General features: G+C 44.4%; 39 protein-coding genes and 3 pseudogenes. 36 read left to right on the top strand and 6 right to left on the bottom strand.

Annotated elements, in window-relative coordinates; all coding sequences use genetic code 11:
* The first annotated feature begins 117 nt into the window (after nt 1-117).
* From hyfB to nuoB, 6 genes are read left to right on the top strand one after another with little or no spacing between them, the layout of a single operon-like run.
* Entirely contained in the window at nt 118-2,172 is a 2,055-nt protein-coding gene (gene hyfB, locus JL57_RS28075; protein ID WP_034141539.1) for a hydrogenase 4 subunit B, read from the top strand.
* 11 nt (nt 2,173-2,183) lie between these two features.
* The gene (locus JL57_RS28070; RefSeq protein WP_034141538.1) at nt 2,184-3,134 is read left to right on the top strand and encodes a respiratory chain complex I subunit 1 family protein; all 951 of its coding nucleotides are present in this window, start codon (nt 2,184-2,186) and stop codon (nt 3,132-3,134) included.
* Between the two features lie 6 nt (nt 3,135-3,140).
* Nucleotides 3,141-3,800, top strand: a complete 660-nt coding sequence (locus tag JL57_RS28065; protein WP_034141537.1) for a hydrogenase — start codon at nt 3,141-3,143, stop codon at nt 3,798-3,800.
* Between the two features lie 4 nt (nt 3,801-3,804).
* Nucleotides 3,805-5,271: a hydrogenase 4 subunit F gene (locus JL57_RS28060; RefSeq protein WP_034141536.1), complete on the top strand. Its 1,467-nt coding sequence runs from the start codon at nt 3,805-3,807 to the stop codon at nt 5,269-5,271.
* Nucleotides 5,272-5,273: 2 nt separating this feature from the next.
* Entirely contained in the window at nt 5,274-6,857 is a 1,584-nt protein-coding gene (locus JL57_RS28055; protein WP_034145189.1) for an NADH-quinone oxidoreductase subunit C, read from the top strand.
* Between the two features lie 42 nt (nt 6,858-6,899).
* Complete coding sequence (gene nuoB / locus JL57_RS28050) at nt 6,900-7,625, top strand: NADH-quinone oxidoreductase subunit NuoB (protein WP_034141534.1); 726 nt, start codon at nt 6,900-6,902, stop codon at nt 7,623-7,625.
* A gap of 194 nt (nt 7,626-7,819) precedes the next feature.
* Here nuoB and JL57_RS28045 read toward each other — a convergent pair whose 3' ends face one another.
* Nucleotides 7,820-9,688, bottom strand: a complete 1,869-nt coding sequence (locus tag JL57_RS28045; protein ID WP_034141533.1) for a sigma-54-dependent Fis family transcriptional regulator — start codon at nt 9,686-9,688, stop codon at nt 7,820-7,822.
* 472 nt (nt 9,689-10,160) lie between these two features.
* Between JL57_RS28045 and JL57_RS28040 the strand changes: the two genes are divergently transcribed.
* The 5 genes from JL57_RS28040 to JL57_RS28020 all read left to right on the top strand — a co-directional run bounded on the left by JL57_RS28040 (nt 10,161) and on the right by JL57_RS28020 (nt 16,415).
* Nucleotides 10,161-11,954: an aldehyde ferredoxin oxidoreductase family protein gene (locus tag JL57_RS28040; RefSeq protein ID WP_034141532.1), complete on the top strand. Its 1,794-nt coding sequence runs from the start codon at nt 10,161-10,163 to the stop codon at nt 11,952-11,954.
* Between the two features lie 329 nt (nt 11,955-12,283).
* Nucleotides 12,284-12,508, top strand: a complete 225-nt coding sequence (locus tag JL57_RS28035; protein WP_034141531.1) for a MoaD/ThiS family protein — start codon at nt 12,284-12,286, stop codon at nt 12,506-12,508.
* Entirely contained in the window at nt 12,509-13,204 is a 696-nt protein-coding gene (locus tag JL57_RS28030; protein WP_034141530.1) for a HesA/MoeB/ThiF family protein, read from the top strand.
* A 21-nt stretch (nt 13,205-13,225) separates the two neighbouring features.
* Entirely contained in the window at nt 13,226-14,467 is a 1,242-nt protein-coding gene (glp, locus tag JL57_RS28025) for a gephyrin-like molybdotransferase Glp (protein WP_034141529.1), read from the top strand.
* A 40-nt stretch (nt 14,468-14,507) separates the two neighbouring features.
* Nucleotides 14,508-16,415, top strand: coding sequence for a molybdopterin biosynthesis protein (locus JL57_RS28020; RefSeq protein WP_034145188.1), 1,908 nt, complete (start codon nt 14,508-14,510; stop codon nt 16,413-16,415).
* Between the two features lie 347 nt (nt 16,416-16,762).
* Here the strand turns inward: JL57_RS28020 and JL57_RS28015 are convergent, their stop codons facing one another.
* The gene (locus JL57_RS28015; protein WP_034145187.1) at nt 16,763-17,785 is read right to left on the bottom strand and encodes a molybdopterin-binding protein; all 1,023 of its coding nucleotides are present in this window, start codon (nt 17,783-17,785) and stop codon (nt 16,763-16,765) included.
* Between the two features lie 549 nt (nt 17,786-18,334).
* Between JL57_RS28015 and JL57_RS28010 the strand changes: the two genes are divergently transcribed.
* From JL57_RS28010 to JL57_RS27955, 11 genes and pseudogenes are all read left to right on the top strand, one after another.
* Nucleotides 18,335-21,061: a molybdopterin-dependent aldehyde oxidoreductase gene (locus JL57_RS28010; protein WP_034145186.1), complete on the top strand. Its 2,727-nt coding sequence runs from the start codon at nt 18,335-18,337 to the stop codon at nt 21,059-21,061.
* Nucleotides 21,062-21,202: 141 nt separating this feature from the next.
* Nucleotides 21,203-23,503: pseudogene (locus JL57_RS28005) on the top strand (pyridine nucleotide-disulfide oxidoreductase/dicluster-binding protein); the annotation flags it as partial.
* Nucleotides 23,500-23,712 (top strand): DVU_1557 family redox protein, encoded by a 213-nt coding sequence (locus JL57_RS28000; RefSeq protein WP_034145184.1) that lies wholly within the window; start codon nt 23,500-23,502, stop codon nt 23,710-23,712. The pseudogene JL57_RS28005 and the gene JL57_RS28000, both read left to right, overlap by 4 nt.
* A gap of 59 nt (nt 23,713-23,771) precedes the next feature.
* On the top strand, nt 23,772-24,218 hold the full coding sequence (locus JL57_RS27995) for a DVU_1555 family C-GCAxxG-C-C protein (RefSeq protein ID WP_034145183.1): 447 nt from the start codon (nt 23,772-23,774) through the stop codon (nt 24,216-24,218).
* A 47-nt stretch (nt 24,219-24,265) separates the two neighbouring features.
* Entirely contained in the window at nt 24,266-25,009 is a 744-nt protein-coding gene (trsM, locus tag JL57_RS27990; RefSeq protein ID WP_034145182.1) for a DVU_1556 family methyltransferase, read from the top strand.
* Nucleotides 25,010-25,021: 12 nt separating this feature from the next.
* Nucleotides 25,022-26,356, top strand: a complete 1,335-nt coding sequence (gene trsS / locus JL57_RS27985) for a radical SAM (seleno)protein TrsS (protein WP_291300683.1) — start codon at nt 25,022-25,024, stop codon at nt 26,354-26,356.
* A 3-nt stretch (nt 26,357-26,359) separates the two neighbouring features.
* Nucleotides 26,360-28,861 (top strand): DVU_1553 family AMP-dependent CoA ligase, encoded by a 2,502-nt coding sequence (locus tag JL57_RS36720; RefSeq protein WP_366557125.1) that lies wholly within the window; start codon nt 26,360-26,362, stop codon nt 28,859-28,861.
* Nucleotides 28,861-29,973 carry an XdhC family protein gene (locus tag JL57_RS27970; protein ID WP_034145181.1) on the top strand — a complete coding sequence of 371 codons (1,113 nt, stop codon included), beginning with the start codon at nt 28,861-28,863 and terminating at the stop codon, nt 29,971-29,973. The genes JL57_RS36720 and JL57_RS27970 overlap by 1 nt, the downstream gene beginning before the upstream one ends.
* Before the next feature lie 137 nt (nt 29,974-30,110).
* Nucleotides 30,111-30,734: an alpha-ribazole phosphatase gene (gene cobC, locus JL57_RS27965; RefSeq protein ID WP_034145180.1), complete on the top strand. Its 624-nt coding sequence runs from the start codon at nt 30,111-30,113 to the stop codon at nt 30,732-30,734.
* A 292-nt stretch (nt 30,735-31,026) separates the two neighbouring features.
* Entirely contained in the window at nt 31,027-32,190 is a 1,164-nt protein-coding gene (locus tag JL57_RS27960) for an iron-containing alcohol dehydrogenase (protein WP_034145179.1), read from the top strand.
* A 243-nt stretch (nt 32,191-32,433) separates the two neighbouring features.
* On the top strand, nt 32,434-34,056 hold the full coding sequence (locus JL57_RS27955; RefSeq protein WP_034145178.1) for a hypothetical protein: 1,623 nt from the start codon (nt 32,434-32,436) through the stop codon (nt 34,054-34,056).
* A gap of 242 nt (nt 34,057-34,298) precedes the next feature.
* Here JL57_RS27955 and JL57_RS27950 read toward each other — a convergent pair whose 3' ends face one another.
* The 4 genes from JL57_RS27950 to JL57_RS27935 form a co-directional block, all read right to left on the bottom strand.
* Complete coding sequence (locus tag JL57_RS27950; protein WP_034145177.1) at nt 34,299-35,015, bottom strand: energy-coupling factor ABC transporter ATP-binding protein; 717 nt, start codon at nt 35,013-35,015, stop codon at nt 34,299-34,301.
* Nucleotide 35,016: 1 nt separating this feature from the next.
* Nucleotides 35,017-35,718 (bottom strand): ABC transporter permease, encoded by a 702-nt coding sequence (locus JL57_RS27945; protein WP_034145176.1) that lies wholly within the window; start codon nt 35,716-35,718, stop codon nt 35,017-35,019.
* A gap of 36 nt (nt 35,719-35,754) precedes the next feature.
* Nucleotides 35,755-36,672, bottom strand: coding sequence for a substrate-binding domain-containing protein (locus JL57_RS27940; RefSeq protein ID WP_034145175.1), 918 nt, complete (start codon nt 36,670-36,672; stop codon nt 35,755-35,757).
* Nucleotides 36,673-37,010: 338 nt separating this feature from the next.
* Nucleotides 37,011-37,925: a helix-turn-helix transcriptional regulator gene (locus JL57_RS27935; RefSeq protein WP_034145191.1), complete on the bottom strand. Its 915-nt coding sequence runs from the start codon at nt 37,923-37,925 to the stop codon at nt 37,011-37,013.
* A 411-nt stretch (nt 37,926-38,336) separates the two neighbouring features.
* Between JL57_RS27935 and speD the strand changes: the two genes are divergently transcribed.
* The 14 genes and pseudogenes from speD to JL57_RS27880 form a co-directional block, all read left to right on the top strand.
* The gene (speD, locus tag JL57_RS27930) at nt 38,337-38,714 is read left to right on the top strand and encodes an adenosylmethionine decarboxylase (RefSeq protein ID WP_034145190.1); all 378 of its coding nucleotides are present in this window, start codon (nt 38,337-38,339) and stop codon (nt 38,712-38,714) included.
* A gap of 252 nt (nt 38,715-38,966) precedes the next feature.
* Complete coding sequence (locus tag JL57_RS27925) at nt 38,967-39,734, top strand: geranylgeranyl pyrophosphate synthase (protein ID WP_034145174.1); 768 nt, start codon at nt 38,967-38,969, stop codon at nt 39,732-39,734.
* A 15-nt stretch (nt 39,735-39,749) separates the two neighbouring features.
* The gene (locus JL57_RS27920) at nt 39,750-40,604 is read left to right on the top strand and encodes a UbiA-like polyprenyltransferase (RefSeq protein ID WP_034145173.1); all 855 of its coding nucleotides are present in this window, start codon (nt 39,750-39,752) and stop codon (nt 40,602-40,604) included.
* Between the two features lie 19 nt (nt 40,605-40,623).
* The gene (locus JL57_RS27915) at nt 40,624-41,601 is read left to right on the top strand and encodes a hypothetical protein (protein WP_034145172.1); all 978 of its coding nucleotides are present in this window, start codon (nt 40,624-40,626) and stop codon (nt 41,599-41,601) included.
* Nucleotides 41,589-42,650: a cyclic dehypoxanthinyl futalosine synthase gene (gene mqnC, locus JL57_RS27910; RefSeq protein ID WP_034145171.1), complete on the top strand. Its 1,062-nt coding sequence runs from the start codon at nt 41,589-41,591 to the stop codon at nt 42,648-42,650. The genes JL57_RS27915 and mqnC overlap by 13 nt, the downstream gene beginning before the upstream one ends.
* A 17-nt stretch (nt 42,651-42,667) precedes the next feature.
* Nucleotides 42,668-43,432, top strand: a complete 765-nt coding sequence (gene tatC, locus JL57_RS27905) for a twin-arginine translocase subunit TatC (protein WP_034145170.1) — start codon at nt 42,668-42,670, stop codon at nt 43,430-43,432.
* A gap of 12 nt (nt 43,433-43,444) precedes the next feature.
* Nucleotides 43,445-43,804, top strand: a complete 360-nt coding sequence (locus tag JL57_RS27900) for a twin-arginine translocase TatA/TatE family subunit (RefSeq protein ID WP_034145169.1) — start codon at nt 43,445-43,447, stop codon at nt 43,802-43,804.
* A gap of 7 nt (nt 43,805-43,811) precedes the next feature.
* Entirely contained in the window at nt 43,812-44,780 is a 969-nt protein-coding gene (locus tag JL57_RS27895; RefSeq protein ID WP_034145168.1) for a polyprenyl synthetase family protein, read from the top strand.
* An 11-nt stretch (nt 44,781-44,791) separates the two neighbouring features.
* A pseudogene (locus JL57_RS36715) lies at nt 44,792-44,983 on the top strand (cytochrome c3 family protein); the annotation flags it as partial.
* Nucleotides 44,984-44,998: 15 nt separating this feature from the next.
* Nucleotides 44,999-45,181 (top strand): hypothetical protein, encoded by a 183-nt coding sequence (locus JL57_RS27890; protein WP_034145167.1) that lies wholly within the window; start codon nt 44,999-45,001, stop codon nt 45,179-45,181.
* Between the two features lie 261 nt (nt 45,182-45,442).
* Nucleotides 45,443-45,643 (top strand): annotated as a pseudogene (locus JL57_RS36710) (hypothetical protein); the annotation flags it as partial.
* Between the two features lie 167 nt (nt 45,644-45,810).
* Nucleotides 45,811-45,975, top strand: coding sequence for a cytochrome c3 family protein (locus tag JL57_RS36705; protein WP_366557124.1), 165 nt, complete (start codon nt 45,811-45,813; stop codon nt 45,973-45,975).
* Nucleotides 45,976-45,993: 18 nt separating this feature from the next.
* Complete coding sequence (locus JL57_RS35795; protein WP_291300682.1) at nt 45,994-46,449, top strand: cytochrome c3 family protein; 456 nt, start codon at nt 45,994-45,996, stop codon at nt 46,447-46,449.
* 191 nt (nt 46,450-46,640) lie between these two features.
* Nucleotides 46,641-47,089 (top strand): cytochrome c biogenesis protein ResB (locus tag JL57_RS27880; protein WP_034145165.1); only part of this gene is annotated, 449 nt, incomplete at its 3' end.

Below are 47,089 nucleotides of genomic sequence, written 5' to 3'. Positions count from 1 at the left end.
GCCAAAACAAGGCCATTTCTGCTGATTGATATTTATGAAGTTATTGCTTATGATTAAATTGACGTGACAATTGTCAGAGTAATTTAAATAGTTCACTCAACTTAGAGGGGGGTAGAAATGCCAGTATTCGTTGAATTATTATTTATAGTTATGTCAGGATCCCTGCTGCTAGGAGCCCTCCTATCTTATGTCTTACAAAAGCAACCACGCTTAAGCATTTTGGTGGGATTTACGTTTGCCAACCTTGCTTGCCTGGCAGGACTAATTTTAGGTCCAACACTCCTGTTGGCTAAGCACTCCTTAGACGTAATCTTGCCATGGTCTGTTTTCGGGATTAGCCTTCAATTTAGTCTTGATCCTTTAGCGGCTTTTTTTATCACAGTTATCTCAGTCCTCAGTCTTCCAGTGTCTGTCTTTTCTTATGGTTACGTCAGTGTCTATATTGGCAAACAAAATGTAGGAGTTTTAGGGTTATTTTATAACCTTTTTATCCTTTCAATGCTGGCACTAGTATCCAGCAGTAACTCGTTTATGTTCTTATTTTTCTGGGAAGTAATGTCGTTGGTATCCTATTTTTTAGTGGTCTTTGAACATCAGGATTATGGAGTTCGTAGGGCTGGTTTTATTTATATTGTGATGACACATATTGGTACAGCTTTTATTGCGATTGCTTTTTTACTCTTATATAAAGAAACTGGCAGTTATGTTTTCGCTCAATATTCTGCTCTAGCTCATAATCTTTCGCCAACGCTTAAAACAGTTATTTTTATACTAGTTACACTCGGATTTGGGACTAAGGCAGGAATAATTCCTTTGCATATTTGGTTACCAAAAGCTCATCCAGCTGCGCCAAGTAATGTTTCGGCCTTAATGTCTGGAGTTATGTTGAAAACAGCGATTTATGGGTTTATTAGAATTGTCATTGACGTTTTAGGTGTTGGATCAGTTTGGTGGGGGGTATTAATCCTGTTCATTGGAGCTGTCTCGGCCGTATTAGGTGTGATGTATGCTTTAATGGAACATGATATTAAACGGCTGCTGGCCTATCATAGTGTGGAGAATATTGGAATTATCTTAATGGGAATCGGTGCTGCTCTTGTTTTTAAAAGTTATGGCTACAATGATCTTGCTTTGATTGGTTTGACGGCGGGCTTATTTCATGTGTTAAATCACGCTCTTTTTAAAGGCTTACTTTTTTTAGGAGCTGGGGCAGTTCATTATGCGACACATACTAGAAATATCGAAGCAATGGGTGGGCTTCTAAAACGAATGCCTTGGACTGGTTTCTTTTTTCTGATTGGTTCGCTTGCAATCTCGGGTATTCCGCCTTTCAATGGTTTTGCCAGCGAGTGGTTAACGTACCAAGCTTTATTGGCCTTGGGTTCGGCGAAACTTGGGGCAACCATGAATATTATAGGACCAGTTCTAGGAGCAGCTTTGGCCTTGACAGGTGCTCTGGCCGCTGCGTGCTTTGTTAAAGCTTTCGGAATTATGTTTCTAGCCATACCTCGCAGTATAAATGCAGAAAAAGCTAAAGAAGTACCTCGTACAATGCTGGTAGGGATGGGCCTTTTAGCTTTGTTATGCTTGATCTTTGGGGTTATGCCTTTTATGGCCATTAACCTGTTAAGTCCTGTTACCTTCAGCCTTATAGGCATGGAAACAATCCCGCTGCTGGGTGAGTATCGCTGGCTGAATGTTCCTCCGATTATGGGGCAGGGTGTCGCAGTTATAAATACTAATTCCATATCCCCTCCCATGATCCTAGTTGTTTTGGTATTGAGTGTCCTGTTGGTTTCTTTATTTATTAAAAAGTTTGCTAAGTTTAGTAAGGTTCGAATTGATGAGACCTGGAATTGTGGGTCAGATCTCACCTCTGAAATGGAGTATTCTGCGACCTCCTATTCTCACCCTATTCGTATCATGTTTCGCGCGATATTCCAGCCAACTAGAGAAACCAAGAAAGAGTTTGTGCTTAAACCGTATTTTACAAGTCGCATCAAATCTCAAGGGGCCATTAACCCTTTTTTTGAAGATCACCTTTATAGACCGCTGCTCAAACTTTTTCTTAAATTTGCTGATAAAGTTACAGCCTTACAATCCGGAAGTATTCATCTTTATTTAGGGTATATTTTTGCTGCTTTGGTTGTTCTGCTTATTTTTGCGAGATAGGGGGGGATTGTGTGCTTCGGGAAGCAGCTATCGGTGCTTATCAAATAGGCTTAATTTTATTATTAGCGCCTTTACTCACAGGAATAATCAAGAAGACGAAGGCTTTTTTTCAAACACGTAAGGGGCCCACTATTTTTCAACCCTATTTTGATCTTTATAAGTATCTACAAAAAGAGTCCGTGGTATCTGAGCATACCTCATGGATTTTCCGGGTAACTCCTCTAATTTACCTTTCTTCGATGTTAGTGGTAGCTGCTATAGTACCTGTTGTTGTAACTCAGAGTTTATTAGCCTTCACCGGAGATCTTATTCTTGTTGTTTACCTTTTTGCTCTGGCACGGTTTTTCTTGGCTCTAGCAGGCGTAGATGCCGGAAGCGCTTTTGGCGGAATGGGCAGTAGTAGGGAGATGGCCGTAGCTGCGATTGCAGAGCCAGCTTTTATGTTACCGCTCTTTACTATGGCGGTTGCTGCGGGAACATCAAACCTTACAGGAATTGTACAAAGTGTCGTCAATGGAGGAGAGGGTGTCTTAACGGTCGCTCATCTAATGTCTTTTGTGGCCTTATTTGTGGTTGCTGTTGCAGAAACTGGACGAATTCCCGTCGATAATCCGGATACTCATTTGGAGTTAACCATGCTTCATGAAGGAATGCTGTTGGAATATTCAGGAACGAATTTGGCGTTGCTATCCTACAGCGTTTCGATTAAACAGTTCTTGATTTTCACATTGCTGGTCAATATCTTTTTCCCTTGGGGAATAGTCCTCGTCTCGGCGGGTATCGGGGCGTTGATTTTAGGGACTTTAATGTTCATTTTAAAATTATTAGTCATAGGAATGGTAATGGCGGTTGTTGAAACTTCTTTCGCTAAAGCTAGGTTATTTAAGGTGCCTGATTTGCTCCTAGCTTCTCTACTAATCGGCTTGTTAGGACTCGTTTCTAAGTTTGTGTTCAGGGGGTAATTTAAGATGGAGATGCAAAATTATCAGGGTTTTGTGAATTTCTTAATCACCTTACTCTTAGTTACAACATTTTTAATCATTTTAGCCCGCCGTCTCAATTCAGTCATTGTGGCCGTCATTATTCAAGGCCTCCTACTTGTAGCCTTAAGTGCCACGTTGGGTTGGACGACTGGGATTCATGAAATGTATATCGCCGCAGTATTAACGTTGGTGGTGAAAGTTGTGATAATTCCTGTTGTGCTCATCAAGGCTGTCAACATAGTAGCGATTAAGAGGGAGGTTGAATCCTTTTTGAATATGAAGATGACCTTACTCTTTGCCGTTTGTCTGGTTTTTATATCTTATTTAGCGACTGGACAAGTGATTGGGAAAGGGTCTGGACTCCTCCACGGGGCGTTGCCTGTGGCTGTTTCCTTGATGTTGATTGGTTTATTCCTGATGATTAATCTGAGATTTCCTATTATGCAAATTGTAGGATTATTTGTTATGGAAAATGGAATCTTTTTAGCGGGGATCGGTACGACGATTGGCATGCCTTTAGTGATTGAGTTAGGAATATTTATGGATATTATGGTAGGGGTTTTAATCATGGGTGTGTTAGTGTTCCGAATTAATCAGAGCTTTGACATCATTGATCGAAAAAATCTAAGGAATTTACGGGGTTGATTTTATGCCATTGATTTTAATTGCTCTACCCTTAGTTATGGCCTTGTTATGCCTGATGGTCACGGATAGAAGACTATTAGGGGCTATAAGTATTGTGGGCTTGGCAACGATCGTCTTCACGACTGTGCTCATAGCCCGACAAGTATTTGCGGGTTCTAATGTGGTTTGGGGTCAGTTTATCTTCATTGATGCTTTAAGTTCGTTAATTCTTTGTCTTGTGGCCATCATTGGGTTGATGGTTGCTTTATATTCTTTAGGTTATCTGGCCCATGATATTCGAGAAGGGGAGTTGTTGGAGAGGCGCTTGAAATATTATTATTTTTCGGTGTATATCTTTGTTTTTACCATGTTTCTCGTGCTAGTCTCTGCGAACTTGGGGATTATGTGGGTAGCTGTAGAGGGGACGACGCTGGCCACTGCTTTGCTGGTTGGTTTTTACAATAAACGAAATTCTTTGGAGGCCGCGTGGAAATATATCATCATCTGCACGGTGGGAATTATCTTTGCTTTGTTCGGAACTATCCTTTTGCATTATGCGGCAGTTTCGGTGACCGGCGAAAGCGGTTCTTTAGATTGGCAGACCCTGAGACGGGCTGCTCAACAACTGGATCCCAAGTTACTTAAACTTGCTTTCATTTTTGTTTTAGTGGGTTATGGGACGAAGGCGGGTTTAGCTCCGATGCATACATGGTTGCCTGATGCTCATAGCCAAGCTCCTTCTCCAATTAGTGCAATGCTTTCAGGAGTCTTGTTGAATTGTGCCTTTTATAGTATTATCCGTTTTCACTTGATTGTTTCAGAAGCCCTCGGGCCACAGTTTTCGTCCAATTTAATCTTAATTTTTGGAGTCCTGTCAATCGCAGTTGCTTTACCTTTTATTCTTGTTCAGCACGACATAAAAAGATTGCTCGCTTATTCAAGTGTTGAGCATATGGGGATTATTGCCGCTGCAGTGGGCTTGGGCAGTAAATTAGCCCTGTATGGTGCCTTCCTTCACATGATTAATCATGCCTTAACTAAATCTTCGCTCTTTTTCATAGTGGGTAATGTTTGTCAACATTATCGGACCAAACGGATTATTAGAATTAAAGGGTTAGTTAAAACTATGCCCATAACGGGTCCGGCTTTGGTGATTGGGGGCTTAGCTATCGCTGGATCCCCTCCCTTTAGTATCTTCATGAGCGAGTTTATTATTCTTAGTTCAGGTTTTGCCCAAGGGAGGTATGTGGTTTCGAGTTTAATTCTTATCTTAATAACCTTAATATTTACGGGAATTATTTACGCTACGAGTAATATGGCTCTTGGGACTCCACCGAACCGAGTTAAGGTGGGCGAGCGTGGGCAAGGGAAATTTGCCATAGTACTTGTTTTGATTTCACTGGTGCCCGTCGTTATTTTAGGAGTCTATATCCCGGTATTTATTCAGAATGTTCTCCATCAAGTAACTGCCGTTTTTGTAGGAGGAAACTAGTAATGATGAGGCAAGAAAGGGTTATTGAGCTTATTTCTAATTTCTTTGAGGAAAGGGTCATCATCGCTAAGGCCTATGTAGATGAACTTCATCTGGAAATCAATAAAAACGAAATTCTTAGTCTGGCTGTAAAATTACGTGATTGGGGGTTCCCTTTAATCCAACTTACAGCTACGGATGAACGTAGTATCCAAGGCCAGTTTCGCTTGTTTTATACATTTGCTAATGACGAGGAAAAGTTTCTGATTGTAGTGCGTGTCTGTGTAGCAGAAGTTGAACCGTCATTTCCTTCCATAATGAATGAAGTCCCGGCGGCACATTGGTATGAACGCGAGATAAGGGATCTATTTGGCTTGGATCCTATCGGGCACCTCGACAAACGGCGTTTGGCGGTACATGAGGATTGGCCGGAGGGGTTGTATCCGCTGCGCAAGGATTCTAATTTAGACATTGAGGTTCCCAGGACAAATGGTCAGTTTTCGTACGATAGAGTTGAGGGAGAAGGGGTTATCCAAGTTCCTGTTGGACCCATTCATGCAGGAATTATTGAACCAGGGCATTTCCGATTTAGTGCAGTGGGTGATACTGTCTTAAATTTGGAGGCTAGATTCTTCTACACTCATAGGGGAATAGAGAAACTAGCTGAAGGAAAAACTCCCTTAGCAGTCTTACCGATCGTTGAACGAATCTGCGGGGCTTGTTCATTTTCTCATACTACAGCTTATTGTCAGGCCCTTGAGAAACTCTCCGGAACTGAGATTTCCACACGAGTCAAGGATATCAGAACCGTTGTTTTGGAACTTGAACGCTTATATAACCACGTCGGAGATGTCGGAAACATATGCGCTGGTATTGGTTTCGCGTTCGGTACAATGCATGGAGCACGACTGCGAGAAGGGTTAATGCAGCTCAACGAAATAGTTTTTGGGAGTCGTTTCTTGAGGGGGATTAATACCCCTGGCGGGGTAAGACGGGACATTTCAATACAAAACATCAACCTTATTTTAGTAACCTTAGAGAAATTAGAGCAAGAATTTAAAGAATTGGTAGAAATAATGTTTGATACAAATTCCTATATGGATAGAGTTCAGACTACCGGTATACTGTGGAATCGGACTGCCAGAGACTTGCACGCAGTCGGACCTGTAGCAAGGGCTGCGGGCGTCGATCGGGATGTGCGGAGGGACCACCCTTATGCAGCTTATGACCGCGTTTCATTCAAGGTGCCAGTTTATGAGCAAGGGGACGTTTTAGCTAGGGTTAAAGTACGTGTTGCTGAAACGTATGAATCCATCAACATCATTCGACAGATCCTGCTCTCTATGCCGACGGGAGAATTAACTCAACAATTAGGTAGGGAAATGATTCCCTACAATTATGCGGTGGGAATGACGGAGTCCCCTCGAGGAGAAAATGTACATTTTATCATGATCGGTAAGGATCAAACTATTTATCGCTATATGGTTCGGTCAGCCTCTTATGTGAATTGGCCGATCATTCCTTTGATTGTGTCCGAAGATATTATTCCTGATTTTCCTTTAATTAACAAGAGTTTTGAGCTATGTTATTCTTGCCTTGATAGATAGGGAGTTTGAGTCGATCTTGTTTTTATACTAAGGAGGACCATGATGTTGAGGATTTTTAGTAAAAGCTTAAAGACAGGTATCGTTACGACGGACTATCCTAAAAATCCGACTGTTCCGGCGTCTGGTTTTCAAGGACTACCGGAGTGGCAGGAGCAAAGTTGCGATCTTTGTGGCCAGTGTTCGGACGTATGTCCAACCAAGGCCATAAAATTGCGGAATAGCAAGAGTGAATCTTTTTGGACAGTGGACCCTAAGAAATGCATTTTTTGTGGTTATTGTGTTGATGTTTGTAAGCAGCATTCCTTGGTTCAAGGTGTGGAATATGAATTAGCTGAATTAGCTGAAAGCGTTGTTCGAGCTCCTCATGTTCAGGCCTTTAAACATTCAGTTCACATACGCCACCTCGATTCAGGGTCCTGTAATGCCTGTGACTGGGAAATGACGACTCTAACCGGCCCTGTTTATGATATACAACGTCTGGGCTTTGATTTTGTGGCTTCTCCTCGTCATGCCGATTTGCTGATGGTGACTGGGCCAGTAACCAGAAACTTAGAAATTGCCGTGCATAAGACCTTTGCAGCTACCCCCGCACCGAAACTTGTCTTAGCTGTCGGCACCTGTGCTTGCAGTGGTGGTATTTGCGGTAAAAGCTATGCTAGTTCCGGTGGAGTTAATAATATTATTCCGGTAGATGTCTTTATACCAGGTTGTCCACCGCGGCCACAAGCCTTAATTCAAGGCTTACTCAAAGCAGTTGGCAGAGCTTGAAACAAACTTTCTCTCGTCAATTAAAAATAATCCCTGGAGCCTGCTGAAATTAGGCTTCCAGGGATTATTTTATCTTAAAAGTATTGTAACAAATTCGTGCGAAACAGTGAACCTGTCCCAGTGTTTTCCCTACACACTTGAAAAAGTGTGTTAAAAGGACCGTCCCCATGACACGCTTACGACACCCCCTTGTTTCAGAATTTAATATCTAGCTCTTTAATCTTGCGATAGAGCGTATTGCGTCCGATTCCTAAGATTTTAGCGGCTGGTGCGATTTTTCCTTTGGTTTGGGTTAGTGCATAGAGGATCGTCTGTTTGGTTTGTTGATTTAGTAAGGTTTCGGTAGCGGGTTCGGATTTTGAAACGGTCTGCTTAAATTCATCCGGCAAGTCTGCTACGGTTAGAATCGAGCTATCTGCTAAAGCAACCATGCTCTCAATACAGTTCTCTAGCTCCCGGACATTGCCAGGCCAGGTGTGCGCTAATAAATGGGAATATACATCTTCTTGAATCCCCAAGATTGGACCGCCAAACGATTCGCAGGCTTTACGGATGAAATGGGGAACTAAATCTCTGATGTCTTCAGATCGTTCACGCAATGGAGGTAATTCTATGGTGACGACTTTCAGACGATAAAATAAATCTAAGCGGAAACGTTCTGTCTCAACCAGCTCGCAGAGGTCTTTGTGCGATGCGGTAATGACCCTTACATTAATTTTTATAGTTTTTGTATCCCCGATTCGGGTAACTTCCTTTTCTTGGAGTACTCGAAGGAGTGCCGCTTGTACATTCAAGGGCATATCTCCAATTTCGTCAAGGAAAATAGTCCCCTTGTCCGCTAATTCAAATTTCCCGGGTTTCCCGCCTCGGCGTGCTCCAGTGAAGGCACCCTCAACATAGCCGAATAACTCGCTTTCAATCAGTGTAGAAGATAGTGAAGCACAGTTCAAAGCAACAAATGGCCCTTCGCAACGTGGACTAAGCTGATGAATTGTCCGAGCAATTATTTCCTTACCTGTCCCGCTTTCTCCGTGAATGAGTACGGAAGAATGGGTTGAGGCAACTTTCGAGGCTCGTGCCAGAGTGCGCTGCGAGAGCTGGCTATTTCCTACCCATAAGGTATTGGATGGAGATTCCTGAGCGAGCTGAAGCGTTCCAACGGCACCTAATGGTTGGCCAGCTTCGTTGACCACACGATTTAAGCGAGAGGAAATGTCTTGCCCGGCGTGATCTTTTAAACGGAGATCCAGAGAATGTCCACTTAACATCCATCCTTTGGGCGTACTGAAGATGTCTACGGCGAGTTGTCCGATGATATCTTCTTGTCTACGCCCAAGCAGTGCAGCGCCGAGAGCATTGATGTTAGTAATAATGCCGGCGTGATTAATGGACAGAAATCCTTGTTGTAAAAGTGAGGAAGCTAGCTTGGCTCCTTCTTGGTAAAATTTAAGCTCATTCTCTAGCTCAAAAAGTCGCAAGTTTTTCTCAATCATACTTGCGCCCATCGTCGCGATGGTTAAGATCTTTTGTCGATCAAGACTGGCTTCCCCACTGATATCTAAAACTCCTAGGGGCGCACCCTTGCTGTTTTGAATCGGGGCAGCCCAGCAGGCTAAGAAATGGTTATCGTGTACAAAGTGCTCCCAACCGAAGACGGAGATGGGGGCATTATCACGGAGAGCAGTTCCGATGGCGTTGGTTCCTCGAATTTCTTCACTCCAACTGGCGCCAGGACTTAAATTCACCTTTTGGGCTTTACTCATAAAGGGCGCGTCACCAATAGCTTCCATAATATAGCCATCGTTATCCCCCAACAAAACGGTGTAATTCGTGCTTCCAAGCAAACTAAAAATGTAAGGCAAAACAGTTTCGCCCGCACGGATTAGAGAATTTTGAGCCTCTCGGCGTTCATTAAGGCGTGGAATAGACAGAATGTCCTGATTAGAAATTAGCGAATGGTCTACTTGAAACTCTACGCTTCTCTGCCAAGAACGAAAGATGGAAGGAGTGACTTCGGATTCAACGCTCTCGCCATTTATAAAACGATTCCAATGGTTCCCCATATCGCACCCATTCCTTTCTAGGCATAGATTTTCTTTATCCTTATGATTGTCAGAATACCATATTTATATAAATCAAACAACAGGTTAGTTGGAAGTAGACTTGCAAAAACTGTTCCATATTGGAGCGTAAGTATCGGCAAAACTGATCGAAAACGGAACAACTAGTAATTTTGGGTAGTCTTACAACCTTATATCTAGTTTTTTTTGGATAAAATTTAGTGTTAAATAGTTTGTGTTAAATAGATTGTTTTAGTTAGTTTAAGTTAGATTAAGTTTGGTTTAATTGGAATAAGTATATTCTAAAACTTTAATTGCAAGATTAATTCTTAAAATTTGGTTTAATTTTGAAGTTTGAAACATTTGGTATGATAATTGCTATATAATAATGAGTAAGACCGCTTTGGGGTTAGTTTTTAAGTTTAATTACTGAAGGAAATGTTTAGCGGAGAAAAAGAAACGAGGAGGAAGATTCATGGGTGGGTATGCTGGTAAAATTCTGCGCATTAATTTAACAGAGGGGAATGTTAGTACTGAGCCTTTAAACATGGAACTTGCGAAGAAATATTTGAGTGGGCGTGGGCTTGCTGGGAAAATGTGTTTTGATGAAGTCGCAGCAGATGTAGATGCTCTTTCTCCCGAAAATAAAATCTTTATTTCTACGGGAGCACTCACAGGAACAAACGCTCCAACGTCTGGCCGGTATATGGTTGTGACAAAATCCCCGCTCAATGGAGTTGCTGCCTCTTCGAACTCAGGGGGATATTGGGGAGCTCAGCTTAAGTTTGCTGGTTATGATATGGTAATCTTGGAAGGCAAAGCAGCTAAACCTGTGTATATTGCCATTAACGACGACAAAGTGGAAATTAAAGATGCAGCTAATCTCTGGGGTAAAGATGTTTATGCGACAACAGAGGCTGTATTGCAGGAATTTGGGGATGAAAAAGCGAAAGTCTTAACCATTGGCCCCGCAGGTGAAAATCTTTCTCTGGTGGCATCGATCATGAATGACAAATTCCGTGCGGCTGGACGAAGTGGCGTGGGTGCTGTCATGGGATCAAAGAATCTTAAGGCGATTGTTGTTCGTGGAACAGGAAAGGTCGAAAATGCGAATCCGGATGAAATAAAAAAAGTCTTAAGCGCGGCTTTGGGAAAACTCAAGGAAAATGGTGTAACTGGCCAAGGACTTGGAACCTACGGTACAGCTGTACTTGTTAACATTGTTAATGAAAGCGGAATATTTCCGGTAAATAACTTCCAAGACGCATATGATCCTGATGCGGATAAAATTAGCGGAGAAACCATGACTGCAAACCACCTGATCAAAAAAGATGCTTGCTATCGCTGTCCGATTGCTTGTGGTCGCTATAGTAAATGGGAAGGCGGCGAAGGCGCTGGACCTGAGTATGAGGCAGCATGGGCCTTTGGTGCTGACTGTGGAGTCCATGATTTTGATGCAGTTCATGCCGCCAATGATTTATGTAATAAATATGGGCTGGACTCGATTTCAGCTGGCTGCACCATTGCCACAGCTATGGAACTGGCACAACGCGGATATATTAAGCCAGAAGAGCTTGAGGGGACACCACTGGAGTTCGGAAATGGCAAAGGAATGGTAGAATGGGTGCGTAAAATGGCTTATGCTGAAGGCCTTGGAGCTAAATTGGCACAGGGTTCTTATCGCTTGGCAGAAAGCTATGGCGTCCCAGAGTTGTCCATGTCGGTTAAGAAACTTGATCTTCCAGCCTATGACCCTCGTGGTATCCAAGGTCATGGTCTTCAATATGCGACTAGTAACCGTGGCGGTTGTCACGTTCGTGGGTATATGGTTTCTCCGGAAATCATCGGCCTTCCAGAAAAACTGGATAAGGATTCCCTTGAGGGAAAAACAACGTGGGTTAAGATCTTCCAAGATTTGACGGCTGTCATCGACTCCCTTGGATTGTGCTTGTTCACTTCTTTCGCCCTTGGCCTATCTGATTACACTGAGCTCGTAAACGCTGTGACCGGTTCCGATTATACGGACGCTGAACTATTGGCTTGTGGAGATCGGATTTGGAACGTTGAACGTTTACAAAACTTAAGAGTCGGAATGACCATGGCTGATGACACACTGCCAAAACGTTTATTAGAGGATGGAATTCCATCAGGTCCTTCAAAAGGAAGTGTGCACAGATTACCGGAGCTTCTACCTGCGTACTATGTTGAACGTGGATGGGATGTAGCTGGCGTACCAACAGCTGAAACCCTTAAAAACCTAGGAATTTAGGACATCTTGACAATTATCTCCCCATTTTAATGGGGAGATAATTGTCAACATACATTCACCAAATATGGTATAATATTCATATAGGGTTCTTTGGAAACCTCAGTAGTTGTGTTGGGGCACGCCAACGATGGATAGGTTTAACGAGATGTTCACTCGTTGCCTAGAATCTTGAAGCTCTCCATTTTAATGGAGCGTAGTTCACGATAGTATATCCTATAGCAAACTTGGTAAAATATCATAGAGTTTTTTAGGGGGACCTTTTTGGGGTCCCCCCTTCGAAGTACTTGGGCATATAGGTAGCCATCGAATCATTGAAAGGAGAGACAGAAGTGCGTGTAACCATTAAATTATTCGCGTCGTTTCGGGATGGCCGGTTTAAGGTTGAAGAGATGGATCTTCCTGAAGGAACTTGTGTTCTTGATATCATTCAACCGCTGAACATTAAACCTGAGGAATTAGCCATATGTCTTCTAAATGGGAAGGATGCTAAGGAAAACACTGTGTTGAAGGATGGAGATACCCTGGCACTCTTCCCACCAGTAGGAGGGGGTTAAATGAAATTCGAGGGTCGTTATGGGCGGAATAAGAAAACCTTGTCTGATGAGGACCAGCTCAAGCTTGCTGCCTCGTCTGTGGCAATTGTGGGTTGTGGAGGACTTGGCGGGTACATTGCTGAAGAGTTCGCACGAATCGGGGTCGGACGATTAATCATTATCGATGGTGATCGCCTAGAGGTTAGCAATCTTAACCGCCAGATTATGGCTACAGAACTCAATCTAGGACAGTGGAAAGTGGAAGCCGCTCAGGAGAGACTGCGAAGTGTGAATTCTGAGGTGCGAGTCGACGTCGTAAAAGGTTGGTTTGAAGAAGATAGGGGTGCTGAATTACTTCGGGAAGTCGATCTCGTCTGCGATGCCCTTGATTCGTTGCCAGCACGGGTTGGCTTGGAACGAGTCTGTCATCAAATAGAGTTACCACTGGTTTTTGCCAGCATCGCAGGTTGGTTTGGTCAACTGGGAGTTAGCTTGCCCGGAGATCATAGCGTTGCGAGGCTATATGGACGCGCCGATAAAGGTGTCGAGAGTGCGTGGGGTAATCCTGCTTTTACGCCAGCTGTCTTGGCAAGCCTAAGTGTGGCAGAAGGGGTAAAGTTACTGGTCGGACGCCAGCCCTCCTTGCGCCATGCTTGGTTACAGGTTGATTTACTGACAATGGAATTTGAACGATTTGAAATACAGTACAACAATTGATCAGGAAAGGTGTAATGAACCATGGGTAGCAGTAGCGAATTGTTTAAAGTCAAAACGTTGGCTGAAGCAATTGAAATCATAAAGCCCTATGTACTCGCCTATTATCAGCGCGTAGAAACCATTCCTTTGGCTGATTCGCTGGGACGAATTCTCACCCAAGCTGTTCCTGCCACCTGCGCATTACCTCATTTTCGCAAGTCCACGATGGATGGAATGGCCGTTCGGGCGGCAGATACGTTTGGAGCGAGTGAAAGTATGCCAGCGTTGCTTCAATGTCATGGGGAAGTACGGATGGGTGAAGCTCCGAAGGAACCCTTGGGGCAGGGTACCGGAATACTAATGCCTACAGGTGGGATGCTGCCTGAGGGTGCGGATGCGGTCGTGATGATTGAACATCTCGAACATTTTGGCGAACAACTCTATGGGGTTACTAAGGCCGTTGCCCCAGGAGAAAATCTGATCGATATTGGGGAAGACTTGATCGAAGGAGAGGTCATCCTTCAGAAATTTACTCGAATTAGGGCGCAGGAAATGGGACTCCTTGCATCCCAAGGAATACTTCAAGTACCAGTGTTGCCCCGCTTCCGGGTAGGAATTTTATCAACAGGGGATGAAATTATTTCTCCGGAACAAGAACCAAAACCTGGACAGTCAAGGGATATTAATGGCTATACACTGCTTGGACAGGCACTGGCGGGAGGTGCCGAAGCTCGTTATTATGGTATTGTGCACGATGATCTCGAAGCACTTCGTTCTGTATTAACTCAAATGTTAGAGGAAAATGATATTGTCTTACTTTCGGGCGGAAGCTCTGTAGGAGCACGGGATCTGTCCGCTCAGCTGATTGGTGAACTAGGAAAGCCGGGACTACTATTTCATGGTTTAGCTCTTCGACCAGGCAAGCCTACAATTGGAGGGGTCGTGGATGGCAAACTGATCTTTGGGCTGCCGGGACATCCCGCTTCAGCAATGATTGTTTTTGAAGCATTAATTCGTCCATGGCTAGATGGGTCTGTCTTATACCCCAAATCTGTTCCCTTGCCAAAGGGAACATTAACTCAAAATTTATATTCTGGAAGTGGTCGAGAAGAGTTTGTTCGTGTTCAGCTCATACCTGACGGAGACGAATGGAAGGTAGAACCGATTCGAGGAAAGTCCGGTCTCATTCGAACGATGGTCTTGGCTGATGGGTTAGTGCATATTCGCATAAATACTGAAGGTATTGAAGCAGGTAAAGAAGTGGCTTTCCGGCTTTGGCGTTAATTATAGAATTATAGAATGGTATGAGGAGGTCAAGTAAACTGTGGAACGGCAAATATATCTTGAAAACAAGGCTTGGCAAGAGGGACTGGCTTTGATGATGGAAAAGCTAGCTGAGCGCTGTGTTCCGAAGAATGAGTTTGTAGATGTACGTTCAGCACTCCATAGAATCACCGGTTCGATTGTCAGGGCCAGACGAAGTTCACCCCATTTTGCAGCATCGGCCATGGATGGCTATGCCATTCGAGCCAAGGATACTCACGGAATCTCGGAGCGGGAGCCGCGGTGGCTAGAACTTGGAAACCAAGCCATTCAAGTCGATACAGGAGATCCTGTTCCTGAGGGAATGGATGCCGTAGTCATGTTGGAAGACGTTTTGGAATTGGGGGAGCGAGGGATCTTAATTCAAGCTCCCGTTGTTCCCTGGAATCATGTGCGACCAGTAGGAGAGGACATTGTGGAAGGGGAAGTACTTCTCCCCATTCATCATCGCATTCGCCCCCAAGATCAGGGAGCCTTGCTCGCTGCCGGGATTCTCGACGTCGAAGTTCGCTGTAAGCCGCGAGTGGGGATTTTGCCTACGGGAGATGAAATCTGCCCACCTGAGGCGGTCCTTCAAGTGGGAGAGATAGTCGATAGTAACTCCACCGTCCTTGCTTCCTTAGTCGAAGAATGGGGTGGGTCGGCTACGATTTGGCCGATAACACCGGATCAACCTGAAAAATTGGAAAATGCTATTCTTGAAATGGCAGCGTCTCAAGATATTCTGGTCATCATCGCTGGATCCTCCCAAGGACGAGATGATTATACCTCCCATATGGTACAAAAGCATGGGACACTGTATTTACACGGCGTAGCCATCAAGCCAGGCAAACCGGTGGTCTTAGGAGAGATTCAAGGAAAGCCAACCTTTGGCATACCGGGTTACCCGGTGTCAACTTACTTGACTGCGCATTTGTTCCTAGAGCCTTGGGTTTATCACTTGCAGGGTTTATCAAAAGGCCTGCCCGCGAGACTGGATGCTGTGATCAGCAAGAAAGTTTTTTCCTCATTAGGCAGTGAAGAGTTTGTGCGTGTTAAGGTAGGGAAGGTTGGAGAACGTTGGGTTGCTGCCCCTCTGAGTCGGGGTGCAGGAGTGACCATGAGTTTAGTCAGAGCGGACGGAATGATCCGGGTTCCCCGCTTACAGGAAGGGTTTCATGAGGGAGAAACCGTACCCGTTGATCTCTTGCGCCCTGTTTCGGAGCTAGAAGAAACTCTCGTGTGTATTGGGTCCCATGATCTGACCCTCGATGTTTTGAGTAGTCATATGAAGTCTAGGGACGGGCGCGGAGCACTTGCCTCAGCTCACGTGGGGAGTTTAGCCGGAATTCTATCCCTGCGCAAAGGAGAAGCCCATTTTGCGGGGATTCATTTGCTCGATCCCGAAACGGGAGAGTACAATCGTTCGTATTTGCAGCGTTTCTTGCCAGGCCGAGAAGTCGCTTTGATGAATTTAGTGTATCGGACCCAAGTCCTTATCGTACCGAAGGGAAACCCCCTGAACCTCAAGACGCTTGAGGATCTAGCTAAGCCCGGTGTACGCTTTATCAATCGTCAGGGTGGCTCGGGAACGAGGGTGCTGTTGGATTATCTGCTCCAGAAGCAAGGGCTTAGCAAGGAGCAAATCTTAGGTTATGAGCGAGAGGAATTCACACACTTAGCGGTGGCAGTAGCGGTCGCTTCAGGAGCAGCTGATGTCGGATTGGGAATTCAAAGTGCCGCAGAAGCTCTAGGGTTGGACTACGTGCTGGTCGGAGAAGAACGTTATGATCTGGCGATTCCACGGGAATTCCTTGAGGAACCTCGAATGAAGGCTATGATTGAGGTCATTCAAAGCAGAGCGTTTCAGGAGGATGTTCTGGCGCTTGGGGGGTATGATGTCAGGGATACGGGAGTATTTTACGGTTAAGGAGGACGTGTCTTAGCACGTTCGCACATCCTACGCCGGTAAGTATTCCTTTAGGGATCACGGCTTCGGCGATACTCTATCCTTCGCCGCGAAGTGTTTCTTTCGGGATCAGCGGCTTCGGCGATACTCTCCACTGGAGACTATCGTACTGGAGACTATCGTGATCCATTGCTATTTGCTTCACGCCTTATCAACTGGCTCATTGACGCATAAAGGGTCTTTCGTCTAATTCGGGCGAAGGGCTCTTTTGGCGTCTAAAAAGCACCTCCCTAGATACTGGGGAGGTGCTTTTTGTGCGGGTTTGTATTGATATGCGAAGAGCAGCAGGGACACGAAGTATCGTGCCCTTACTTGCCAAAAGAACAGCGCGGGTAAATGCAGACTGGGCAGTCGAGACAAAGACCACCGCTACCAAGTTTGACAATATCTTGGCGCGTCAGACGCTCTCCTGTCAGTATACGCGGAGCGATTAGATCGAAGGCGGTTGTCTTAGCATACATGACGCAACCAGGTAATCCCATAATGGGTATATCTCCGATATAGGCAAGCAAAAACATAGCTCCCGGTAATACAGGCGCACCATAAGTGATAAGTTCTGCTCCCATTTCTTTGATAGCCGTAGGAGTGACGTCATCCGGATCGACGGACATGCCACCACTCACTAAGATCATTTCAGCCCCCTGATTAATTTGATCCCTTATAGAACTTTGGATCAAGGACACATCATCATTAGCCAAGGTTTGCGCAAGGACCTCAGATCCCCAGCTTTCAACTTTTGTACGCAGTACTGGGCTGAATTTATCTTGTATCCGTCCATGATAAACTTCACTTCCGGTGGTTACGATGCCCACCTTCATGTGCTTAAGAGGTCTTACCTCCAAAATTGGAGCGGATAATGTTTGAGCAATCCGTTCTGCTTCGATAATCACTGATTCATCAATCATCAGAGGTACGACTCGGGTTCCAGCGACTTTATCTCCTTTTTTGACGGGATAGTGATTATGAAGTGTAGCGAGAATGATATTTTCTAATGTATTCAAGGCCAAAATGCCGCCTACAGAGGAATAAAGTAGTCCGTCGTGGGCAGCGGTTATGGTTATTTTTCCTTCTTTAGGCTCGTCGAGGACCAGTCCAGAACCAGTTACTGCGTGGGCGAGGCGCTCCGCAGCCTCATTTTCATGGATCAGCCCGGGTGTTTGATCCCAAACAAAAATATGCTCTTTACCCATACTAAGAAGAACAGGAATATCCTCTTCCTGGATGACATGCCCCTTGCGAAAACGCGGACCTTTAACGACACCAGGGATAATCTGAGTCATGTCATGGATTAGAATAGCACCAACAGAATCCTGCACTTTGATTTTTTCCATGGGGATATCCTCCAATACATCATGTAAGGTGTGTTCACTTACAATACACTAAGAGTGGTTGAAACTGTCAGAGGTCATGGGCAGACTGTGGGGAAAATAATCTGTCCCACTTGCATGGTACAGTATTATTAATAGGAGGTCAAGGGATTAATGATATCCTAATGATAAGATCTCAAATAAACTTAGTGAAAATTTAAATAAAATATTTGAAATAATAAGGTAGTTTGAAGTGGACGAAATGGAGTGTAACAATGAGTTCGTATTATTGGCATGAATATTGCATATGTTATAAACTGAGCCAAGTAAAGCGAATTAAAACAAAGTAAACCAAACTAAAACAAAGCCATTACTGGCAAGCACAAAAAAGAATGGGAGGTCAGATTTGTCAGTTGTTCATTAGATGGATGGGTGGGGAAATTTGCTTTACTGGTGACCAATACTAAGCTCAATATAATGAAAGTGGTCTGAGAATTTTAACACAAAATAACAGGTAGAACTCAATGAAGTAACCTTGTAGCAAACGAATTTAATCAAAAGGAGAGGGAAAAATTGATTAAAAAAAATGTCGTCATTAACGGTATCCCCCAGATATTAATTGTCGATGGGGAAGTTACCCTAGCCAATGTGTTGCGGGGACAATTGCACATGACCGGAACTAAAATAGGCTGTGGAAAAGCTCAATGCGGTGCTTGTTCTGTGATTGTGGATGGAAAAGTCATTCGTTCCTGTGTTACAAAAATGAAACGGATTGCCGATGATGCTCAGATTACTACGATTGAAGGCGTAGGTACCCAGAAGAACTTACATCCCGTACAGCTGGCCTGGATGGTCCATGGAGCTGCTCAATGCGGTTTCTGCAGTCCCGGATTTATTGTTTCTGCTAAACAGCTCTTAGATGAAAATACCAATCCTACAAGAGAAGACGTCCGCGACTGGTTCCAAAAACACAGAAATGCCTGCCGTTGCACAGGCTACAAACCCTTGGTTGACGCGGTTATAACTGCTGCCAAGTTGATTCGCGGGGAGATGAAGACCGAAGATCTATGGGAAAAACTGCCGTCCAGTGGCTCGATCTGGGGCAGCAATTACATTCGTCCATCCGCTTTGGCCAAGGTTACCGGTACTTGTGACTATGGCGCAGATTTAGGGGTTAAAATGCCTTGTGGTACTTTGCAGTTGAAACTGGTTCAGGCCAAGGTTTCTCATGCCAATATTATATCTATCGATATTTCTGAGGCTGAAAAAATGCCTGGTGTCTATAAAGTTATCACTCATAAAGATGTCAAAGGCAAAAACAGGATTACCGGCTTAATCACCTTCCCGAATAACAAAGGGGATGGTTGGGACCGACCAATCCTCTGCGACGAAAAAGTGTTCCAATTTGGTGACGCCATTGCCATTATAGCTGCCGATACCGCTGAGCATGCTCAAGCCGCCGTTGACAAAGTTAAGGTAGAGTTGGAAATTCTCCCTGCTTACATGAGCGCCCCTGCAGCCATGGCAGACGACGCTATCGAGATTCATCCCGGAACTCCCAACGTTTATTGGGAGACCAAGGTGATTAAAGGCGAGGATACAGCTCCTCTGATGGAAAAGGCTGATGTAATTGTTCAAGACGACTTCTATGTAGGACGCCAGCCCCACCTGCCCATCGAGCCTGACGTTGGTTTTGCCTATATTGATGATCAGGACCGCGTAGTGATTCATTCCAAGAGTATCGGCATTCATCTCCATCAGGCTATGATTGCCCCGGGGCTCGGACTGGAACTAGACAAATTGGTTATAGTACAAAATCCCGCTGGCGGAACCTTTGGGTATAAGTTCAGCCCAACCATAGAAGCCTTACTTGGCGTAGCTGTGATGGCCACAGGTAAACCTGTATTCTTGGAGTTTGACTACTATCAACAAATTACTTACACCGGGAAACGTTCACCGTTCTTCATCAATCTTAAATACGGGGCTACTAAAGAAGGTAAACTGGTTGCCATGGAAGCCGATTGGAGCGTCGATCATGGTCCGTATTCTGAGTTTGGCGATCTGGTTACCCTGCGGGGCAGCCAATTCATTGGTGCAAGTTATATGATTCCCAATATTCGGAGCAATGGACGCACTGTCTGCACAAACCATGCTTGGGGTTCGGCTTTCCGAGCTTACGGATCTCCGCAGAGCCTGTTCGCAACGGAAGTATTGATGGATGAACTGGCAGAAAAGCTAGGGATGGATCCCTTTGAACTGCGTTACAAAAACGTTTACAGACCTGGTGATACAACTCCTACCGGCTGTGAGCCTGACGTATATACTATGGTAGAGATAATGGATAAACTTAAGCCTCTCTATGATGCAGCTAAGAAAAAGGCCGAAGCTGAATCCACTGCCGACAAGAAACGCGGCGTCGGTATCTCTCTCGGCGCCTACGGTGCCGGCTTGGATAACCCCGATGGTTCTGAGGCTTGGGCTGATTATACGGAAACAGGGGTCACAATTACCAACGGTTGGGAAGATCACGGTCAAGGTGCCGACATGGGGACACTGGCGACTTCCCATGAGGCTTTGCTTCCCATGGGAATTAAACCCGAACAAATTAAATTGGTCATGAATGACACCTCTAAAGTTCCCGCCAGCGGACCTGCCGGTGGCAGCCGTTCGCAAGTTATGACCGGCAACGCCATCAAAATTGCTTGCGAGGAGCTGTTAAAAGCCATTCAAAAATCCGATGGAACTTACCGTACCTATGCTGAACAGGTTGCTGCAGGGTTACCAACCCACTTTGTTGGCAAATATAGCACTCCGGCTGGGTATAATGGTTGTAACCTCGAAACCGGACAAGGAGCCCCCTTCACTACTTATATGTACGCGGCATTCCTCTCTGAAGTGGAAGTCGATGTCCCGACAGGTAAAACCAAGGTTCTGGGCATGAACGGAATATTTGATGTTGGTACGCTGGCTAATAAGCTCGTCGTTGACGGGCAAATGTTAGGTGGAATGGTACAAGGTCTTGGCTTGGCCCTCAGCGAAGACTTCGAAGATCTTAAGAAGCATATCGATATGATTAGCTGCGGCCTGCCCTATATTAAAGACGTACCTGACAAGCTTGTCGTCGATTATATTATGACTCCAAGAGAACACGGTCCTTTCGGAGCTTCTGGCGTTGGTGAAGCACCGCTGACCTCTCCTCATGCTTCGATCATAAATGCCATAACGAACGCTTGCGGGGTAAGAATTACTAGGTTACCAGCTCTACCCGAAAAGGTACTTGCCGGATTAAAGGCTCTGTAATTTTAGTTTTACCAGAGGGGACCCAAAATTTGTTGATCCAGTTTTCGAGACCCTCACTTCTTTAAGTGGGGGTGGGTTCTTCAAGTTTAGGTTCCCTGTGGTTACCCACACCGTAGATATTTTGATAAAGAAGTTGGTGCTGCTATGGATCAGGGTGAACTGAGAAGGCTAGAAAGTAAGTGTACCCAAGAAAATCCTCCTGCTTGTACAGCAGGGTGTCCGATCCATGTGGACGCTCGTAAGCTGATGCTGGCCATGCAAAGTCAAGACTGGAAAAGCGCCGCAGGAATACTACAGCAGAAGCAGCCTTTTCCGGGAATTATTAGCAGGATTTGTGATCACCCCTGTGAGGATGTGTGTAAACGTAAAGATGCCGGTGCAAGCGTATCTATTTCTAACTTAGAAAGATTCTGTCTAGAAAACCATCCGCCCAAAATCAAAGTCGGACCTGTTACTCCAAAAAGCCAGACCGTTGCGGTGGCCGGCAGTGGGTTAAGAGGCCTGACGGCAGCCTATGACCTAGCACGGAAAGGGTACAGCGTGACTCTATTTGAAAAATCTGATCGCTTGGGCGGAAACTTGCGGAACTATCCTGAACAACAACTTCCGGCTCAGGTAATTGAAAACGAACTTTCAGTTTTGAACCGTCCCAATGTGACAATTGAGTGTAATACAGAAATAACCCAACAGGATTTGTCTCGACTAAAAGAACGGTTTGATGCTTTATATATTGGCGTTGCTGCTCAATCAGAAGACGCCTTGGAACTGTTGGGTGAGAATAGCAGGGTTGACCCGATCAGCTGCACTACGCTAATAGCAGGTGTATTTGCTGGTGGACAGCTTGGCAATGATTCTCCAATCAATGCTGTTGCTGATGGCCGGAGAGGTGCAGTATCCATCGATAGATATCTGCAAGGAGCGTCTCTAACTGCCTCTCGCGACCGCGAAGGGGCCTTCGAATCGAATCTATTCGTCAACCTGAACGGAATCCCATCCCTGCCTACTGTACCCATGAGTCATGAAGCCGTAGGTTACACTGGCGAAGAAGCCGTCCAGGAAGCCGGTAGGTGTCTAAATTGTCAATGCCTTGAATGTGTGAAAGCCTGCAAATATTTAGAGTTCTATGGTGGTTATCCCAAAAAATATCTGCGGGAAATATATAATAATGAATCCATCGTCATGGGCAAACGCCACGCCAACAAGTTGATTAATTCCTGCATGCAGTGTGGGTTGTGCGCTGAAGTATGTCCGAATGATCTAGACATGGGGCAAATTTGCCTTGCATCCCGGGAAAGTATGGTTAGGAGAGGAAAAATGCCGACCTCCGCCCATGATTTTGCCCTACGGGATATGGCTTTTAGTAACAGTGGTCAATTTGCTTTGACGAGACATCAACCAGGATTTAATTCCAGCAACTACGTTTTCTTTCCAGGCTGCCAATTAAGCGGTTCATCTCCGGAACATGTGGAAAAAGTCTATACCTATTTAACAGAACAGCTTGCCGGAGGAGTAGGGCTGATGTTGCGCTGCTGTGGCGCTCCTGCACATTGGAGCGGTGATCTGGGACAGTTTCAAACCAGCTTCGAGGAGATGGTTGCAGAATGGGAGAGCTTGGGTAAACCGCAGTTGATCGTCGCTTGCTCTACCTGTCACAGCATGTTTCGAGAAAAATTACCGGGGGTTGTATCGCTTTGGGAACTCATGAAAGATATGGATTTACCCATTCAAAGGGCTGATGCAAATAGCGCTAAAGTCGCTGTACAGGATCCCTGTACTACTAGATACGAACAAGGAATTCAGGCAGCAGTTCGCCATATCTTACTCAGGCTAGGCTATGAAATTGAAGAATTGCCTTATAGTAAAGAACTAACCAAGTGTTGCGGCTTTGGCGGCCTGACAGTCTTCGCTAATCCAGGACTTGCGCAGCAGATTGTAGAAAACAGGATAAAAGAAAGCACTACAGACTATGTAGCCTACTGTGCCATGTGTAGAGATAGATTTGCTGCTCATGGTAAACGTACACTTCATTTATTAGACCTCATTTTTGCCGATGATCTGCAAAAGGCTGCTACCAGACCTGATTCGGGATTTTCTCAACGACATGAGCAGCGGGCCAGACTAAAAAGAAAGTTACTGCGTAAGTTCTGGCAAACGCCGCAGGAAAAGGAAAGGGGTTATAGGACTATAAAAATAATATGTAATGAACAAATAAGAAATATTATGGAAGAAAGACTAATTTTAATCGAAGATGTTCAGCAGGTAATAGAACATGCGGAACGCACGGGAAGAAAATTTATCAATCCGGATAACGGAAACTATTTAGCCTATTTCCGACCAGCTAGAGTGACATATTGGGTTGAATACCAACCTCAGGAGGATGGTTTTGTGGTCTTAAACGCCTATAGCCACCGGATGGAAATTGTCGAGGAAGTGAAGCCATGAATCAGACAGCAAATCTACCGCCCAAACCCGTGTGGAAGTGCGGAAAATGTGGTGGTGAACTAAAGCATGGTACGGTAAGAATAACATATCTAGGAAATGATCTTAGAGTTGAAGAACTAAAATGCTTAAGCTGTGACTTGGTTCTGATTACCGAAGACTTAGCTTTAGGCAAGATGTTCGAAGTGGAACAAAGCCTTGAGGATAAGTGAAGTAGAACCGGAAACTCCCACTTATAGAAGTGGGAGAGTGGATAAGAGGGGGTAGCAAGATGACGGTCGATGCCTTTCGAATGTTTCAATTAGCTACTCAGGGATTTTGCTGTAGCCAAATTATGTTAATCCTAGGTTTAGATGAACAAGGAAAAGAAAACCCCGACTTAATTAAAGCAATGCAAGGTTTGTGTGGAGGAATAGGCAGGTCGGGAAAAACCTGTGGTGCACTAACCGGGGGGGCATGTTTAATTGGTTTAAACGTTGGGAAGGGAACTCCCATCGAATTCGCTCACGCCAAAATTAACGTTATGATCAATGATTTGATGGAGTGGTTTGAAGAAGTCCATGGCAGTATCGATTGCGATGGGATCTTAGATCACTCCCTGGATGAGGGCGATGAGTATCCTGTGCAATGCGGCAATATTGTATCAACGACCTTTAGTAAGGTGCAAGAGATTTTGGCAACCTATACAGAAGACCCTGAGTCAACGGATGAGGACTAATACAGAGGTCAGAAGTCGGAAGTTTAGAAGTCGGAAGTGGATAAACTTTGAAAAACGATGCTTTTAAATTGTATGAGAGTGAACTATTGCGCCAGACCACAGGCGATACTTTGAGACCGGGTGGGTTCTTCTTAACCGACTTGGGAGTCAGAAGCTGTGACTTTCTCTCGGACGCGAGGGTCTTAGATGTAGGCTGCGGCAGCGGTGCAACGGTAGAACGTTTAGTTTCAGTGTTTGAGCTCCAGGCCATAGGGTTAGATTCTTCAGAGGTGCTGTTAGAGAGTGGGAGAAAGAAGAATCCAGGCTTAAACCTGATTCGAGGGCTGGGAGCAGATTTACCCTTTCCGGCTAGCCATATGGACGGAGTGTTCGCCGAGTGTGCTTTGTCAGTAATGGAGGACCAGGATCAGGTTCTAGAGGAGATTTTCAGGGTGCTTAAACCAGGAGGATGGTTGGTGATTAATGATGTGTATACTCGTAATCCTGACGGTCTCAAAGGTCTTCAGGAGCTCAATCTCGACTCATGTATACGCAGAGCATTGCCCAAGGATTCGTTAATCAATAAGTTACTCGGACAGGGGTTCAACATCGTTAATTGGAGTGATCACACGAACCTTTTGACGCAATTAACAGTTGACCTAATCATGACCCATGGCTCTATGACCGAGTTTTGGCTAAAGTCTTCTTCATGCTCAGGCTCAGTTGATCCTAGCCTTACCCAGGCTGCGATTAAACAAGCGAAGATGGGGTATTTTCAGCTAATCGCCAAAAAGGACGCAAACTGCAGTTAGAGAGGTAAACACATGGAAGTAATGGACGAAGGTATGATTTCCGCGACAGAGAGTTTGTGCCCTGAATGTTTAGCGAGGATTCCAGCTCAAAGAGTGGTTCAGGGGGAAAAGGTTTATATGGTAAAACATTGCCCTGAACATGGTGACTATCGAACCCTGCTTTGGCGTGGTAGCCCTCAATGGGATTCATGGGTCAGACCTACGATTCCAACCCCACCCAAGGAGTGTTTTACACAGGTTGAGAAAGGTTGTCCCTTTGATTGTGGCTTATGTGAAGACCATTATAAGACGACTTGTACGGCTTTGATAGAGGTCACCCAGCGTTGTAATCTAAACTGCAAATTTTGTTTTGCCAATGCAGGGACGGAGCTTGACGAACCTTCCTTGGATGTAATAGAAGGGTGGTACAAAAACGTCCTTGCTGCCAGTGGTCCTGTCAATATCCAGTTATCCGGCGGTGAACCAACCCTCAGAAACGACTTGCCGGTAATACTGGAGATGGGAAGGAAATTAGGTTTTAACTTCATCCAGCTCAACACGAATGGCTTGCGACTGGCGGAAGATCCTGGCTTTGTGGGCCGATTGAAGGAAGCTGGTCTTAGTTCCGTGTTTTTGCAATTTGACGGTACAGAGGATTCGATTTATCAGGGAATCAGGGGTCGTAGGCTCTTTGAGGTTAAAGCCAAAGCGATAGAGAACTGTGCTCAACATGGGATTGGGGTTGTGTTAGTACCTACCCTGATACCAGGGATAAATACTCATAATATCGGAGGAATCATCAAGTTTGCCTTGGAAAATCTTCCTGCAGTCCGAGGGGTGCACTTTCAACCTGTCAGTTATTTCGGTAGAATTCCTAAAGAACCCCTGGATCAAGACAGGATCACACTCCCCGAAGTCATTCAAGCCATTGAGGAACAGACGGATGGACTCATCAAAGCAGCCAACCTGAAACCCCATAATGGCCGCTGCTCTTTTAGCGGCAACTTCACGAGACAACTAGATGGCAGCTTGAAAGCTATTATCAACAATTCATGCTGTGCTGGACCAGAGCGAGCGGATGAATTAGCCAGAAAAACAAGAACCTTTGTGGCCCGGCAATGGTCAGGAGCAGAAAGGTTAACAATTCAGTCTCCATGTACTAACTCCTGGGACAATCTAATCCAACAGCTAAAAACCTATGCCTTTTCCATCAGTGGCATGGCCTTTCAAGATGTGTGGAATCTAGATATAGACAGATTAAAAAACTGTTGTATCCATGTGGTAAGCCCGGAAGGTAAGTTAATTCCTTTTTGCGCTTATAACCTTACGGATAAGTATGGGCACTCAATTTATCGGAGGGAGAGATAGGGCTTGGATATACAAACCACCTCGCTTGAGCCCTGGATAAAGCACAAAATTACCGGAGATAGTTCAGGAGGTTTAACCAGAAAGCAAATCGAGGACTATCAGTTGGCCAAACTGCAGGAAACGCTTGACTGGGTAACCAGTAAAAGCCCTTTCTATAAACGTCTGTACTCAAAAATAGATTGCAAGATATCAAGTTTCCAGGATATGAACAAACTGCCCTTTACCACGTCCGAAAATTTAAAAGATAATCCTCTCGATTTCTTGTGTGTCTCCCAAAATGAGATCAACAGGATCGTCACTTTACAGAGTTCTGGCACAACAGGTAAACCTAAACGCCTGTTCTTTACTGAGGCAGATCAAGAATTGACCATCGATTTCTTTCATCATGGCATGTTAACCTTGGTAAGGCCCGAAGACAGGGTCTTGATCATGTTGCCCGGGGAAATACCGGGAAGCGTCGGAGATTTACTACGCTTAGGTTTAGAAAGAGCAGGTGTAATAGGGGTTGTCCACGGTCTGGTTACGAATCCCGAGGCAACTATAGAGCAAATCAAACGGGACAATATCAATGTTTTAGTAGGGATACCCACGCAAGTATTGAGCTTAGTGAGGTTTAAAGATTCCAAGGGTTGCTCTCCCTCCCTGAGCTTGAGAAGGGTTCTATTGAGTACCGATTACGTACCCCAAGCTATTGTACAAGAACTCGAAAGTGCATGGGGGTGTAAGGTGTTTAATCACTATGGCATGACTGAGATGGGGCTGGGCGGCGGAGTAGAATGTGAGGGTTTCTGTGGTTACCACCTCCGGGAAGCAGACCTCTATATCGAAATCATCGATCCCAATTCAGGACGGCCCGTTGTAGACGGGCAACCAGGTGAGATAGTCTTTACGACTTTGACCAGATCAGCTATGCCTTTAATTCGTTATCGTACTGGTGATATGTCAAGGTTCCTTCTAGGCCCTTGTGCCTGCCACTCAGTATTAAAGCGGCTGGAACTGATAAAGTCCAGAGAACGGGTTTATCTGAGCCAAGCCGATTTCCTAACTATGGCGGACTTTGATGAGGTTTTGTTTGCGCTCGACAATGTTCTCGATTTTGAGGTAACCCTAACAGAGGGCATGCAAGAAAAGGAAAATCAGTTGCAACTCGATGTTCAGTTAAAGGGACCTATATCTTTTGAAGTAAAAAGAAATGTTCATCAGGCTTTAGATGAAATCCCTGTAGTAAGGGAAGCTAGACAGGACGGTAGCTTGCGGGTGTTCCTTTATCTTGAATCAGGCGCAGTAGTTACATCCAGAAAAAGTACAGCTAAGCGACAGATTCAAGATAAGAGAGGGAGTGTCTTTAATGTGGCTGAAAAAGAGGATATACAGGCTAAGGCTTCCTTAGCAGCAATCATAGTTGCCGCAGGATACTCTTTTCGTATGAAACGCTTCAAGCCACTTTTATCGTTGGGCGGGAGCACTGTATTAGAACAGGCTGTACACAGTTTTCAGGATAATGGGATCAGAGATATCCGGGTGGTGGTTGGGCATCGGGCAAACGAATTGTTTCCTGTCATAGATAGACTAGGGGTTCAGACCATCGTTAACCCGAATTTTTCCGAAGGGATGTTCTCCTCAGTTACATCTGGGGTTAAAAGTTTATCACCAGCGGTAAAGGGATTTTTTCTATTACCTGTCGATAATCCTATCGTAAAGCAGGATACATTGGAAAAGCTTCAAAACACGTTCTTCACAACGGAGTTCGGTATTATATATCCGTCTTATCAGGGAAAGAGGGGACATCCCCCTTTAATTTCCTGCCGCTATGTGAACAAAGTAATGACCTGGAACAAACCGGGAGGAATGAGGGCTTTATTAGAACAGTATGAACATGATGCCATAGATGTTGAGGTTGATGACCTGGGTGTTTTGCTTGACATGGACACACCGGAGGACTACCAGCAGATGCTGAAGTACTGTGGAGATACCCAGATCCCCTCAGAAGAAGAATGTTATGCTATAATAAAGAAGGCAAACACTCCTGTTAAGGTGTTTAATCATTGCAAGCAGGTTGCTCAGTTAAGTAGTGCAATGGGAAGCTATTTAATTAAGTCTGGTTGTCAAATGAACCTTGAATTAATCAGAGCAGCTGCGTTGTTACATGACTTGGCCAAAGGTGAACCCCACCATGCACAAGTTGGCGCCAAAATGCTCGTAAACTATCCGGAGGTAGCGGAAATTGTCGCCGAACATACGGATATTTGCCTGAATCCTGCTGACCAAGCCTTAACAGAAAAAGAAATCGTCTATTTAGCGGATAAACTTGTCATAGACGACCAGATTATTTCACTCCAGGTCAGATTCTCAGGCCTCTTGGAGCAGAATAAGAACGATCAAGAGGTTTTCAGAAAGATTAGACTGAGGTTGAGTAATGCTGAAAGAATCCAGACAAGAATAGAACAAATAATCAAGATGCCTTTACATGACGTATGGAAGGTTGAGCTAGGGGGGCAAGGCTAATGGAAAAAGATATATACCTAGGGCTAAACAAAGCACTTGATCAAAACATGGATGTGGCCCTGATCACTGTAACCAGTGTGCTGGGATCAACGCCCCGTAAGCCTGGAGCCAAAATGTTAGTGTTTGCTGACGGGACGACAGTAGGAACCATCGGGGGCGGATGTGGTGAGGCTGAGGCTAGGCGGGAGGCCTTAAATGTTTTAGCAGCATACTCTTCTAAGATATATTATTTGAATATGACCGCAGACATGGCTCAAGAGGAAGGAATGGTTTGCGGGGGGATCATGGGATTATTCATCGATTATTTGGGTTCTCAAAGCCTCGTGGAACAGACTAGTCTCCTCAATGATTATCTGTCAGCTATCAATGAGACCACAAACCCCGTTCTTGTTACTGTGATAGAGGCGACTGAAGGACGATTAGTAGGGGAAAAATTGTTCATCAAGAATAACGGGAATGTCGTTGGTGATCTTGGTATCGAAGGATTAAATAGAGTTGCACTGGAGAATGCCAAAACAGGAGGCAAACGATGTCAGCCGTTATTAATTAGTTTGAACTCTGAGTTCGAGCCATGTGAGACCTCAGTGACGAAAGCGGATTACCGGTTACTGATAGAGCCCCCAACGACGGTCGTACGATTGTTGATTTTAGGTGCAGGACATATTGCACTCCCCCTTGCGACTATGGCTAAAATCCTAGGGTATGAGGTTACCGTTGTCGATGATCGTCCATCCTTCGCTAATTTTGCCCGATTTAGCACCGCTGATACGATTATTTGCGATGATTTTGAACGAGCATTGGATGGGATAAATATCAATCCGCAAACGTTTGTTGTAATTATTACAAGGGGGCATCGTTATGACAAAGTGTGTCTGCGGAAAGTGATTAATCAACCAGCCGCATATATTGGCATGATTGGTAGTCGCAGAAGGGTTAAAGCCTTGAAAGCTGAATTGGAGGAGGAAGGAGTCTCGAGCGAATCCTTGCAAAAGCTGTATTCTCCAATCGGTCTAAATATCGGGGCAGAAACTCCTGAAGAAATAGCCGTAAGCATTCTCAGCGAGTTGATTAAAGTTCAAAGAGAGTCGGATCAGAACGGTAAAATAAAATGATCCTAAGTGAACTCGTTCAGCTAAAGTGAACATGGAACTCCCACTTCTGCGGAAAGGGGACACACCTGCTGAAGTAAAAGCTGTTCTTTGGGACAGGAATGTCCCCAACTAAGTGGGAGTCTTGGAAGTGGATGACGATGGATAAAAAGCTTATTTATTTAGTTAGGCATGGAGATATCGGTCTAGGAAGAGACAAACGCTATATCGGTCAATCGGACCTTCCGTTAAGTACTCTTGGCAGGAAACAGGCTACCTTATTGAAAGAGATATTTAGACGGGTGCCCTTAGATAACATATATTGCAGTGATATAGGGAGAGTACAACAAACAGCAGATATAATTGCCTCTGCCCATCAAAGCGTTCCCATAGCTCGCGTGGAGTTGCGGGAATTATATATGGGCGATTGGGAGGGGAAACCCTTCTCTGAAATTAGAGCAAAGTATCCAAAGGAATTCAAAGAACGTGGTGAAGATATCGCGAATTACAGTCCACCAGAGGGAGAAAGTTTTTCAGACTGCTACAGAAGAGTGATTCCTGTCTTCGAAAGCCTTGCCAAATCGGATGAAACGACAATTTTAATCGTTGGACATGCAGGAGTAAACAGAGTAATCTTATGCCATGTACTTGGGATACCCTTAGAAAACGTCTTTCGTCTTGAACAAAATTATGGTTGTGTTAATTTAATCTACAAAGAGGGTTTCGAGTACCGGTTGAAATATCTAAACAGTATAGTTAACCGTGATCTATACAGAATGTATTAATTTGCTTAAAACAATTTAATACATTTTTTGCTTTTTATTAAGTAATACATTGAAACATCCTCAAGAAAGTGTTCCATAATCAAACACTGCTCTATGCAAAGTGAGTCAAACTAGAGCAGAAAGGAATTAGAAATTTCATATAAAATTCAATATTCATTTATTAAGGTATCAAAATCATAGAAATAATCAACCTTGTAACTATTATAACAAATATTCAGAATGCTTGGCATGGATATTGCAAATAATATAAGACAGCGTGACCAATAAAAAAGGAAATGGGAGGTATTTAACTATGTCAGTTATTCATCAAGTCTATGGGTACTTCATGCCAACCGTAAACCTCATGGGAGCTGGAGCAGCTCAGGAAACAGGAAAACAAGCAAAATTACTGGGCGGAAAGAAAGTTTTACTGGTGACCGATGCCTATCTCGAAAAGATTGGTATGGCTCAGGAAATTGCTGATATTATTGAAAAAGAAGGCGTCAAAGTTGTAATTTATGGCGGTGCTGAACCTAATCCGACCGATAAAAACGTGCATGATGGATTTGACATCTATACTAAAGAAGGCTGTGACCTGATTGTATCTGTAGGCGGAGGATCTTCACATGACTGTGCCAAAGGAATTGGGCTTGTTGCAGGTAATGGCGGAAGAATTAACGACTATGAAGGCGTCGATAAATCCCCCTTGCCGATGGCTCCGATGATTGCAATTAACACCACCGCCGGCACGGCTGCTGAAATGACAAGATTCTGTATTATCACGGATGAAGCACGGCATATAAAAATGGCCATCGTTGATTGGCACGTAACTCCTAATGTCTCAATTAATGATCCCCTGTTAATGATGAAACAACCGCCAAGTTTAACCGCTGCCACCGGAATGGATGCACTCACCCATGCCGTAGAGGCGTATGTTTCCACGATCGCCACACCAGTAACAGATTCAGCTGCCTTAATGGCTTTTAAATTAATCCCTAAATATCTACGTCGCGCCGTGGCGAATGGCGATGACTTCGAAGCACGTGAACAAATGGCTTATGCCCAATTATTAGCGGGTATGGCTTTTAATAACGCCAGTTTAGGTTATGTTCATGCAATGGCTCATCAATTAGGTGGATTCTATAATTTACCTCATGGTGTATGTAACGCAATCCTTCTCCCTCACGTTTCACGCTTCAACATGATTGGCAATCTCGAACGTTTTGCAGAGATCGCTGTAGCGATGGGTGAAAACATTGATGGACTTTCTACCAGAGATGCGGCAGAAAAATGCTTAACTGCAATCGCCACGCTGTCTGCTGATGTCGGAATTCCTTCCGGGCTAAATGCATTGAATGTAAAAGAAGAAGACTTACCTCTGATGGCTGGAAATGCGAAATTAGATGCTTGTCAATTCACTAATCCTCGCACCGCAACTCTTGAACAAGTGATTCAAATCTATAAGAATGCTATGTAATCTAAAGTCATGTAAATTGAATGTAATTTAAATTAAATAAAAATTACGTTTTAAAAAGTCCTAGGTTAACTAGGGCTTTTTATATTTAAATATTTTATATATTCAGAAGGGAAAAAGAGATAATTCGTCGAATCATCTATAATGTTGATAGTATATTGGGAATTAGTCCTAATTAAGGTATACGATATGATATTTACTAACTCAGGAATGGGAATTAATATCTAAAGAAGTTGAGGTGGGAATATGAGGAAATGGCTTGCGGCGATAATAATTAGTCTGACCATGGTATTCGTATTAGGAATTGCGAGCCTCGCAATAGCAACCACTATAACGGAAGATAACCAATTGAGACCCTTGGATACGGACGTAGTCAGTAGTCCATCTGACCCAGCAACGGACACAGATAATGGCATTAATAACGTCAACCAAACTGGGAAGAATGTAAATACTAATGATGGTACCTCAGTTAATGATGTAATCAAAGCGACTAACGACCCAACCGGAAAGCAAAGAACACACGGGGAGTATCAGAATAACACCAACTCTTGTGCAAGCTGTCATTCCCCGCATGGATCTTACAGCGACCGTTTACTGCACTATAATCCCAATGGTATTGCCACATTACCGATGAGAGACGATGATGCCGGTACCTATACCGGTATATCGAAAGCAGCAAATGGCGGTGTAAATGCACTAACCGGCGGTACAATGCTTAGAGATACAGTCCTTGCTGCCGCTCCCGCCGTACCCGTCATAGGAGACCCTGGCATTGTTACCCAAGCTGATTTAGATGCAGCGATACTTGCTTCGCCGGATTTTGTTGCCGTTGAAATGCTGGCCTCAGAGGTACCTTATTACGATGAGGCAACGGATATGATTACGAATGGGATCAGTGCTACATATGCAACAGGCACGGACCATGTTGTAGTTGTTCTAAAAAAGATTACTCAAGGGGATCCTGTTCAAATAAACTATGTAAAAGATTCCCAGCCGTGGATAAACGGTGGACAATATAACAATTCCTTGACGTTTAAGGTGAACTACACGGGATTCTATGATGGTGATCCTTTGAGTAAAGATAGTACCATTAATTCTCAGTTAAGGCTAGATGAAAAGCTGAAAGGGCAAGAGACGGCGTTTGATGGAATTACAATGAACTATCAACAAGGATTCGCAAAGATCAACACTCCTGACAGTGCGGTGAATACCTTGGATAAAGAAGGCAACCAGGTTCTAACAAATACAGTTCCATTTGTGCTGAAAGGGGTAACTTATGCAGCTGGGAGATACAGCTTTCTCGATGCTTCTGGAATAGCGCTTGAGGCTGAAGCTTGTTTAGATGATTCTGAAAGTGTTGTGTCAACAGAAAATGCGCAGACTATTACAACACTAGTAGGAAGAAATGCAGATTTATCTCGTGCGATTGTCTTAGAATTAGCAATGGATCCGAGCGTATTTTGGTTTGGTGATCCAATATATGGTGTGAAGATAACAAAAGTAGATCCCGCTTCGTACGAAACTAATGGACTTGCTATCAGCACGTTCTGTGCCGCTTGTCACACGGACTATCTTGTTAAATCCGGTTCGCCAACGGGTGTCTGGTCTAAGAGATTTGGACACACCACGAACAACAACTCTTTAACTTGCTTAAAGTGCCACTTCGCACACGGTTCGGATGTAACAACAATATTAGATAGCGAAGATAGAGACATAACGAGAGTGGCAGAGGAACTCTTTGGGGGGCCTTCACCCCAAGCTACAATCGATGCAACTGCTTATTTGTTAGATCAGAACCCATCTTCTGCCTTGAAACGCTACACGAACACCTCTGTCTGTCGAACGTGTCACGAGGATTACACTTACTAAGTTGAAAAAAAGGCAGTAACAAAAAAATATCCTGTTTGTTACTGCCTCTTTTTGTTCGAGAACTCCAAATTCAAGGAATATTCCCCGTTTCGTAGGCGAATATTCTTTTTTGGGGGATAAGCGTACCACCGCCCGAAATAAAACTAGTTTCGTTTCGCTTTCTTTATCTTTTATATCAAAAAGGAAGTATAAAGAAATATAAATTAGGGGTGCCAGAGGGCACCCCTTTGTTTGTTTACTTCTTATGAGGCAAAGTGCGCGAGAAAACGGGCGACATCTCCTTGTGGGGGATTCCTGAGTAGTTCGTTCGGAGAGCCTTCCGCTGTGACTTGCCCATTGAGTAGAATCAAGGCTCGGCTGGCCAAATGCGCAATATCCTTAAAATCATGGCTGACTAAGACGGTCGTTGTTTGTGTGGTTTTAAAAACTTTGGCTAGATCGACACGAAGTCCCTCTTTGGTGGGGGCATCAAGGGCTGAAAAAGGCTCGTCTAAAAATAGAACGTCCGGCTCAATGGCAAAGGCCCGAGCTAAACTAACACGTTGGGCTTCTCCTCCAGAAAGTGACCGTGCCGCCTGTTTTGAAAGATGGATTACTCCAAACTGCTCCAGCCAATAGTCCACTCGTTCCTTAATGGTTCCTTTAGAGAGACCCCGAATTTTTAATCCAATGGCAACATTGTCAAAAACACGCGTATTCAATAAGAGGGATTCCTGAAAAACAATGGCGATTTTCCGGCGAATAGCAAGCGGGACGTTTTTTGGTATGGATTGGCCTTGAAAATAGAGCCTTCCAGAAGTTGGAGTCTCTAAAAACGCTAGGATTTTTAGCAAACTGCTTTTTCCAGATCCATTCGGACCGATCAGGCCGACGCATTCCCCTCGTAACAAATGAAAATCAATCGTTTGCAGAATTGTTTTATGTTCCTGCTTCCAGGTAATCTCCTGAGCTTCGAGCACCTTAGGGGCCTCCTTGCTGTTTCTGTTGAAGTAGGGTTAAGCCTAAAGTAGCTCCATAGGCTAGTAAACATAAGATAATACTTAAGGCAATGGCAATGTCGAAGTTGCCTTTAGAAACTTCTAGGACAGTGGCAGTTGTTAGAACACGAGTCTGGCCATGAATGTTTCCCCCTACCGCCATGGATGCCCCAATCTCAGAAACGACTGCCCCAAAACCGGCAATAATTGCGGCAAAGAGTGAAAAACGGACTTCCTTAAGCAGCAACCAAGTATACTGGAGTCGGGTTGCCCCCAGCGCCCGGATTTGGAGCCTAAGTTTGGGGTTAGTTTGTTGAAGAGCGGCACAGGTTAAGGCGGCAATAATGGGAGAGGCAATGATCGCCTGGGCGATGATGATGGCTGTTGGGGTATACATGATATTTAAAAATCCAAAAGGGCCAGATCTCCACAGGAAAATTGAGACCCATAATCCAACGACCACAGGAGGCAAGCCCATTCCGGTATTAACAATACTTAAAACAAAACGTCGCCCTGGAAAGGGTTTTAGAGCTAGGAGTGTGCCAAATGGAATCCCGATAAAAAGGCTAATCAACGTTCCGGTACCGGATATTTTAAGGGTAAGGAGGGTGATTTCGATCACTTCGGGATCCCCTGTTAGCAGGAGGTGAATGGCTGCTTGGATTCCTTCCCAGATCATTTCCATGTAGTAACATTTCCTCCCTTACGTGAGTTCGGTGGTTTACTTGCCGAGATCCTCCATCTTTTTGCCAGCATCAGGGAAGAAGAGGGCCTGACCGAATTTGTCTTTCCCAAAGGTTCCGATTTGGGTCTGGGTATCTTGACTCGTCATAAAATCGACAAAGGCTTTAGCTCCATCAGCATTAACTTTAGGGAACTTTTCAGGGTTAACTTGCATGACATGATAAATATTTAAGAGAGAAGCATCTCCCTGAAGAACGATTTCAAGTTTTAAGTTTTTCTGAGTCGCCAGGTAGGTTGCACGATCTGTTAAAGTATATCCCTGTTTCTCAGAGGTCACGGTAAGTGTTTGCCCCATGCCTTGACCGGTTGCTTGATATTTATCCCCAGATGGTTTGAGGTTGGCCTTCGTCCAGAGGGCTTTTTCCATTTTGTCAGTTCCAGAATCATCTCCACGGGAGACAAAGATGGAGGGACTTGCTGAAATTGCCTTTAAAGCGTCTACGGTTGTTTTTGTCTCTTTTACTTTAGCGGGATCGGAGGCAGGTCCTACAATGACGAAATCGTTGTGCATCACAAGTTGATAGTTGATGGCTGTCTTATTATCGACTAATTTTTTTTCTGAGGAAGGTGCATGCACCAGTAAAACGTCAGCGTCGCCTTTTTCTCCCATGGCTAAAGCAGCCCCTGTTCCGACCGCTATTGTTTTGACCTTATATCCCGTTTTTTTCTCGAAATCGGGTATGAGAAAATCTAGTAAGCCGCTGTCTTGCGTACTTGTGGTGGTCGCCAAAATAATGTCGGGTCTTGCAGGTTTGGGGATTTCAGTCGTTTGTGGTGCTGGAGTTGCTGGGGGTGTTGGGGTTGCGGCTGTTCCACACCCGACGACGATCACCATGATGGCAATCATTAGTAGCGCGAAACCAGAATTAAGGCGAAGTCTGAGATTGTTTTTCATTTTCTTTATTCCTCCTAATAATATGTTTTTTTAGCGCCGCTCCATGCCATCTTTGCACCAGGCATCAGTCAATCCATGGACAATTCGCTCCGGAGCTTCGGTGAGCGTGAATGCAAGTCAAGGAATGCAAGTCGAGAACCGTCCCCATACTTGCCATACTTGCATCAAAGCCGGCAAAGCGTATTTGCGTCAATAACGCAAACAGCACCTTGGGATTCTAGGTCGTTCCACCCTCCGACGACCCAAGCCAGAGGAAGTTTCTTAGCTTAGAGAGCACGGAGAGAGGGATTGCGTACGTAGGATGTGCGAACGAGCCTAAGACACTTCCTCCCATTCATCTAAGTATTTAAGAAGATTTTTCCTGTCAGGGACGTATCATACCCCTGATGTTGATGGATGGCTTGGAGGAATCCTGGAGATTTAAGAACATCGACGAGTTGTTTCCAGATAGGGGTTTTGGAAGTTTTGCCCAAACAAACGAGATCATAGCGTTCTTGGAAGAGGGGGATAAAATCAAGACCGAGTCGTTGAGCCTCGGCCTTTACTCCGACGCCGACATCAGCTTGTCCATTGGCTACGCGACACGCGACTCCAGAGTGAGTGCTTTCTTCATGTTCATAGCCCAGAATACAACCTGGAGAAATCTTAGCCCCTCGAAGGTAAGCATCGAGGCGCAGACGGGTCCCTGAGCCTTTTTGGCGGTTTATAAAATGCAAACCTTCTAACGTAATATCTTCCCAAGAATGCAATTGAAGTGGATTACCGGGTGCTACGATAAAGCCCTGTTCTCGTTGAACTAGGTTGACCATACAAACGGATTCTCCAGGGATCACATGTTTAACGAAGGAAGTATTATAGTCTTGTGAGACATCATCCCATAGATGTATACCAGAAATATCCGACTCCCGACGATAAAGGGAAATAAGTCCATCCATACTTCCCTTGAAAGAAAGCGATGACTGGACAGGAATGGGAGCGTGGCTGAGAAACTCGAAGAGTAGTTCAACAATCGGATCATGGCTTCCTATAAAACGAATCATCGGCAATTCGGGGGGATTGGGGGACATAACGGATTGTGTTGCGTTGTGACTACTAGTTCCATGCAGATATTGCTCCAGAACAGACGGATTAATTCGAAGTTGACGGCCAATGTGGTGTGCTGGGATCTCGCCGCGTTTAACAAGTTCATAAAGAGTATATTTAGAAACTTTAAGAATTTTAGCTGCTTCCGCTGCAGTTAAGGTATTACTCAAAATAATCACCCCCATTCTTCCTATTCAAAGTGTAATTTAGTTAGATTACAAAGTCAATATAGTTGTTTGGGGCGATTGGGTTTAATTTAATCAGCTTAGATATTGTTGGGCTTAGGACAGTTAGACTAACATGTAAATTATAACCTAACGATCATCCACTACAGTGAACTCATAACCATAGTGTTATAAATATTTTTACGTAGCTTACGGGAGCATAGATGCGATAACTTGAGTATGTAACACAAAATTAACTTAGATTGAGTAGAATGAATTAATATTAGATTTTTTTGTTGACAACACCGTACTTTATGCTAAAATTTAACGTGATGGAAATTTGGGGAGTAGCCAGTGAAATTGGCGATTAGCCCAGATTCTTTCCTGTTTTTAGAAAAAAGGGGGCAACGATCACAATTGGCAAATTCTCTTGGACGTCATGTGTTGGCTGAAATTTACGGGTGTAGTTTCGACATTTTAAATGATCGCGAAAAAGTCGAAGCACTAATGGTCGACGCAGCTTTGGAGGCTGGTGCAGAGGTACGTGAGGTAGTATTTCATAAGTTTAGTCCTCAAGGAGTGAGTGGAGTAGTTGTCATTTCTGAATCCCACTTAGCCATCCACACGTGGCCAGAACTCGGGTATGCAGCCGTTGACGTCTTTACGTGCGGGGACCGTGTCAATCCCTGGGATGCCTGTAACTATTTAACGGATCATTTCGAAGCAGGTCATATGACAGCAACGGAAATCAAGCGGGGAATTGTTGAGGATCCAAAGGAAGCGGTAAATATTTAGGAGGGATATTTATTTTACTCCGGACTAAGTCAAGTACGGAAAAAGAAGAAACCTTGTACTTTCTAAAAGGGTACTAATAGACCTTGTAACTTGAGAAGTTGCAGGGTCTATTGTATTTTTGAGCAAGGTTACATATTCTTGCAATAATAATGTCATATTATCAGAGTATATTGCATAAATAGGCAGGAGATTGAGTAATAATCTCGAATGTATAATAGGTTAATGTCCGAATGGAAGGCAAGGAGCGATAAGATGGTTCCGGTAGAATTCAGCTTCCTTGAGAAACTGAAAGCAGTACAAATACATATGAGCCAAGAAATTAACTTTAAGCCGGCTGGATTTGAGGAATTGGTTCAGATGGATATGGATGAACTTGATCGAACAGTACATCCTGCGCTTGTCTTAGCCGTAAGTAGAGCCTGCGGCGATCAAGGGCAAAAATCAGAAGCATTGGCAAGCATTGTTCAATTTATTTTTATGGCCAACAAGGTTCATCGACTCATGAAAGATGATCACGATCTTGCCGAAGAGCTTCGGCAATTCCCTGTACTCGTAGGGGATCTATTATATGGGAAGTTCTTCCTAGAACTTTGCCGTGTGAAATTGTTGCAATTTCTAGACCCACTGGCTCAGGTCATAGGAATTAAGAGTCAAGGGGGAATTTCACGCTGGCTTGCTCGTGAAAAGAGGCTTAGTGGAGATGAGTTGCTTCGAATTATTGAATCAGAAGATGCATCTTTAACAGCATTAGCCGCTCGTCTGAGTGCAGAACTGGCAGGAGTCTCTCTTCCTGTACAACACCAGATGGAAGCCTTCGGCCGGGAAATGGGACTGGCTTGGGGAGCGTGGAGGGAACGAGTGGAGATGTCTGTGGTACAATCCATTCTGCACCGTGCCAATACAATTTTAGAGGAGATTTCGGCGGGTTCGCAACTGCAGATACACCCCCTTGTTGAAGTGTATCAATACTTATCGAAACAGTTAAACACTGATTACAAACCCCAAGTTGCAGGGTCGTAACGAACGGAGTAGAGTATGCATAAACTAAAAGTTTTCTTTGAAATGATTAAATTTGAACATACCATTTTTGCCCTGCCCTTTGCTTATTTGGGCGCCTTCTTGGCAGCTAATGGTTTTCCGACCCTAATGAAACTATTCTGGATAACACTGGCTATGATCGGGGCCAGAACTGCTGCCATGTCCTTAAACCGCCTGATAGACAGGCACATAGATGCCCGCAATCCACGGACGGCACTGAGGGCACTTCCAGCAGGCCAACTTAAGGTTGCTGAAGTTTACCTTTATACAATACTTTCCTTCCTCCTACTTGGCTTCTCGGCTTATAAACTTAATCTTTTAGCTTTATTGCTGATGCCAATTGCTGTTTTTTTTCTTGTCTTATATTCCTATACCAAACGGTTTACTTGGGCCTGCCACTTCGTCTTGGGAATTTCCCTAGGCTTAGCTCCAGCGGGAGCTTGGATTGGAGTAACGGGTCACTGGGCTTTGGCACCCGTTCTACTGGGGTTAGGGGTCATGACTTGGGTGGCTGGGTTTGATGTCGTTTATGCCTGCCAAGACGTTGAGTTTGACCGCAAAGAAGGATTGAATTCTATTCCAGCGATCTTTGGCTTGCAGAGAGGATTAGAGATTTCAGCCTTTTTACATATCATTGCACCCATCTTCTTTATCTTAGTCGGAGTGGTAATGTCCATGAGTTGGTTATATTATGTAGGAGTTGGGATAGCCATCGTCTTGCTTTTCCGTCAGCACCGCTTGGTTTCAGCCGACGATTTCTCACGGATTGGAGTAGCCTTTTTCGACCTCAATGGTTACTTGAGTATTTTGCTTTTTGTTTTTTCAATTTTAGATTTGATGCTATTGCGCTGAAATAAAGGAGTCAGAAACTATGTCCTCACTGTTTGCTCAAAGTGAACTTAAAGATCTGATCGAAAAAGTGGAAAGAGGCGAACGATTAGACTTTAATGCTGGCGTTCGCATGCTGAATAGTCAAGATATCTTGGCTCTGGGATATATGGCTAATCTTGTGTGCGAACGAAAAAACGGCAATCAAACCTATTTCGTGGTCACACGGCAGATTAATTATTCCGATCTAGGTAAAGATCTAGGTACAGATCTCGGTGATCTAACCGATCTTTCTGAAATTCAGCTTATGGGTGAGTTCAACCCTGAACTTTCCTTTGACTATTATGTGGATATGCTCCAGCAGGTCAAGCGCCTCTTGCCAAAGGTTAGTGTTCAGGCCTTTTCGGCACTTGAAGTGGATTATTTTGCCCGAATGGCCGATCTGCCTGTGACGGAGATCCTGCGGCGTTTAATGGATGTGGGGCTTGATTCATTGTCCGGGAGCAAGGCGGCAGTATTTACTCCACCGCTGGGAGCTAAACTTGGCGAAATGAACGTCTCTGCCGAACGCTATCTGGAAATCCAGGAATCGGCGCATCGCTTAGGCATGCGTACCAATGTTGCGATGTTTTATGGGCAGGTTGGATCAACAGAAGAACGTATCGAGCACTTACTCAAATTACGTGAGCTTCAGGACAGAACCAGCGGCTTTCTAACCTTCATGCCTCTTGCTTATTATCCTAATGGAACAAAAGAAGAAATCACGGGGGTTTCGGACTCTACAGGTTTTGAGGACTTAAAGATCCTCTCAACGTCACGGATTCTACTGGATAACTTTGAGCACATCAAGGCGGATTGGGTCGTGCTGGGTCCTAAACTGGCCCAAGTATCTTTGACCTTTGGAGTGGATGCCTTAGACAGTCACCTCATGACTAAAAGAGCCTTGATCCACTTGATTGAAAAGGCTAGACGTGAGGCAGTGGAACGGTCAGGAAAGGAGAGAAGTGCATGCAAGGAATAATCGAGAAACGTCTTGCTGGCGAACGATTATCCATTGCGGATGGTATCAGGCTTTTACAAGAAGCCGATCTTCTTTCACTGGGACAAGGTGCAGATCTTGTGCGCAGGCAGATGCATCCAGAAAATATTGTATCGTTTGTTATTGACCGAAATATTAATTATACGAATATCTGCTCCTGTCAATGTAAGTTTTGCGCTTTTTACTGTAAACCAGGTGATCCAGAAGGATATATTTTGTCACGAGACGTATTACATGCTAAAATTGAAGAAACAATAGCAGTAGGGGGAACTCAGCTCTTGATCCAAGGGGGATTGCATCCCGATCTGGGTTTAGACTACTTTGAAAATCTTTTGCGCGACATTAAGGCTCATTTCTCTATTCACGTTCACTCATTTAGCCCTCCTGAAATATGGGATTTAGCGAACAAATCCCAGTTGAGTATCGAGGAAGTCATCCGTCGCCTCCGAAATGCAGGCTTAGACTCAATACCTGGGGGTGGGGCGGAGATCCTTGATGATCGCGCTCGACAGCTCATCAGCCCCAATAAAATAGGTTGGCAACAATGGATGGATGTAATGACTGCGGCACATAAGCAGGGAATGAAAACGACTGCGACTATGATGTTTGGGCATGTCGAAACCTTTGAAGAGCGAGTTTTACATATGGTTCGTGTTCGGGAAGCTCAGGATCAAACCGGTGGTTTTACGGCCTTTATCCCCTGGAGTTTTGCTCCATCGAACACTGAGCTTGGCGGAGAGGGCAGTACTGGGGTTGAATACTTGAGGACACTTGCTGTAGCACGTCTGATGCTCGATAATGTCCCCAACATCCAAGCCTCGTGGGTCACCCAAGGCGCAAAAATGGCTCAGTTGGCCTTGCGTTTTGGAGCGAACGATTTTGGAAGTACCATGCTGGAGGAAAATGTCGTTCGAGCCGCTGGTGTACAAACGCGAGTCCCGCTCCAGGAGATTATTCGTTGTATTGAAGATGCTGGTTATCAGGCTGTTCAACGCAATACACACTATGAGTGGTTAAAGGCCTTTAATTAGGAAGGAAGTGTAGGCGGATGCGCAGGCGCAAGCGACAGCTCAATGAGGCCAATCTGCCATTGATGGAACATTTAAAAGCGCTACGCAAAGTGCTCGTCATCTCTGCGTACGCCATTGCCTTAGGCAGCATTATCGGCTGGTTTGTCAGTGATCAAGTTTTTGCTTTTTTTGCCCGTCCGGTACTCCAATTGGAAGGAATCAAGTTCATTACCACGACACCATTGGAACCTATGTTAGTTAAATTAAAAGTCTCCGTCGTCACTGGAATGACCCTAGCACTCCCTGTTCTTATGTGGCAAATCTGGAGTTTTATCCTCCCTGCCTTGAAGCAAACTGAACGAAAGTACTTATATATTATTGTACCCAGCTCGGTGCTTCTCTTTCTCGGCGGTGCCGCCCTGTGTTTCTTTATAGTACTGCCCTTAGGAATTGGGTTTTTGATGTTTGTCGGTGGTGGAGCAGTGGAATCTACCCCCTTTTTAACTAAAACCTCATATCTCAGCTTTCTTTTAGCGTTTCTTATGACGTTTGGATTAGTCTTCCAACTTCCCATCGTCTTATTAATCTTAATCCGCATAGGGTTGTTATCTCCTCAGACCTTAGCCAAAAAACGCCGTTGGGCTGTATTGGGAATGGTCGTTTTAGCCGTTGTAGTTTCCCCAACGCCAGATTTAGTCACCCAACTTCTCATGGCTGGACCAATGTATCTCCTCTATGAAATCAGCATCTGGTTAGGGTATCTAGTTGCTCGTAGAAGAGATAGAGACCTAGCTTCATATTAAGGAGGGGAAAACATGGGTTTAAGTGAAATCCTCTTGATTTTAGTGGTCGTACTTATTTTATTTGGACCTGAGGATCTTCCAGTTATCGCTCGATCTATCGGTAAAGTTGTTTTCGAAATTCGCAAAGCAACCCTTGAATTGACGAAGGAATTTCAAAATACTATCGATACCCCGAGCAATATAATGAACAAAGCATTTGAACAAACAACTTCAACACGCGCTTCTAGTCAGGATACACACCAGCCAGAAAGTGCGGAGACTTCTAAACCAGAAGAGGAATTATTAACCTACGAGGATGAAATCCCCAAAGATCCTCTGGCGGAACTGCCATCAGATATGGTATCTTATGAAGAAAAGGGTGCGAGCAGGTGAATCAGTTTTGAAACAACTCTGGCTCTTTAATCAGATAAATTCAGATCTGCAACGGGTTGAAAAAGAACTGACAAAATTCGTGGAGACGGATTTCCCGATTCTCCAGGATTCGGCTGTTCATTTATTATCAGCGGGCGGTAAACGGTTGCGCCCTGCTTTCACGCTTTTAGCCGGTAAGTTCTACGGTTATTCGCTGGAAAAGTTGATGCCTGTGGCGATGGCTTTAGAACTCATTCATATGTCATCGCTCGTTCATGATGATATCGTAGATGCCTCGATGACCAGACGAGGGCGTCCGACGGTCAAAGCTAAATGGGGGAATATCGTTTCCATTGAAACTGGGGATTATTTGTTTGCCAAATCATTGGTACTCATTTCCAAGATTGATCACCCTGAGGTTGCCCGCATTCTTGCAGAAATCAGCGTAGAAATGTGTCAGGGAGAGATTCAACAAATAAAGTCCTCTTTTGACGTTGAACAAAATCTTAAGCAATACTATTATCGTATTAAACGTAAGACGGCTTTATTGATCTCCGCCTGTTGTAAACTAGGGGCCTTAGTGTCAGGTGCTCCCAGACGCCAAGTTTGGGCACTGGGCGCTTATGGTCATTCCTTAGGCATGGCTTTTCAGATCGTTGATGATGTATTAGACATCACTGCCAAGCCCTCAGAATTTGGCAAGCCCATTGGGGGAGACTTGCGTCAGGGAATCATGACCTTACCTATGATCCTTGCTCTTAAACTAACATCCGAGCCAGCTCGACTAAAGGTTTTGCTAGGGCAAATCGATAAGACTGAAGAGGAAGTTGCTGAAACTATTGGACTGATAAAAGCTACCAAGGCGATTGATGAGTCAATGCGGCTTGTGGATTTATATGTCCAGAAAGCTAAAAGGCATCTTCAGGATCTCCCTGTTATCCCGACTCGTAAAGCTTTAGGAGAGTTAGCTGAGTTTATTAGGGTTAGGAAGTTTTAGTTCTTGGTTAAATAATACAATTACCTACAATTATTGAAGGACCTCTTAATATTGAATTAAGGGTTCCTTTTTTTTGCCGAACCGTACAACTGAAAGCTGCTCCTGGTGGTAATACCTCCGCTAACTCTGGTTCTTGGGTAAATGAGTTTAACTGTGCAAGCTGCCACGCACCACACGGTTCTTACTCTGAGCGCTTATTGCACTACAATCCAAATGGAATGGGTCTTGCTAAAACTTCCGACGGTGGTATTGGTATTAAGGATGGTACAATTTATGAATTTACTGCATTACCAAATGCTACCCTTGCCGATGCAGCTAAGTTTATCTTAGTTAGAGGTACTGCTACTCAATTTGGTCTATTAAGCGCTGAAATTGGCAATGGAGACCCTGCTACATGCTAATATGGTGATTTTGGAACTGTATTGTAAATATGTTATAGTTTATGAAAGAAAGTTTATGTGTACACTAGTCTGAAGTACGCCAGTTCCTACACGGTCTCTGACGAAAATTGACCACCCTGAGTTGGGGAAGAAGGTTTAAAATATGACGTTTTCGCAATTCGCCTTGAGAGTTCTTCCTAAGAAGAAGTGAAGAGAAATCGTTTACTGGCTGTATTATTTTTAGTTTTGTTAGTGGTTATTGGAATTGCCGGATACTGGTGGATGAAAGCTGATTCCAGACAACCTGTTGCTCCCCTAACAATGGAAACGGTGAAGACAGGTTTACCACATTACCTTTTTACTATAGATGGAAAAACTGATGCAACTGATGCGATCAACTCGGCTAAAGGACTCATGGGTCCCTTAGCAGTAACTGTATCCTCGGACAAAGTATTTGTGGCAGACACAGGGCGCTCTCAGGTACAGGTGTATAGTCGTGACGGTGAATGGATCTCGACTTGGGGGAAGGGGAAGCTAAATTATCCCTTTGCGATAACGTTCGCTGATAGAAAACTATTTGTTGCTGACCCAAATCTGATGGAATTATGGAACAAATCTGCCTATATGTCGTCCACTCATTTCAATAAAGGATGGATTGCAATAGTTGCCATGCCTCACACAGTTCTTCAAATCCACGGCTCAGTACTGACCCAGAAGATACACCCACGACCAATAATCAATGTTTAAAGTGTTATGGTGGAAATCCACCGACCAATTATCAGTCTGCGCAAAACGTAAAAATTGATTTTTTATAAACGTACCGACATCCTACTTTGGAGATTACCGGAGTTCATAAAGATTCGGAAACGACAGCAGATTTAGTAACTAATCGTCACGCAGAGTGTATGGATTGTCATGATCCTCACGCCCTTGAGCAAGGCAAGATAACGGTAAGTCCTGGCAATGATATATGTTTCAAGTGTCATACTTCTTCAAAATATGGTGCTCCGGCTCAACCGGATAACACCACGTCAGGATTCTCCAACCCCGTACAACCTAACCTCCATAATTACTCAGGCACTACCAATGGACATTTAGATCTTTCCTGTTCCTCTTGTCATGTATCTGTATCTCATGGATATTTTCGGAAAGGGATGGTCGGAGCGCTTGCTGATAATAATCCGTTGGCAGGTGCGAGCCAGATTCTAGCCATTGATAGCGAGGGAGCAACAGGTATGTGGGAGTATTCCTCTTGTACTACAAACTGTCACACAGGTGGTGGCGCTTGACAGGATAACAAATAATTTGTCCTAATGTGATATCAACAATGGATTAATTGCATGCTATTTTACGACATTTAGTGTAATATAAATCGAAAGCAATTAGCCGTACAACATTTGCCCTGTTGATATAAGGTATATAGCAATTTGTTTAGGCTAATATTAACTTGTATAGGTCTTAGACTAGGAGGTTTAAATTGATGGAGGAAAATTCAAAGGATTTAAGTGAGCGAGTATGGAGGGTCTTCAGTTCTATGAAATTAGGACTGGCTCTGTTGGGAATTATTGCTCTTGTATCAGCAATAGGAACAGTGATACCTCAGGAAGCGATAAACCCCGAGGAAGCTAAAGCTGTGGGTGGCTTGTGGAAAATGATGGGATTAACACATCTTTATAGCGCAGTTTGGTTTCGCTTGTTGCTGGGTCTATTGTGTATCAATCTCATTGTGTGCAGTTTGCAGCGGCTTAAGGGTATTTATCATCGGACGTTTAAGCTAAAACCGCCGACTACTCTTGCGCAGGTACCACAAAAAATCAAACTTGCGGTTAAGGGAGAGTCTGCGCAACTTAAAGAATCCGTCCAAGAGGTTTTGAAGCGAAATGGGTATTATTCTACAGTTAGCGACCAGTCAGATTATTGGAGTTTTAT

The sequence above is a fragment of the Desulfosporosinus sp. BICA1-9 genome, assembly GCF_000802135.1.
The sequence above is the reverse complement of the archived record's forward strand: the minus strand, read 5'-3'. Positions and strand labels throughout refer to the sequence as shown.

Bases quoted from the DNA above. Each gene is read 5' to 3' on its own strand.
- hyfB (WP_034141539.1), top strand. From the start codon at position 118: ATGCCAGTATTCGTTGAATTATTATTTATAGTTATGTCAGGATCCCTG.
- JL57_RS28065 (WP_034141537.1), top strand. From the start codon at position 3,141: ATGGAGATGCAAAATTATCAGGGTTTTGTGAATTTCTTAATCACCTTA.
- JL57_RS28060 (WP_034141536.1), top strand. From the start codon at position 3,805: ATGCCATTGATTTTAATTGCTCTACCCTTAGTTATGGCCTTGTTATGC.
- JL57_RS28055 (WP_034145189.1), top strand. From the start codon at position 5,274: ATGATGAGGCAAGAAAGGGTTATTGAGCTTATTTCTAATTTCTTTGAG.
- nuoB (WP_034141534.1), top strand. From the start codon at position 6,900: ATGTTGAGGATTTTTAGTAAAAGCTTAAAGACAGGTATCGTTACGACG.
- JL57_RS28045 (WP_034141533.1), bottom strand. From the start codon at position 9,688: ATGGGGAACCATTGGAATCGTTTTATAAATGGCGAGAGCGTTGAATCC.
- JL57_RS28040 (WP_034141532.1), top strand. From the start codon at position 10,161: ATGGGTGGGTATGCTGGTAAAATTCTGCGCATTAATTTAACAGAGGGG.
- JL57_RS28030 (WP_034141530.1), top strand. From the start codon at position 12,509: ATGAAATTCGAGGGTCGTTATGGGCGGAATAAGAAAACCTTGTCTGAT.
- glp (WP_034141529.1), top strand. From the start codon at position 13,226: ATGGGTAGCAGTAGCGAATTGTTTAAAGTCAAAACGTTGGCTGAAGCA.
- JL57_RS28015 (WP_034145187.1), bottom strand. From the start codon at position 17,785: ATGGAAAAAATCAAAGTGCAGGATTCTGTTGGTGCTATTCTAATCCAT.
- JL57_RS28000 (WP_034145184.1), top strand. From the start codon at position 23,500: ATGAATCAGACAGCAAATCTACCGCCCAAACCCGTGTGGAAGTGCGGA.
- JL57_RS27995 (WP_034145183.1), top strand. From the start codon at position 23,772: ATGACGGTCGATGCCTTTCGAATGTTTCAATTAGCTACTCAGGGATTT.
- trsS (WP_291300683.1), top strand. From the start codon at position 25,022: ATGGAAGTAATGGACGAAGGTATGATTTCCGCGACAGAGAGTTTGTGC.
- JL57_RS27970 (WP_034145181.1), top strand. From the start codon at position 28,861: ATGGAAAAAGATATATACCTAGGGCTAAACAAAGCACTTGATCAAAAC.
- cobC (WP_034145180.1), top strand. From the start codon at position 30,111: ATGGATAAAAAGCTTATTTATTTAGTTAGGCATGGAGATATCGGTCTA.
- JL57_RS27960 (WP_034145179.1), top strand. From the start codon at position 31,027: ATGTCAGTTATTCATCAAGTCTATGGGTACTTCATGCCAACCGTAAAC.
- JL57_RS27955 (WP_034145178.1), top strand. From the start codon at position 32,434: ATGAGGAAATGGCTTGCGGCGATAATAATTAGTCTGACCATGGTATTC.
- JL57_RS27945 (WP_034145176.1), bottom strand. From the start codon at position 35,718: ATGGAAATGATCTGGGAAGGAATCCAAGCAGCCATTCACCTCCTGCTA.
- JL57_RS27940 (WP_034145175.1), bottom strand. From the start codon at position 36,672: ATGAAAAACAATCTCAGACTTCGCCTTAATTCTGGTTTCGCGCTACTA.
- JL57_RS27925 (WP_034145174.1), top strand. From the start codon at position 38,967: ATGGTTCCGGTAGAATTCAGCTTCCTTGAGAAACTGAAAGCAGTACAA.
- JL57_RS27920 (WP_034145173.1), top strand. From the start codon at position 39,750: ATGCATAAACTAAAAGTTTTCTTTGAAATGATTAAATTTGAACATACC.
- JL57_RS27915 (WP_034145172.1), top strand. From the start codon at position 40,624: ATGTCCTCACTGTTTGCTCAAAGTGAACTTAAAGATCTGATCGAAAAA.
- mqnC (WP_034145171.1), top strand. From the start codon at position 41,589: ATGCAAGGAATAATCGAGAAACGTCTTGCTGGCGAACGATTATCCATT.
- tatC (WP_034145170.1), top strand. From the start codon at position 42,668: ATGCGCAGGCGCAAGCGACAGCTCAATGAGGCCAATCTGCCATTGATG.
- JL57_RS27900 (WP_034145169.1), top strand. From the start codon at position 43,445: ATGGGTTTAAGTGAAATCCTCTTGATTTTAGTGGTCGTACTTATTTTA.
- JL57_RS27890 (WP_034145167.1), top strand. From the start codon at position 44,999: ATGGGTCTTGCTAAAACTTCCGACGGTGGTATTGGTATTAAGGATGGT.
- JL57_RS36705 (WP_366557124.1), top strand. From the start codon at position 45,811: ATGGATTGCAATAGTTGCCATGCCTCACACAGTTCTTCAAATCCACGG.